The sequence below is a fragment of the Kribbella sp. CA-294648 genome (assembly GCF_050943845.1).
Classification (GTDB): domain Bacteria; phylum Actinomycetota; class Actinomycetes; order Propionibacteriales; family Kribbellaceae; genus Kribbella.
The window spans coordinates 6,397,339-6,453,217 of the sequence record NZ_CP191981.1 but is presented as its reverse complement, the minus strand read 5'-3'; the positions used below and the strand labels follow the sequence as shown (position 1 = coordinate 6,453,217).

The 55,879-nt window shown below is 68.7% G+C and carries 54 protein-coding genes and 1 tRNA gene (2 of these 55 running past the window's edge); 29 read left to right on the top strand and 26 right to left on the bottom strand.

Annotated elements, in window-relative coordinates:
* Both scpB and ACQPYM_RS30440 read left to right on the top strand, forming a co-directional pair.
* A protein-coding gene (gene scpB, locus ACQPYM_RS30445; protein WP_433007399.1) for an SMC-Scp complex subunit ScpB crosses the window boundary here: on the top strand, positions 1-1,008 show its 3' portion. Its footprint begins 402 nt before the window's first position; 1,008 of the gene's 1,410 nt are visible here — the last part of the coding sequence; its start codon lies off the left edge, out of view; the stop codon is at positions 1,006-1,008.
* On the top strand, positions 986-1,738 hold the full coding sequence (locus ACQPYM_RS30440) for a pseudouridine synthase (protein WP_433007397.1): 753 nt from the start codon (positions 986-988) through the stop codon (positions 1,736-1,738). Before scpB ends, ACQPYM_RS30440 begins: the two co-directional genes overlap by 23 nt.
* A 6-nt stretch (positions 1,739-1,744) precedes the next feature.
* Here ACQPYM_RS30440 and ACQPYM_RS30435 read toward each other — a convergent pair whose 3' ends face one another.
* Positions 1,745-2,680 carry a hypothetical protein gene (locus tag ACQPYM_RS30435; RefSeq protein WP_433007395.1) on the bottom strand — a complete coding sequence of 312 codons (936 nt, stop codon included), beginning with the start codon at positions 2,678-2,680 and terminating at the stop codon, positions 1,745-1,747.
* Positions 2,681-2,817: 137 nt separating this feature from the next.
* Between ACQPYM_RS30435 and pafA the strand changes: the two genes are divergently transcribed.
* Positions 2,818-4,179 carry a Pup--protein ligase gene (gene pafA / locus ACQPYM_RS30430; protein WP_020386528.1) on the top strand — a complete coding sequence of 454 codons (1,362 nt, stop codon included), beginning with the start codon at positions 2,818-2,820 and terminating at the stop codon, positions 4,177-4,179.
* A gap of 259 nt (positions 4,180-4,438) precedes the next feature.
* The gene (locus tag ACQPYM_RS30425; RefSeq protein WP_433007392.1) at positions 4,439-5,413 is read left to right on the top strand and encodes an FKBP-type peptidyl-prolyl cis-trans isomerase; all 975 of its coding nucleotides are present in this window, start codon (positions 4,439-4,441) and stop codon (positions 5,411-5,413) included.
* Positions 5,414-5,535: 122 nt separating this feature from the next.
* Here ACQPYM_RS30425 and ACQPYM_RS30420 read toward each other — a convergent pair whose 3' ends face one another.
* The 3 genes from ACQPYM_RS30420 to ACQPYM_RS30410 form a co-directional block, all read right to left on the bottom strand.
* Positions 5,536-6,024 (bottom strand): hypothetical protein, encoded by a 489-nt coding sequence (locus ACQPYM_RS30420; protein ID WP_433007390.1) that lies wholly within the window; start codon positions 6,022-6,024, stop codon positions 5,536-5,538.
* Positions 6,025-6,108: 84 nt separating this feature from the next.
* Entirely contained in the window at positions 6,109-7,137 is a 1,029-nt protein-coding gene (locus ACQPYM_RS30415) for a hypothetical protein (protein ID WP_433007388.1), read from the bottom strand.
* Positions 7,134-8,159 carry a DUF3866 family protein gene (locus ACQPYM_RS30410; RefSeq protein WP_433007386.1) on the bottom strand — a complete coding sequence of 342 codons (1,026 nt, stop codon included), beginning with the start codon at positions 8,157-8,159 and terminating at the stop codon, positions 7,134-7,136. The genes ACQPYM_RS30415 and ACQPYM_RS30410 overlap by 4 nt, the downstream gene beginning before the upstream one ends.
* A 180-nt stretch (positions 8,160-8,339) precedes the next feature.
* On the opposite strand from ACQPYM_RS30410, the gene ACQPYM_RS30405 reads away from it, so the two are divergent.
* Positions 8,340-9,302 (top strand): helix-turn-helix transcriptional regulator, encoded by a 963-nt coding sequence (locus ACQPYM_RS30405; RefSeq protein ID WP_433007384.1) that lies wholly within the window; start codon positions 8,340-8,342, stop codon positions 9,300-9,302.
* 72 nt (positions 9,303-9,374) lie between these two features.
* The gene (locus ACQPYM_RS30400; protein WP_433007382.1) at positions 9,375-10,355 is read left to right on the top strand and encodes a helix-turn-helix transcriptional regulator; all 981 of its coding nucleotides are present in this window, start codon (positions 9,375-9,377) and stop codon (positions 10,353-10,355) included.
* Here the strand turns inward: ACQPYM_RS30400 and ACQPYM_RS30395 are convergent.
* Positions 10,352-11,548 (bottom strand): winged helix DNA-binding domain-containing protein, encoded by a 1,197-nt coding sequence (locus tag ACQPYM_RS30395; RefSeq protein ID WP_433007380.1) that lies wholly within the window; start codon positions 11,546-11,548, stop codon positions 10,352-10,354. The genes ACQPYM_RS30400 and ACQPYM_RS30395 overlap by 4 nt on opposite strands.
* 117 nt (positions 11,549-11,665) lie before the next feature.
* Here ACQPYM_RS30395 and ACQPYM_RS30390 point away from each other — a divergent pair, with 117 nt between their 5' ends.
* From ACQPYM_RS30390 to ACQPYM_RS30365, 6 genes are all read left to right on the top strand, one after another.
* Positions 11,666-11,857: a hypothetical protein gene (locus tag ACQPYM_RS30390; RefSeq protein ID WP_433007378.1), complete on the top strand. Its 192-nt coding sequence runs from the start codon at positions 11,666-11,668 to the stop codon at positions 11,855-11,857.
* Positions 11,858-11,909: 52 nt separating this feature from the next.
* Positions 11,910-12,227 (top strand): twin-arginine translocase TatA/TatE family subunit, encoded by a 318-nt coding sequence (locus tag ACQPYM_RS30385; protein ID WP_433007376.1) that lies wholly within the window; start codon positions 11,910-11,912, stop codon positions 12,225-12,227.
* A gap of 76 nt (positions 12,228-12,303) precedes the next feature.
* A complete protein-coding gene (gene tatC / locus ACQPYM_RS30380; protein WP_433007374.1) occupies positions 12,304-13,065 on the top strand; it encodes a twin-arginine translocase subunit TatC in 762 nt (253 codons plus the stop codon).
* Positions 13,065-13,937, top strand: coding sequence for a diacylglycerol/lipid kinase family protein (locus ACQPYM_RS30375; RefSeq protein ID WP_433007372.1), 873 nt, complete (start codon positions 13,065-13,067; stop codon positions 13,935-13,937). Before tatC ends, ACQPYM_RS30375 begins: the two co-directional genes overlap by 1 nt.
* Before the next feature lie 69 nt (positions 13,938-14,006).
* Positions 14,007-16,853, top strand: coding sequence for a DEAD/DEAH box helicase (locus tag ACQPYM_RS30370; protein ID WP_433007370.1), 2,847 nt, complete (start codon positions 14,007-14,009; stop codon positions 16,851-16,853).
* Between the two features lie 100 nt (positions 16,854-16,953).
* Positions 16,954-18,213, top strand: a complete 1,260-nt coding sequence (locus tag ACQPYM_RS30365) for a serine hydrolase domain-containing protein (protein ID WP_433007368.1) — start codon at positions 16,954-16,956, stop codon at positions 18,211-18,213.
* An 11-nt stretch (positions 18,214-18,224) separates the two neighbouring features.
* Here the strand turns inward: ACQPYM_RS30365 and ACQPYM_RS30360 are convergent, their stop codons facing one another.
* The 3 genes from ACQPYM_RS30360 to ACQPYM_RS30350 are packed head-to-tail and all read right to left on the bottom strand — an operon-like array spanning position 18,225 to position 20,075.
* Positions 18,225-19,028: a MerR family transcriptional regulator gene (locus ACQPYM_RS30360; protein WP_433007366.1), complete on the bottom strand. Its 804-nt coding sequence runs from the start codon at positions 19,026-19,028 to the stop codon at positions 18,225-18,227.
* A complete protein-coding gene (locus ACQPYM_RS30355; RefSeq protein WP_433007364.1) occupies positions 19,021-19,557 on the bottom strand; it encodes a VOC family protein in 537 nt (178 codons plus the stop codon). Before ACQPYM_RS30355 ends, ACQPYM_RS30360 begins: the two co-directional genes overlap by 8 nt.
* A gap of 53 nt (positions 19,558-19,610) precedes the next feature.
* The gene (locus ACQPYM_RS30350) at positions 19,611-20,075 is read right to left on the bottom strand and encodes a MarR family winged helix-turn-helix transcriptional regulator (RefSeq protein ID WP_433007362.1); all 465 of its coding nucleotides are present in this window, start codon (positions 20,073-20,075) and stop codon (positions 19,611-19,613) included.
* Between the two features lie 63 nt (positions 20,076-20,138).
* On the opposite strand from ACQPYM_RS30350, the gene ACQPYM_RS30345 reads away from it, so the two are divergent.
* The gene (locus ACQPYM_RS30345) at positions 20,139-20,516 is read left to right on the top strand and encodes a cupin domain-containing protein (RefSeq protein WP_433007360.1); all 378 of its coding nucleotides are present in this window, start codon (positions 20,139-20,141) and stop codon (positions 20,514-20,516) included.
* 4 nt (positions 20,517-20,520) lie between these two features.
* Here the strand turns inward: ACQPYM_RS30345 and ACQPYM_RS30340 are convergent, their stop codons facing one another.
* Together ACQPYM_RS30340 and ACQPYM_RS30335 are read right to left on the bottom strand one after the other, a co-directional pair.
* Entirely contained in the window at positions 20,521-21,816 is a 1,296-nt protein-coding gene (locus tag ACQPYM_RS30340; protein ID WP_433007358.1) for a glycoside hydrolase domain-containing protein, read from the bottom strand.
* A gap of 53 nt (positions 21,817-21,869) precedes the next feature.
* Positions 21,870-23,972 (bottom strand): alpha-amylase family glycosyl hydrolase, encoded by a 2,103-nt coding sequence (locus tag ACQPYM_RS30335; protein WP_433007356.1) that lies wholly within the window; start codon positions 23,970-23,972, stop codon positions 21,870-21,872.
* Between the two features lie 69 nt (positions 23,973-24,041).
* Between ACQPYM_RS30335 and ACQPYM_RS30330 the strand changes: the two genes are divergently transcribed.
* On the top strand, positions 24,042-25,103 hold the full coding sequence (locus ACQPYM_RS30330) for a DUF5937 family protein (RefSeq protein ID WP_433007354.1): 1,062 nt from the start codon (positions 24,042-24,044) through the stop codon (positions 25,101-25,103).
* Positions 25,104-25,157: 54 nt separating this feature from the next.
* Positions 25,158-26,417, top strand: coding sequence for an MFS transporter (locus ACQPYM_RS30325; RefSeq protein WP_433007352.1), 1,260 nt, complete (start codon positions 25,158-25,160; stop codon positions 26,415-26,417).
* Here the strand turns inward: ACQPYM_RS30325 and ACQPYM_RS30320 are convergent.
* The 8 genes from ACQPYM_RS30320 to ACQPYM_RS30285 form a co-directional block, all read right to left on the bottom strand.
* Positions 26,334-27,395: an FAD-dependent oxidoreductase gene (locus tag ACQPYM_RS30320; RefSeq protein ID WP_433007350.1), complete on the bottom strand. Its 1,062-nt coding sequence runs from the start codon at positions 27,393-27,395 to the stop codon at positions 26,334-26,336. The genes ACQPYM_RS30325 and ACQPYM_RS30320 overlap by 84 nt on opposite strands.
* Before the next feature lie 43 nt (positions 27,396-27,438).
* On the bottom strand, positions 27,439-28,104 hold the full coding sequence (locus ACQPYM_RS30315; RefSeq protein ID WP_433007348.1) for a hypothetical protein: 666 nt from the start codon (positions 28,102-28,104) through the stop codon (positions 27,439-27,441).
* Positions 28,105-28,166: 62 nt separating this feature from the next.
* Positions 28,167-28,838 (bottom strand): hypothetical protein, encoded by a 672-nt coding sequence (locus ACQPYM_RS30310; protein WP_433007346.1) that lies wholly within the window; start codon positions 28,836-28,838, stop codon positions 28,167-28,169.
* Positions 28,839-28,912: 74 nt separating this feature from the next.
* Positions 28,913-30,439, bottom strand: coding sequence for a precorrin-2 C(20)-methyltransferase (locus ACQPYM_RS30305; RefSeq protein ID WP_433007344.1), 1,527 nt, complete (start codon positions 30,437-30,439; stop codon positions 28,913-28,915).
* On the bottom strand, positions 30,436-31,071 hold the full coding sequence (locus tag ACQPYM_RS30300; RefSeq protein WP_433007342.1) for a precorrin-8X methylmutase: 636 nt from the start codon (positions 31,069-31,071) through the stop codon (positions 30,436-30,438). The genes ACQPYM_RS30305 and ACQPYM_RS30300 overlap by 4 nt, the downstream gene beginning before the upstream one ends.
* Complete coding sequence (locus ACQPYM_RS30295; RefSeq protein WP_433007340.1) at positions 31,068-32,351, bottom strand: precorrin-3B synthase; 1,284 nt, start codon at positions 32,349-32,351, stop codon at positions 31,068-31,070. Before ACQPYM_RS30295 ends, ACQPYM_RS30300 begins: the two co-directional genes overlap by 4 nt.
* Positions 32,352-32,613: 262 nt before the next feature.
* The gene (locus ACQPYM_RS30290; protein ID WP_433007338.1) at positions 32,614-33,768 is read right to left on the bottom strand and encodes a N(5)-(carboxyethyl)ornithine synthase; all 1,155 of its coding nucleotides are present in this window, start codon (positions 33,766-33,768) and stop codon (positions 32,614-32,616) included.
* A 14-nt stretch (positions 33,769-33,782) separates the two neighbouring features.
* Positions 33,783-34,868 (bottom strand): MFS transporter, encoded by a 1,086-nt coding sequence (locus tag ACQPYM_RS30285; protein ID WP_433007336.1) that lies wholly within the window; start codon positions 34,866-34,868, stop codon positions 33,783-33,785.
* An 823-nt stretch (positions 34,869-35,691) separates the two neighbouring features.
* On the opposite strand from ACQPYM_RS30285, the gene ACQPYM_RS30280 reads away from it, so the two are divergent.
* Together ACQPYM_RS30280 and ACQPYM_RS30275 are read left to right on the top strand one after the other, a co-directional pair.
* Entirely contained in the window at positions 35,692-36,171 is a 480-nt protein-coding gene (locus tag ACQPYM_RS30280) for a MarR family winged helix-turn-helix transcriptional regulator (protein ID WP_433007334.1), read from the top strand.
* A gap of 78 nt (positions 36,172-36,249) precedes the next feature.
* Positions 36,250-37,701: a DHA2 family efflux MFS transporter permease subunit gene (locus ACQPYM_RS30275; protein WP_433007332.1), complete on the top strand. Its 1,452-nt coding sequence runs from the start codon at positions 36,250-36,252 to the stop codon at positions 37,699-37,701.
* A 58-nt stretch (positions 37,702-37,759) separates the two neighbouring features.
* Here the strand turns inward: ACQPYM_RS30275 and cobF are convergent, their stop codons facing one another.
* On the bottom strand, positions 37,760-38,527 hold the full coding sequence (gene cobF / locus ACQPYM_RS30270; protein WP_433007330.1) for a precorrin-6A synthase (deacetylating): 768 nt from the start codon (positions 38,525-38,527) through the stop codon (positions 37,760-37,762).
* A gap of 86 nt (positions 38,528-38,613) precedes the next feature.
* On the opposite strand from cobF, the gene ACQPYM_RS30265 reads away from it, so the two are divergent.
* A complete protein-coding gene (locus ACQPYM_RS30265) occupies positions 38,614-39,708 on the top strand; it encodes a DNA alkylation repair protein (RefSeq protein ID WP_433007328.1) in 1,095 nt (364 codons plus the stop codon).
* On the opposite strand, the gene ACQPYM_RS30260 is transcribed toward ACQPYM_RS30265, so the two are convergent.
* Positions 39,709-40,458, bottom strand: coding sequence for an SDR family NAD(P)-dependent oxidoreductase (locus ACQPYM_RS30260; protein ID WP_433007326.1), 750 nt, complete (start codon positions 40,456-40,458; stop codon positions 39,709-39,711). It abuts the gene before it with no gap.
* A gap of 91 nt (positions 40,459-40,549) precedes the next feature.
* Between ACQPYM_RS30260 and ACQPYM_RS30255 the strand changes: the two genes are divergently transcribed.
* The gene (locus tag ACQPYM_RS30255; protein ID WP_433007324.1) at positions 40,550-41,143 is read left to right on the top strand and encodes a TetR/AcrR family transcriptional regulator; all 594 of its coding nucleotides are present in this window, start codon (positions 40,550-40,552) and stop codon (positions 41,141-41,143) included.
* A gap of 19 nt (positions 41,144-41,162) precedes the next feature.
* Here ACQPYM_RS30255 and zwf read toward each other — a convergent pair whose 3' ends face one another.
* Together zwf and ACQPYM_RS30245 are read right to left on the bottom strand one after the other, a co-directional pair.
* On the bottom strand, positions 41,163-42,674 hold the full coding sequence (gene zwf, locus ACQPYM_RS30250) for a glucose-6-phosphate dehydrogenase (protein ID WP_433007323.1): 1,512 nt from the start codon (positions 42,672-42,674) through the stop codon (positions 41,163-41,165).
* A gap of 35 nt (positions 42,675-42,709) precedes the next feature.
* Complete coding sequence (locus ACQPYM_RS30245; protein WP_433007321.1) at positions 42,710-43,165, bottom strand: winged helix-turn-helix transcriptional regulator; 456 nt, start codon at positions 43,163-43,165, stop codon at positions 42,710-42,712.
* 56 nt (positions 43,166-43,221) lie between these two features.
* Here ACQPYM_RS30245 and ACQPYM_RS30240 point away from each other — a divergent pair, with 56 nt between their 5' ends.
* Positions 43,222-44,034, top strand: coding sequence for an SDR family oxidoreductase (locus tag ACQPYM_RS30240; protein WP_433007319.1), 813 nt, complete (start codon positions 43,222-43,224; stop codon positions 44,032-44,034).
* Here the strand turns inward: ACQPYM_RS30240 and ACQPYM_RS30235 are convergent, their stop codons facing one another.
* From ACQPYM_RS30235 to ACQPYM_RS30220, 4 genes are all read right to left on the bottom strand, one after another.
* Complete coding sequence (locus ACQPYM_RS30235) at positions 44,035-45,039, bottom strand: alpha/beta fold hydrolase (protein WP_433007317.1); 1,005 nt, start codon at positions 45,037-45,039, stop codon at positions 44,035-44,037.
* A gap of 151 nt (positions 45,040-45,190) precedes the next feature.
* Positions 45,191-47,908 (bottom strand): AAA family ATPase, encoded by a 2,718-nt coding sequence (locus tag ACQPYM_RS30230; protein WP_433007315.1) that lies wholly within the window; start codon positions 47,906-47,908, stop codon positions 45,191-45,193.
* Positions 47,909-47,948: 40 nt separating this feature from the next.
* Positions 47,949-48,239, bottom strand: a complete 291-nt coding sequence (locus ACQPYM_RS30225) for a hypothetical protein (RefSeq protein WP_433007313.1) — start codon at positions 48,237-48,239, stop codon at positions 47,949-47,951.
* Positions 48,211-48,282: transfer RNA gene (locus tag ACQPYM_RS30220), tRNA-Arg, on the bottom strand. The genes ACQPYM_RS30225 and ACQPYM_RS30220 overlap by 29 nt, the downstream gene beginning before the upstream one ends.
* A gap of 155 nt (positions 48,283-48,437) precedes the next feature.
* On the opposite strand from ACQPYM_RS30220, the gene ACQPYM_RS30215 reads away from it, so the two are divergent.
* The 9 genes from ACQPYM_RS30215 to thrC all read left to right on the top strand — a co-directional run.
* Complete coding sequence (locus ACQPYM_RS30215) at positions 48,438-48,623, top strand: PspC domain-containing protein (RefSeq protein ID WP_433007311.1); 186 nt, start codon at positions 48,438-48,440, stop codon at positions 48,621-48,623.
* 18 nt (positions 48,624-48,641) lie between these two features.
* Positions 48,642-49,157, top strand: a complete 516-nt coding sequence (locus tag ACQPYM_RS30210; RefSeq protein ID WP_433007309.1) for a hypothetical protein — start codon at positions 48,642-48,644, stop codon at positions 49,155-49,157.
* A 63-nt stretch (positions 49,158-49,220) separates the two neighbouring features.
* Entirely contained in the window at positions 49,221-49,763 is a 543-nt protein-coding gene (locus tag ACQPYM_RS30205; protein ID WP_433007307.1) for a hypothetical protein, read from the top strand.
* A 48-nt stretch (positions 49,764-49,811) separates the two neighbouring features.
* Positions 49,812-50,063 (top strand): FitA-like ribbon-helix-helix domain-containing protein, encoded by a 252-nt coding sequence (locus tag ACQPYM_RS30200; RefSeq protein WP_433007305.1) that lies wholly within the window; start codon positions 49,812-49,814, stop codon positions 50,061-50,063.
* Complete coding sequence (locus ACQPYM_RS30195; RefSeq protein ID WP_433007303.1) at positions 50,063-50,476, top strand: type II toxin-antitoxin system VapC family toxin; 414 nt, start codon at positions 50,063-50,065, stop codon at positions 50,474-50,476. Before ACQPYM_RS30200 ends, ACQPYM_RS30195 begins: the two co-directional genes overlap by 1 nt.
* Positions 50,477-50,538: 62 nt before the next feature.
* On the top strand, positions 50,539-52,200 hold the full coding sequence (gene argS, locus ACQPYM_RS30190) for an arginine--tRNA ligase (protein ID WP_433007301.1): 1,662 nt from the start codon (positions 50,539-50,541) through the stop codon (positions 52,198-52,200).
* Complete coding sequence (gene lysA / locus ACQPYM_RS30185) at positions 52,197-53,600, top strand: diaminopimelate decarboxylase (protein WP_433007299.1); 1,404 nt, start codon at positions 52,197-52,199, stop codon at positions 53,598-53,600. Before argS ends, lysA begins: the two co-directional genes overlap by 4 nt.
* Positions 53,597-54,928, top strand: a complete 1,332-nt coding sequence (locus tag ACQPYM_RS30180; RefSeq protein WP_433007297.1) for a homoserine dehydrogenase — start codon at positions 53,597-53,599, stop codon at positions 54,926-54,928. The genes lysA and ACQPYM_RS30180 overlap by 4 nt, the downstream gene beginning before the upstream one ends.
* Before the next feature lie 3 nt (positions 54,929-54,931).
* Positions 54,932-55,879, top strand: the 5' portion of a protein-coding gene (gene thrC, locus ACQPYM_RS30175) for a threonine synthase (protein ID WP_433007295.1). Its footprint extends 129 nt past the window's final position; only the first 948 of its 1,077 coding nucleotides appear in the window; its start codon is at positions 54,932-54,934; the stop codon falls past the right edge of the window.

Here is a 55,879-nt window from a genome sequence, read left to right as displayed (position 1 = left end):
GCGTTGCTCGAGGTGGATGACGTGGTGGTGGGAGATGACGCCATCGACGACGACACCATGCGGCGGGCTCTGGAAGCGATCTTGATGGTGACGGACGAGCCGCTGCCGGCGATCACGCTGGCTCGGACGGTGGGTCGTTCGGTTGCTGATGTTGCGGCGGCGTTGGCGGGGCTGTCGGAGGAGTACACCGAGCAGCGGCGCGGGTTCGACCTGCGGGAGGTCGGGGGCGGCTGGCGGTACTACACGCGTGAGGACGCCGCGCAGTACGTCGAACGCTTCGTCCTGGATGGTCAACAGGCTCGGCTGACGCAGGCGGCGCTGGAGACGTTGGCTGTTGTTGCGTACAAGCAGCCGGTGAGCCGGGCGCGCGTCTCCGCAATCCGCGGCGTGAACGTCGACGGTGTGATGCGGACGCTGATCACTCGTGGGCTGGTCGAAGAGGCCGGCGCCGACACGGAGTCGCAGGCGACGCTGTACCGCACCAGTTCGTACTTCCTCGAACGCATGGGCATGCAGTCGTTGGACGACCTGCCGGAGCTCGCGCCGTACCTCCCCGACATGGACGACATGGAGGAGGAACTGGCAGCCCAGGCAGTACCTCCGGCCGCAGAAGACTCCGAAGGCCCACTCGAAAACGACCTCGCCCCACCGCCCGCACCCGCTGAGGTCGAAGCGGACGACGACGAGGCTGCCGAGGGTGAGGTCGCTGCGGACGACGAGGTTGCGGGGGACGATGCGGCGGTGGACGACAGCGGTGATGCCGGGGAGTCGGCAACCGCGGGCGAAGGTGTGGGCGAGCTGGACGCCGCCGACGGCGTGGAAGGTGATGCTGCCGGCGAGACCTCGGAAGTTGACGCCACTGGTGATGAGGTTGCCGAGGGTGACCTGGTTGCCGGTGGCGACGCTGCCGGCGAGGTAGAGGACGCTGGTGTGGTGTCCGGAGACGATGATGGGCTTGGCGGCAGCAGCCGTGATGATGAGTGGGATGAGAGTGGGACTCGTGGTTGAGGAGGAGGGTGGGATTCGGCTGCAGAAGGCGTTGGCTCAGGCGGGGGTGGCCAGCCGGCGGGCAGCTGAGGAGTTGATCGGGCAGGGGCGCGTCGAGGTGGACGGGCAGGTGGTGACCGAGTTCGGGACGCGCGTCGATCCGGCCGTCTCGGTCATCCGGGTGGACGGTGAGCGGATTCCGCCGATCACCGCACACGTCTACATCGTGCTGAACAAGCCGCGCGGCGTGGTGACCACGATGTCCGACCCGCAGGGCCGGCCGTGTATCGCCGACTACGTGCACGACCGTCCCGAGCGGTTGTTCCACATCGGCCGGCTCGACACCGACACCGAGGGACTGCTGCTGCTCACCAACCACGGGGAGTTCGCCCACCGCCTCGCGCACCCGTCGTACGAGGTCTCCAAGACCTACGTCGCCGAGGTCGAGGGCAACGTGAAGCCGGCGGTACTGCGCCGCCTGCTCGACGGCGTGAACCTCGAGGACGGCCCGGCCCAGGCCGACACCGTGCGGGAGATCTCCAGCATCAAGGGCCGGACCCTCGTGCAGATCACTCTGCACGAGGGCCGCAACCGGATCGTCCGCCGGATGTTCGACGCCATCGGTCACCCGGTCAAACGTCTCACCCGTACTGCGATCGGCCCCGTCCGCCGCGGCAACCTGCACACCGGCGAACTCCGCGAACTCGACAGCAAGGAACTGGGCCAGCTCCTCGACCTCGTCGATCTCTGACGAGGGCTACTCGCCGAAGAGGTGCCCCGCTTCCGGGGTGTCGGCGAAGAACCGGAAGTAGTTGGGGTCGGAGAAGGTGGCCGACACCTTGCCGAGGCTCCGGATCAAGGTGGCCGTGCCGTTCGCATGACCGACGGCGTACAGGTAGCCGGCCTTGGTTTCCTTGTCGATGCCCAGCAGCAGGGTGCTCTGGGTGCCGCACTTCACGGCGACGAGCGAGTCGAAGTTCTGCCAGGTCGACGCCCGGACCTTCTTCACCACCGGCGCTGCGGACCCGCTCGTGTACACCCGGATCGTGTAGAGCGCGCCACCGTAGGTGTTGGCCAGGAAGGTGTCGTACGTCGCGGTCTGGCTGATCAGCGCCATCGTCTTCACCGACGTGAAGCCCTTGTACGACGTGTAGTTCCGCCAGCCGCCCGTCGGGCTGACCGTCCAGCGGACGAGCGCGAAGCCGACGAGGCTGTAGGCGTTCTGCCGGACGGCCGTGCTGCCGTAGTAGAGGCTGCGGTCGAAGTACCGGTAGTTCGGGGCCCAGCCGCCGCCGATCAGGGTCTGCCCGACGGAGCCGGGCACTGTCCCGCCGCTGCCGTCCAGCGTGTAGTAGGTCGAGTACATGCGATCACCGAGCACGACAAACCCGGCCCGCTGCTCACCAGCCGGTACTACGGGCTCGAAGCCGAGTGAGCTCGGCAGCCGTGCGGCACCGTCGGGGTAGAGGTTCGTGGGGCGCACCACCGGCGTACTGGCCGACGGTGGCGCAGTGGCCCTGATCACCTGCACCTTGTGGTCGCCACCCGCTGTCACGGACCCCAGCCCGAGACCACAGACGGTCGCGGCACTCGTAGTACCAGTCGCCTGCGCCGGTGCCGACACCAGCGTCGCAGCCAGCAGCGCACCACCCAGTACGACGGACGCGGACCGCGTTCTCCAACTTCTCGGCATATCGTTTTCTCCTTGTGTGCGAGGACCATCACCAAGCTCGATGCGGAGCGTGGGTAAAAGGTTGCCGGGCAACGAAGCGATGACGGCGCGCCTGAGACTCGGCCCGATTGTCGGAGCGGGGTCGTAGGGTGGGGACTGTGAACCGGCGAATCTTCGGCCTGGAGAACGAGTACGGAGTCACCTGCACTTTTCGCGGTCAGCGCCGACTGACCCCCGATGAGGTGGCCCGGTACCTGTTTCGGCGCGTCGTGTCCTGGGGGCGGAGCAGCAACGTCTTCCTCCGCAACGGGGCCCGGCTCTACCTCGACGTGGGCTCCCACCCGGAGTACGCGACCGGCGAGTGCGATTCGGTCACCGACCTGATCGCCCATGACAAGGCGGGCGAGCGGATCCTCGAAGGTCTGCTCGTCGACGCGCAGAAGCGGCTGCACGACGAGGGCATCTTCGGCGACGTCTACCTGTTCAAGAACAACACCGACTCGGCCGGCAACAGCTACGGCTGCCACGAGAACTACCTGGTCAGCCGGCACGGCGACTTCGCCAAGCTGGCCGACGTGCTGATCCCGTTCCTCGTCACCCGGCAGCTGATCTGCGGCGCCGGCAAGGTGCTGCAGACGCCGCGCGGCGCGGTGTACTCCGTGTCGCAGCGCGCCGAGCACATCTGGGAGGGCGTCTCCAGCGCGACCACCCGGTCCCGGCCGATCATCAACACCCGCGACGAGCCGCACGCGGACGCCGAGCGGTTCCGCCGGCTGCACGTGATCGTCGGCGACTCGAACATGTCCGAGACCACGATGCTGCTGAAGGTGGCCAGCACCGACCTGGTACTGCGGATGATCGAGGCCGGCATCGTGATGCGCGACCTCACCCTGGACAACCCGATCCGGGCGATCCGCGAGATCAGCCACGACATGACCGGTCGCCGCGAGGTGCGGCTGGCCAACGGCCGCGAGGCGAGCGCGCTCGACATCCAGGGTGAGTACCTGACCAAGGCCCGCGACTTCGTCGACCGCCGCGAGCTCGGTACTCCGGCGGTGGAGCGCGCCCTCAACCTGTGGGAGCGCTGCCTGAAGGCGATCGAGTCCGGCGACCTGTCCGGGATCGAGCGCGAGATCGACTGGGTGATCAAGTACCGGCTGATCGAGCGCTACCGCCAGCAGAACAACCTCGGGCTGGCCAGCCCGCGAGTCGCTCAGCTCGACCTCGCGTACCACGACATTCACCGGCCGCGTGGGCTCTACTACCTGCTCGAGCGCAAGGGCGCGGTCACCCGCGTGGTCGACGACCTGCGGGTGTTCGAGGCGAAGTCGGTGCCGCCGCAGACGACCCGGGCCCGGCTGCGGGGCGAGTTCATCAAGCGGGCGCAGGAGCGCAGGCGCGACTTCACCGTCGACTGGGTGCACCTCAAGCTCAACGACCAGGCCCAGCGGACGGTGCTGTGCAAGGACCCGTTCAAGTCCCACGACGAGCGGGTCGAGAAACTCATCGCCAGCATGTGAGGCGGCGGGCGGCCACCGGTACTGCGTACCGGTGGTTGCTGTGAGTGCGCGGGGAGCGGGCTGTGAGCGGGCTGTGAGTGGGCGGGGAGTCCGCCACACGGGGTGACGCGACGCTGCGTGACGTGATCGAACGGTGACTCAGGCGACTGGGGTTCGGTTTGGGCTCTCAGGCTAGGGTGGGCGAGTTCATCTGGCCGTATAGCCAGGCGGGCCCGCCGTACCGGCTGAGGCCTGCCGTGAGATTTCGAGGTGCTCGTTCGTGCGCAAGCTGTTGAGTCTGGTCGCGGTGCTGGCGCTGGGGTCGTCCCTGGTTGCCTGCGGCTCCGAGGAACCCAAAGCCGAGGGCGGCGACTTCGGCAAAGCCGGGATCAAGGTGACCGAGGAGTTCGGCAAGAAGCCGACCGTCACCCACAAGGACGGGGAGCCGGACAAGGCCCTGGTGACCGAGGTGCTCAAGGAGGGCGACGGTCCCGAGGTCCAGAAGGGCGACTACCTGACCGCCAACTACCTGGGTCAGATCTGGCGTGACGGCAAGGTGTTCGACAACTCCTACGACCGCGGCGCGCCCTCGTCGTTCCCGATCGGCGTCGGCAGCGTCATCACCGGCTGGGACGAGGCACTGGTCGGCAAGAAGATCGGCAGCCGCGTGGTCATGTCGATCCCGTCCGACAAGGGTTACAAGGAGAAGGGCAACCCCGACGCCGGGATCAAGGGCGACGACACCCTGATCTTCGTTGTCGACCTGGTCGGTGCGACCTCGAGCAAGACCAAGCTGGACGCCGAGCCGGTCGCGGCGCCCGCGACGCCGTTCAAGATCACCGGTGAGCTGGACGCCGAGCCGAAGGTGACGGTGCCCGCCGGTGCCAAGCCGCCGGCCAAGCCGGGCAAGCCGGTCGTCATCGCCACCGGTAAGGGCAAGCCGATCGCCAAGGGCGACCAGCTGGTCGGCCGGTACGTCGTCTTCGACTACGCCGGCAAGAAGAAGGCCAGCACCTGGGACCCGCAGCCGGCCTCGCAGGCCGGTCCGGCCCAGCCGCCGTCGCCGACCGACAAGCTCCAGGTCGGCCCGGGCCCGAACGGTCAGACCGGAGCGCTGGACGGCCTGGCGGGGATGCCGGTCGGCAGCCGCGTGCTGGTCGAGCTGCCGGCCAGCAAGGACGAGAAGGGCAAGGCGGTCAACGCCTTCGCCGTCATCGACGTGCTGAACGCTTTCCCTGCGCCGAAGCAGCAGTAAGAGCAAAGGCGGTGGGGGTGGCTTCCCGGCGCCGAAGCAGCAGTAGCTGGTTGTAGTGGTAGGGGTGGGGCGGCGGTGCTTCGGCACCACCACCTCGCCCCCATCCGCTTGTCCGGCCGCCGTCAGCGCTGGCGCTTGGCGCGGAACCAGCGGTTGGCGTCCGGCTGGTACATGAGCACGATGGCGGCGATCACCGCCATCACGTGGATGCCGCGGATCGCGGCGAAGCCGAGGAAGCCCGCGCTCAGGTCGATCGAGCCGAAGTCCCCGTCGGTGAGCAGCCAGTCGATCGGTCCCATCAGCAGGGTCGCCAGCCCGACCACGCCGAGCAGTCCGGCGAGCAGGTGCCGTGACCAGTTCCGGCCGAGCCGGAAGTACTTGTCGATCACCACGAACAGCCCGCCGTACACGATGGCGCGGAAGCCGACCTGCGCGGCGATCGCCGCCAGCGGCATCGAGCCGTCGCGGATCGCGTCGATGACGCCGAGGACCGACTCGGCCACCCCGGCGCCGACCGCGAGGAACCACGCGGCGGTCGCGGCCCGGATCGCAACCGGCGGCTCGCTGGAGACGACGTCGTGGATGGTGAGGGTGCGCTCCGTGGTTGCCATGCCTCCACTGTCGCCGTCCGGCCCGGCCGAATCAGGAGTCCTGAGACCCCGAACCGGGTGGTGGTACGTCCACCAGCCCAGCGGTCAGTCGCGCTCCTGCCCGGCCGTACGACGGGCCGCCGGGACGGCAGCCTGCGCGGCTCCCTGCACGGCCCCGTGCGCGGCCCCTTGATTGATCTCGGCCTGTGCGGCCGGCGTCTCGGTCCTGAGCACCGTCTGGTTGCGTTCGACGTGGGCGTAGAAGTCCTGCTGGGAGGCGACGTAGGCCATCACATCGATGTCCTGCGGGAGCTTCACCGGTGCATCGAAGACGCGGGTGTGGGACGCGACCAGGAGAGCCCGGATGCTCGCGTCGCCGCCGCGCTGGTACTCCGGGCCCTGGTAGATGAAGTACTCCGCCTCGACGAAGGCCCGGCGGGCTGCTGGGTCCTCCAGCAGGTCGGTTCGGCCACTGGCGCGTTGCGTCTCGAGCTCGGCGAGGCGGGTGAAGGCGGCCTGCTGCAGCGCCTTGCGGTCGGGTTCCTCACCCGTCAGCGTGCAGTAGTAGTCCTGGATACCCTCCGGAGCGTTGCGCATCGCCGCCGCCGACCGGCCGCGATGGATCTGGTTGCCGTTGACGGTGCCGTCGGGCAGCCGAACCTTGTTCTGCAGCATCTCCGCCTCCGGCGCCTCGGAGGCGAACCGCGCCGCGGCGATGTCGGCGAGCCGGGCCGCGAGGCGGCTGGCCGGTGTCTCGGCGCCACCGACCAGCTTCCCCTGGCTGTCCAGCTTCACCTGGCCATCTCGATGGGTGCCCTTACCGAAGGCGTCGGTGGCGTAGCCACGGCCGATGGGGGACCGGTAGCTCTCGGGGGTCGCGCCGGGCCGTTGGCCGTCGGATCGCTGCGACAGGTCGTACCGCCACTGCGCCAGCTCGCGGTAGGTCTGCTCGAAGGCATGCACCCGTTGGGCCTCGGAGTTGGCCGCGTCCAGCAGCCCGCTCAGCCGGTCCAGCGCCTGGTTGGCGCCGCCGGCATGGATCTCCGCGAATCTGGCCTGCTGGTCCCAGACCGCCGGATTGCTCGACACCTGGATGAAATGCGGGGTTGGGAAGCTTGCCGCGGTAATCCTCACCGATTGCTCCTTCCGTCAGGGGGCACGTCCACCAGCCCGGCCGCGTGTCGGCCCGCAGCGGCGGCTGCTTCGAAGTACGCGCGGTCTGCGTCGAGGTCTCGCCCCATGGTGGACAGCTTGACCGGCGCGGCCCGCAGTGCGTCGTACAGGCCGTCCACACCGACCCGTACTACGCGGTGCCGCCCCTTGAGTGGTTCTGCCGCGTCTCGGACGGCGTCACCGAACTCACCCGCCAGGTCCGGTACTACGACGTCCGCCGGCTGCAGCGCGACTCGCCCGTACGCCGTGAGGCTGTGGTGCGAAATGCCCCGGTGCCGTGGTCGCGGGTCGGCCTCCGAGATCCGCAGGGACGCGACAGCCCGTCCACCCAGCGTGCCGACCGCGTTGACCGCCTCACCCGACTGGACCCCGGAGAAGCCCCAGCGGGTCCCAGTACCCAGGTTGCCGGGCCCCTGCGTCAGTACGACGACCTCGGCCGCCAGGACGTGTACGGCGGTCAGCAAGCCGGTGTGGACCGTCACGGCCTCGCGGTCACCGCCGTACGCCTGCCCGACGGTCACTGTCCCTCCGAGCCAGCCAGCATCGCGCAGTGCCGCGACAGTGCGAGAGAACGCCAGCGGCAGCGCCCCACCGTCAGTCATCACGTAGATCACCCGAGTGCCAGGCCGGGCCTCATACACACCAGCCAGTACTGCGGGCAGCGCGGAGTGCAGGTCAGCCACCACGACCGGCGTACCGAAGAGGTCGTCAGCGTCCCGCAGTACTGCGTGGTCTGGCGACTCCTGCTCATCCGCACCGAGCACCATGGACTGCAATGGCGTGTAGCGAGCCTTGACCAGGTGCCCGGTCTCCGGCGGGTCCTCCGGCAGCCGGTCGGGGATGGCGACGACCAGTGCGTAGCCACCGGTGCCCAGACCCCGGTCCAGAGCGCCCACATTGAGCAGCACGCGGTCACCGACCACGGGGGAGCCCACAAGGTCCGGATAGGCCAGGGATCGCACAGCACGGTCCCCGACAGCCACCACGAGCTCCTGAGCGCCGGACCAACTCCGTCCGAGCTCACTGACGACTCCTTCACGCCACCGCATCACACGGCGACCCTAGGGCATCACGGGTCAGCCGCCGCCTCCGGCGAAAATGGTTAGAACACCTGTTCGGCGCGGAGCTACGACGCCGGACCGATCACCCCGTAAGGTGGTCGGGTGTCGGCGCGGAAGAGTGAGCGACTGCTCAATTTGGTGATCTGCCTGCTGGTCGCGCGCACGTACGTGACCAAGGAGCGGATCCGCGAGGTGGTCGAGGGATACGCCGGTCAGACCGACGACGCCTTCGAGAAGATGTTCGAGCGCGACAAGGACGAGTTGCGCGACCTGGGCATCCCGATCGAGATGGGCAGCATCGACAAGTTCTTCTCCGACGACGTCGGCTACCGGATCCGACGCGACGTGTTCGAGTTGCCCGAGGTGCACCTGGAGCCGGACGAGGCCGCGGTCCTGGGGGTCGCCGCGCGGGTCTGGCAGCACGCCAGCCTGGCCGAGGCGACCACGTCGGCCGTGCTCAAGCTGAAGGCCGCCGGGATCCAGACCGACCAGTCCGCGCTGAGCGCGATCGAGCCGCACGTCGGCGCCTCCGAGCCGGCCTTCGACCCGCTGTGGTCGGCCGTGGTGAGCCGCTCGGTGGTCCGCTTCGAGCACCGCCGGACCGGGTACTCCGAGGCGACCATGCGCACCCTCGAGCCGTGGGGCATCGTCTCCTGGCACGGCCGCTGGTACGTCGTCGGCCGTGACCGCGATCGTGAGGCGACCCGGATGTTCCGGCTGTCCCGGATCGGCGGGAACGTCCGCACGGTCGGTCAGCCGAACGCGTTCACGGTCCCCGAAGGCACCGACATCCGCTCCCTGGTCAGCGAGCTCGCACCGCCGCGACCGACCTCCGAGGCGAAGGTCCGGGCCCGGTCGGGGTCGTGTGTCAGCCTGCGCCGCCGGGCCAACGCGATCGAACCGTACGAGGAGGGCTGGGACCTGCTGCACGTCCCGTACGCCGATTCCGGGGTGCTCGCCGAGGAGATCGCGTCGTACGGGCCGGATGCCGTGGTCGAAGGGCCGGGCGACGTGCTGGACGGCGTACTGCGCCGGCTGCGGACGATCGCGGGGGTCGCATCGTGAGGGAGCGCAGCGAGCGAACCAACAAGCACAGCAGCTTCTACTCATCCGTGACCGAGCGAAGCGAGGTCACGGATGAGTAATGCTCGTGACCAGGTGCAGCGGTTGCTGGCGCTCGTGCCCTATTTGCGTGAGAACGACGGCGCGCGGGTCGATGACGTCGCGGCCGAGTTCGGGGTGCGGCCGAAGCAGATCATCGCGGACCTGAAGGTGCTGTGGTTCTGCGGTCTGCCGGGTGCGCAGATGGGCGATCTGATCGAGATCGACATCGATGCCGCTGAGGGCGAGGGGGTCATCCACCTCAACAACGCGGACTACCTGGCTCGCCCGTTGCGGCTCGCGGCCGACGAGGCGCTTGCCCTGCTGACGGCGTTGCGGACGCTGCGCGAGGTGACGGCAGGCCAGGACCGGGACGCCGTCGACCGGGCGATCGCGAAGCTGGAGGCTGCTGCGGGGGAGGGCGCTGCCGCTGTCGAGGGTGCTGCCGCTCACGTGCACGTCGAGCCCGCCGCGCCGGAGATCGCCGAAACGGTCAACCGTGCGCTGGCTGGGCGACGACGGCTGCACCTGACGTACGACGTACCGTCGCGTGACGAGACCACCGAGCGGGATGTGGACCCGATGCGGTTGGTGGTATCCGAGGGGCGCAGCTATTTGGAGGCTTGGTGCCGGCTGGCGGAGGACGTCCGGCTGTTCCGCCTGGATCGGATCGCCGCGGCGAAGCTGCTCGAGCTACCCAGTGAGCCGCCGCCTGAGGCGACTCCGCGGGACCTGTCCAACGGGATGTTCCAGCCGTCGGAGCGAGACCTGCTGGCCACGGTCAAGCTGGAGCCGCCGGCACGCTGGGTCGCCGAGTACTACCCGATGGAGTCGGTCGAGGAAGGCCCCGGCAACTCCTTGGTGGTGAAGCTCCGGGTGGCCGACACCGCCTGGCTCCAACGCCTCATCCTCCGCCTCGGCGGCACCGCCACAGTCCTGGACCCCCAAGACCTAGGCCAACAAATCGCCGCCACCGCAAGAGACGCCCTCTCCGCCTACGACGACCAACTCTCCTAACGTTTGGAGAGTTCGGTTTCCAGGGGGGAGGGGCGTCTGCCGCGGGGGGCTACTCGGACTCCTGCCAGCCATTTGGTCCAGCGGTCTGCTTCGGTTTCGATGGCGTTGGCTGTCTCGGTGCCGACGTCTTCGAGGAGTTCGTAGCGGACCTCCCCGTTCTCCGCCTGTCCCCAGCCGCCGACGATTCGCCCGTCGGCCCAGATCGACGGTCCGATGTTGCCGGTGGTGTCGAACATCCGGGTCTTGTGCTCGCCCAGATACCACCCACGCTCCTTCCAGCCCATCGGCGTCGGATCCAGCGCGGGCAGGAACGCCACCCACGGCTCCGGCTCGGTCTCCGGCGCCTCGTCACCCGGCAGCACGTAGCCGACCGAGCCGTCGAGGTCCACCGCGACCGCCTCAACTGCCGTCAGTGCCTTCTTCGTCTGCCCGAGCGTCCACCCGGTCCACCACTGCAAGTCAGCAGAGGTCCCCGGCCCGAAGGTGGTCAGCCAGGCGCGCGCAAGCGTCGCCCGCGCCTCGTCGCCCTGCAACTTGTCACCCAGACCGCCAGGCAGCCAGCTCTCCACCGGAGACCACTGGTGCTGGCCGCTCAACCAGGTGCCGAGCGGCCGGCCGCGAACGATCCGGCCGTCTGCCGAGAGCTGGAACAACACCCGGCTGGTGACATACGGCTGCGCGGCGTACGACTTGTCCGGCGTCATCGCCAGCCGGCTCCGCAGGCGCGGCTCGTCGGCCGACAACTCCTGCGCGGTCGCCGACCCCCGCAGCGCGAGCGCGGCCGCGGTCGACTCCTCGACCGCCTGCAGCCAGGTCGCCGAGGCCTCCAGATCCGCCCCGATGCCCGCCTCGGTCAGATGCTTGACCAGCACCTTGCGCTGCTTCTGGGCGATGTCGTCGGTGCACGCCGCCTGGATCACCGGCGCGAACGAGGTCGGTACGACGAACACCGTTCGCCGCATGCCCAGCATCCGGATCAGCGTGCGGTCGTCGTACAGGGCCCGTTCGGTGGCCTCGACCTCGCTGCCCGGCACCCGCGCGGCGATGGACAGGTGCACGGTCGCCGGGTCCGTCGAGTGCAGCACCACCAGCGAGGCGGCCGCCTCGACCGGATCCGCCGCCTGGCACGACGGCGCCAACCGATGCCGCCGCCCGAGCCTGGCCCGCCGTTCCCCGACCGAAATCCGTTCCATACCCAGCCCCCTGAACTCTCGTTGTCCCCTGTTCTTACCATCACGTTCCGACAGCGTTGTCCACCGTGACGGACGCTGACGGGGAGCCGTGACCGTGAACCGGATAGGCTCTTGGGCATGTACTGGTTCCTGCTCTTCCTCGGCGTGGTGGCGGTGTGGCTCGTGGTCCTCGCCCTGCTCGCCCGGAGGCTGTGGGGCCAGACCAAGGCGCTGACTCGTGAGTTGGCCGCCGCCCAGTCCAAGCTCGAGAACGCGCAGTCGCAGGCCGGGTCCGGACAGACCGGCCGGAAGGCGCGAGCTCGGGCGTAGTATCGGCGCTCACGGTTCGAGCCACAGCAGAAGTCGGTAAAGGGAGTTCGTCATGGTTCCGTTGATCAACATGCCCTCGGGCGCGGAGTGGCTCATCGTCCTCGCGATCGTGGTGCTGCTCTTCGGGTCGGCCAAGCTGCCGGCCCTGGTCAGGCAGCTCGGCAAGTCGAAGAAGATCTGGGAGGAAGAGGTCGGCAGCGGCCGCAAGAAGGACGAGCTGACCGAGGGCACCCAGGCTCCGACCCAGCAGGTCAACCCGCAGGTGCAGGCACCCAGCCAGCAGGCGGCCCAGCAGCCCGCGCAGCAGCCGAACCAGGTGAACGGCCAGGCGCCGGGCGACGGCATGCCGCCGACGCACACCGCCAACTGAGTCACGCGCACCACCTGTGACGATGGTGAGGTTCGGGCGGAAGAAAGAACAGCGCCCGAAGGACGAAGAGGGTCGGATGACCCTGCGCGAGCACATCGCCGAACTGCGCAACCGGCTCGTCATCGCCGTGCTCGCGATCGTGGTGATGTCGATCGTCGGCTACATCTTCTACGACTTCGCCCTCAGCCTGCTCAAGCGCCCGTTCGACCAGGGTGTCGGCGACCTGCTGGCGAGCAAGAACGGCGGCAAGCGGCCCGAGCTCACCTTCAACTCGGTCACCTCGCCGTTCACCTTCCAGATCAAGATCTCGCTGGTGTTCGGCGTGGTGCTGGCCGCGCCGATCTGGCTGTACCAGCTGTGGGCGTTCATCGCGCCCGGCCTGCACCGGACCGAGAAGCGCTGGGCGATGCTGTTCGCCGCGATCGCCACCCCGCTGTTCTGCGCCGGTCTGGCGGTTGCCTACTGGACCCTCCCCAAGGGCATCGAGATCCTGATCGGGTTCACCCCCAGCTTCGCCCAGAACCTGATCACCCTGCCGGAGTATCTGGACTTCGTGCTGCGCACGATGCTGGTGTTCGGGATCGCGTTCCTGCTGCCGCTGGTGGTCGTGCTGCTGAACATCCTGGGCGTCGTCCCGGCCTCGGCCCTGGCGAAGTTCCGGCCGTACATCATCTTGGCCATCTTCATCTTCGGCGCGGTGGCGACGCCGTCCGGTGACCCGTTCTCGCTGATGTTCCTGGCGATCCCGATGTGCGCGCTGTTCTTCGCCTCCGAGATCATCGCCAAGCTGAACGACCGCCGGAAGGCCCGGAAGAACCAAGAACTGATGGAGGCCTGATGGCCCGCAAGATCGCGCTGGTGGTGAACCCCACCAGCGGTCGCGGTCTGGGTGCCCGGGTCGCTCCGGTGGTTCGTGCGGAGCTGGAAGCCGGCGGGCTGACCGTCGAGGAGTACACGACCACCTGCGCCGAGGACGTCGGCCGGATCTCCGCCGAGGTGATCGCCTCCGGCGCGGACGCGGTCGCGCTCGTCGGCGGTGACGGCACCTTCCACCTCGGTGCCCAGGTGCTGGCCAAGTCCGGCCTGCCGCTGGGGGTCATCCCGGCCGGCACCGGCAACGACTTCGCCCGCGGCATCGGCGTACCGCTGAAGAATCCGAAGGCCGCGGCCGCCCTGATCGTCGGCGGCCGGACCAGGTCGGTCGATCTGGGCACCGCCAAGGACGAGTACATCACCACCGTCGTCGCCGGTGGCTTCGACTCGTTGGTGAACAAGCGCGCCAACGCGATGACGTGGCCGAAGGGCAACTCGCGCTACACCCTCGCCACCCTGGCCGAGCTGCGCACCTTCACGCCGATCTCGTACGTCGTCACCGTCGACGGCGAGGTGATCGAGACCGACGCGATGCTGGTCGCGGTGGGCACCGGACCGACGTACGGCGGGGGACTGCAGATCTGCGCCGGCGCCGAGATCGACGACGGCCTGCTCGACGTGACGATCATCAAACCGGTGTCCCGCCTGACCCTGCTGCAGATGTTCCCCAAGCTGGCCAAGGGAAGTCACGTCGGCCACCCGAAGCTGCACACCCTCCGCGGCCGATCGGTCCGCCTCGAGGCAGCCGGCGTCACGGCCTACGCCGACGGCGAGATCCTCGGCCCCCTCCCAGTCGACATCGGCATCGCCCCCGGCGCCCTGACCGTCTTCTGCTGACCCTTCCGCCCGGGCCCGTCCGGGCGGGTGGGCGTGGGTTGGGGGGTGGCGTCGCATAGCCTGGGGTTCATGAGTACTCCGTCCGAGAAATATGCCGTTTTCCGCTCGGACCAGGAGCATCCTGCGGTGAAGGAGTTCCGGGAGCTCTACGACTTCCAGTTGGACGAGTTCCAGCTCCGGGCCTGTGCGGCGCTGGAGGACGGGCATCAGGTGCTGGTGGCGGCGCCGACCGGGTCCGGGAAGACGCTGGTCGGTGAGTTCGCCGTGCATCTCGCCCTGCAGCGGGGGCAGAAGTGTTTCTACACCACCCCGATCAAGGCGCTCAGCAACCAGAAGTACAGCGACCTGGTGCACCGCTACGGCAGTGAGAACGTCGGACTGCTGACCGGTGACAACTCGATCAACTCCGAGGCCCCGATCGTCGTGATGACGACCGAGGTACTCCGGAACATGCTGTACGCCGCCTCGCACACGCTGCTCGGCCTCTCGTACGTGGTGATGGACGAGGTGCACTACCTGGCCGACCGGGCCCGCGGCGCGGTCTGGGAGGAAGTGATCATCCACCTGCCGGACTCGGTCGCCGTGGTGTCGCTGTCGGCGACGGTCAGCAACGCCGAGGAGTTCGGCGACTGGCTGGAGACGGTCCGCGGCAACACCGTGGTGGTGCTGGAGGAGAAGCGGCCGGTACCGCTGTTCCAGCACGTCATGGTCGGCAAGCGCCTGCACGATCTGTTCGCGGGGGAGGCGCCGACCGCGCGCGCCGGGGGCGTCGCGCAGTACGGGCCGCAGAGTCCGGCCAAGAAGTCCGGCAACCCCGCGAAGGCCAACGGGGCGCCCGACCTCAAGGACATGGTCAACCCGCAATTGGTCAAGATCGCGCGCGACGACAGCCGGATCTTCCGGGACGACTCGCGCAAGCCACGCCGCCGGCGGGACCTGCCCAAGAGCCGCCCGAGCCGGTCGAACTTCACGCCCTTCCGGTCCGACGTGGTCGAGGAGCTGGACGCCGGTGCGCTGCTGCCGGCGATCTACTTCATCTTCTCCCGCAAGGGCTGCGAGGACGCGATGCTGCAGTGCCTGCGGTCGGGCCTGCGGCTGACCAAGCCGAGTGAGCGGGACGAGATCAAGCGGGTGCTGGCCGAGCGCACCTCGGAGCTGCCGGACGAGGACCTCGGCGTACTCGGGTACCACGACTTCGCCGAGGCGCTCAGCCGCGGGATCGCGGCCCACCACGCGGGCATGCTGGCGTCCTTCAAGGAGGTCGTCGAGGAACTGTTCGCGCGCGGCCTGATCAAGGTCGTCTTCGCCACCGAGACGCTTGCCCTCGGCATCAACATGCCGGCCCGCACGGTGGTGCTGGAGAAGCTGAGCAAGTGGAACGGCGAGGCGCACGTCGACATCACGCCGGGGGAGTACACCCAGCTGACCGGCCGGGCCGGTCGCCGCGGCATCGACGTCGAGGGGCATGCGGTCGTGCTCTGGCAGCCCGGGTTCGACCCGCGCGCCGTGGCCGGCCTCGCCTCCACCCGCACCTACCCGCTCCGGTCGTCGTTCTCCCCGTCGTACAACATGGCCGTCAACCTGGTTCGCCAGGTGGGGCGCAGCAGGGCGCGGGACATGCTGGAGCTGTCGTTCGCGCAGTTCCAGTCCGACCAGGCTGTGGTCGGGCTGGCCCGCCAGGTGCAGCGCAACACCGAGGCGCTGGAGGGGTACAAGGAGTCCATCGACTGCCACCTCGGCGACTTCCTCGAGTACGCCGCGCTGCGCCGCCGGATCGGCGACCGGGAGTCGTCGGGCTCCAAGCGGCGCAAGCTGGACCGCCGGGTCGAGGCGCAGGAGTCGCTGGAGAAGCTGCGGATCGGCGACATCATCCGGATCCCGGCCGGCCGCAGCGCCGGCTGGGCACTGGTCCTCGACGCCGGTGTCCGGTCTGAGCGCGAAGGCCCACGGCCGACCGTGCTGACGCTGGACCGGCAGGTGCGCAAGCTGTCGATGATCGACTTCCCGACGCCGGTGGAGGCGATCAGCACCCTGCGAGTGCCGAAGAAGTTCAACCCGCGCAACCCGCAGCAACGCCGCGAGCTTGCCCACGTACTGCGTGGTCGCACCGACATGATCGGGGAGGATGGCCCGCCGTCGTCCCGCAGCCGCAGTGGCGATGTCGTCACGCACGCCGACGACCCGGAGTTGCAGCAGATGCGGGCCGAGTTGCGCGCGCACCCGTGCCACGGCTGCTCGGATCGCGAGGACCACGCCCGCTGGGCCGAGCGGTACTTCCGGCTGGACCGGGAGAACCGCGACGTCCAGCGCAAGATCGAGCAGCGGACGAACACGATCGCCCGCCAGTTCGACCGGGTCTGCCAGGTGCTCGACGCGCTGCACTACCTGGACGGCGACAAGACCACCGAGGCCGGCGACCGGCTGTCGCGGATCTACACCGAGCTCGACCTGGTCGCGGCGGAGTGCCTGCGGGTCGGGGTGTTCGACGACCTCGACGTACCGGAGCTGGCGGCCTGTCTGGCCGCGCTGGTCTACGAGTCGCGGTCGAAGGACGAGCCGACCTCACCCCGGTTGCCGCGCGGTGAGGTGCGCGACGCGCTGGAGCGGATGGGGACGATCTGGCGGGACCTGTCGGCGCTCGAGCGGGACATGCGGGTCGACTTCCTCCGTCCGATGGATCTGGGCTTCTGCTGGGCCGCGTTCCGGTGGTCGTCGGGTGCATCGCTCGCCGAGGTCCTGTACGAGTCCGACCTGGCCGCCGGTGACTTCGTCCGTTGGGTGAAGCAACTGATCGACCTCACCGAGCAGGTCGCCGACGCGGCCGGCCCGACGCCGTTGCGCGCGACCGCCCGCCAGGTCACCGACCAGATCCGCCGCGGCGTGATCGCCTACGCCTCGGTGGTCGACGAGCCGTAACCGAACAGCCCGGCCGCACCGCCGGACAGCCCCGCCTGCACCGTTGAGGCTGTAGAACAAGCACTGTCACTCCGCCTACCCCTGTAAGGATTTCTCACCCGTGGATCTGTCACGCCGTGATCTGGGCAAGCTCGCCGTCGCCACCGGAGCTGCCGCCGCCGGCGGTATCGCGATCGCCCGCTCCGCCGACGCCGCCGCAACCTGGAAAGCGACCGGGACGGCGGTGCCGGCGCTGGCCGGCTTCGACGCCCAGATGAAAACGTTCATGCAGGCCCGCGGCATCACCGCCGGCCAGCTCGCGGTCACCTACAAGGGCCGGCTGGTGCTGGCCCGCGGTTACAGCACGGAGAGCACGCTGGCCGTGCAGCCGACCTCGCTGTTCCGGGTCGCGAGCCTGTCGAAGTCGTTCACCGCCGCCGCCATCCTCAAGCTGGTGCAGGACGGCAAGCTGACCATGACGACGCCGGTGACCTCGATCCTCGGCATCACCCCGGCCACCGGCCTGACCCGCGATCCGCGCTGGTCGTCGATCACGATGTGGCGGCTGCTGCAGCACCTCGGCGGCTGGGACCGCGACGTCTCCGGCGACCCGAACTTCAAGGACGCCACCATCTCCCGCACGCTCGGCGTACCGCTGGAGCTGCGGCACGCCGACGTGATCAAGTACATGGCCGGGCAGAAGCTCGACTTCGCCCCCGGCAGCAAGGCCGCGTACTCCAACTTCGGGTATCTGCTGGCCGGCCGGGTGATCGAGAAGGTCAGCGGTCTGAGCTACGCCGCCTATGTGCAGCAGAAGCTGCTGACCCCGTTGCGGATCAAGCGGATGGCGCTGGGCTATTCCATCGCCAAGCGCACCGGCGAGATGCCGTACTACTCGCAGTACACCGGCCGGACCGTGCTGGACGGCTCGGGCGCGACCGTCGCCGCGCCGTACGGGACGTACAGCATGCGCATCCAGGACGCCAACGGCGGCTGGATCGCGAGTGCGCCGGATCTGGTCCGCTGGGCCAAGATGTTCGACGCACCGTCGACCGTGCTGAACGCGACGTCGCTCGGCCGCGTGTGGGCGAAGCCCGAGATCGGCATCACCAACGGCTGGTACTACGGCCTCGGCTGGCAGGTGCGCCCGACGACTCAGGGTGGTACCGGTCGCAACACCTGGCACACCGGCAGCCTGCCGGGCAGCTTCTCGCTGCTCGTCCGGACCTACAATGGGATGAGCTGGGCCGCGCTCTTCAACCGTCGCGACGACGCGAGCGGCAAGTCGTACGGCGATATCGACGCGGCGCTGTGGACCGCGGCCAGCGGGGTAAGGACCTGGCCGACGAACGACCTCTTCCCGCAGTACTTCCCCGCGTAGCCGTTCGGGGGTCACTGCCAGGTCGCGGTTTCAGGATCGATGCCGTGGGCAACGGCGTGAGTGTCGATGAGCTCGCGGAACCAGGTGGCGAGGCCGGCCCGGATGCTGTCGTAGTGGGCAGCGAACGCTGGGTCGGCCTCGAACCTGCGGCCGAGACAGACCTGCATCTGCCGGGTGATGGGGAAGTACGACGAGAAGATCTCCCGGTGCCGCTCGACGAGCTGCTCAGCTTCCGGGCTGCCCGGGGTGACGCCGGCTTCCATCGCCTCGCCGAGGTCGCGTTCGAGACCGGTGACAGCGTCGGCGATGGCCTGCCATTCCTCGGGGCTGCGCGAGGCTGAGCGTTCGGCGTACTGGCGCCATTGCGTCGTGTCTCCGTAGCGCTGACGGGCTTCGGCGGGCCAGTCAGGATTCCATTGCGGGCCGAGGATCGCGGCCTGCTGCTCTGCAGTGAGCAGCAAGCCGCGTTCGTGGGCGTCGATCATCCGATCCAGTCCCGCGCTGAGTTGCTGGAGGCGGTCGATCCGTTCGGCCACCTGGGTGCGTTGCGCCCGCAGCGCGCCGGGCACGTCCTCGGCCGAGTCGTCCAGGACGGCCCGGATCCGGTCCAGGCCGAGACCGATCTCGCGATAGACCACGATGCGGTGCAGGCGTTCCAGGTCGGCGGCGGTGTAGAGCCGGTACCCGGCGGCCGTACGCAGGGACGGTCGGGCGAGACCGATCTCGTCCCAGTGATGCAGCGCGCGGACCGTCACGCCCACCCGCGTCGAGACCTGACCGACTGTCAGGCCATCGGTGTCGGCGACATCAAGCATGCGTCCTATTGTCGCCGCCACCGGCACCCGGCGCGGGGATCCCCATCGCCGCGAAGTTCCGGGCCTCCTCGCTGTCCGGGTCGAAGACCTTCGCCGCGGTCATGATGACCCGGGTGTTCTCCGGGGTGATCACCTCCACATCGACGGTGTTCCAGGGCGTGTCACGGGGACCGTCGACCGCGTCCGGTCGCAGCGCGCGACAGGTCTCGACCAGCGACTCGACCTGGCTGAGCACGCACGCGAAGCTGAGGCTCGTCTCGGGAGCCTGCGCCGGAGCGCTGTCCGCCGCGACGAGCAGGACATCCTGGAAGGCCCAACGGCGCAGGTGGGTCAGGCGGCCGGGGACGCTGAAGAGGTCGATGAACCCGAGCCCCCGAACCCAGAAGTCCACCGACGCCGCCAGATCGGTGGTGGGGATCGTGGCGAAGGCAGGCATACCGTAGATACCGCGGTACGGCTCCGGCGGGACCGCATCCGGGCCAGGAACAGGTACGGGGCTCAGCTCGAAAGCGTCGTAGTAGTCACTCATGGCCCCGACTCTCCAGCCTCACGCTACGTGAGGGTCAACTGGATTGCTGGGGTTCAGAACAGCAGCGCCCGGAACTGCGGATCGGTGGTGCTGTCCTCGCCGGCCATCGAGGTCAGCACGGCCCGTACTGCGTCGATCGCCGCGTCCCCGTGGGTCTTGCGAAGCCGGCGTTCGTAGGACTGGTGGAAGCGCCGGGCCGCGGCGAGCGCTGCCCGGCCGCGCTCCGAGAGGTGGATCAGCCGGGCCCGCCCGTCGGTGGGATCGGGGTGGCGCTCGACGTAGCCGCGGCGCTCCATGTCGTCGACGATCTGCGCCGCGCCCTGCTTGCTGATGTCCAGCCGCTGCGCGAGCGTGCTGATCGTCGCCGGCGCCCGGCCGAGCGTTCGCAGTACGAAGCCGTCGCTGCGGCCCTGGTCGTCGAAGCCCTGGGCCGCGGTCACCGCGCGCAGCTCGCGGACGAACTCCTGTTCCGCGAGCAGCAGCAGGATGCCGAAATCGGGCTTGTCATTCGTCGTCATGTCCTTCATGATAGACAAGCCGAGTTGAACAAGTCAGCTTGTCTAAATACGCGAGGGGACCAGATGCCTTCCACTGTGACTCGAGCGGCCGAGGCGCCGCAGTTCGACCTTCAGGGCGCGCACTTCACCGTGCTGGCCTCGCCGAGCCTGGGCTCCGAAGGGCTGTGCACCTGGCGGCTGCGGCTGGCCGCGGGCCCCCGCGACGACGCGCCGCACACGCTGGACCGCGACGAGGTCTTCATGGTCCTGTCCGGCACCGTGCAGATCACCCCGGGCGGCGAGAAGCTCAGCGCCGGCGATGCGGCCATAGCGCCGGCGGGAGAGCCGATCCAGGTTCGCAACCTCGGTGACGACGACGCTGAGATCCACGTCGCCATCACTGCAGGCTTCACCGGCACCATGGCCGACGGCACCAAGGTGCAGCCGCCCTGGTCCAAGTAGTCGGCTAGCAGCGGCGGATGGGGGCGCTGTAGGTGGTGTTGCTCGGGGTGGCGACGTAGTAGTCGGTGACCCAGCTGCCATCGGTCAGCCGGTCCCAGACCGCCGTAGTACCGACTGTCGAGCCGGCTCGCTGGCACGTGACCCACGCCAGCGAGCCGATCGGCAGGAGTCCTGGGTATCTGCTGTACGCCGTACCAGGGCCGCTTCGCCGGGCCAGGTTGTCGACCGTGGTCTGGTACGGGTAGCTGCAGCCAGGGATCGGCGGGCTGTAGCCGGTCTTGTTGGGCGTGCGGACGTAGTAGTCGATGACGTAAGTGCCGTTGATCAGCTTGTTCCAGACGCTGCTGGTGCCGATCTTCGGGCCGTAGGTCTGGCACACGATGCGGACACTGCTGTTCTGCGGGATCGTCGCCCGGACCGGATAGGCGGTCGACGGACCGCTGTAGGCGTAGATGGTGGTCCGGACCGTGTACGTGTACCAAACGGAAGCGACCGGCGCGTCGAATCGGTCGTTGTCGATGTTCAGGGTGACGCCGCCGTACGTCTCCGTGTGGTCACCCCGGTACTGCTTGGCCCGCTGGCCGACAGCCCAGTAGCGGTCGGAGATCAGCGGCCAGCCAGTCAGTGCGGAGTTCAGGTCCCAGCGGGCGATCCACACGGCGTCCGGGCGCGCGTAGAGGGTCGAGTTGTAGACCTCTGCCAAGTGGCGAGCGCCGGAGTCCTGGTGGGCGTACACCGCGGAGAGGTAGCCCCGGCGGTGGAGTTCCTTCGTCCAGGACGACAGGTACCGCAGTACTGTCGCCCGGCAGGTCGCATCGGCTGCGTTGTAGTGCTCCATGTCGCCGTAGATCGCACTGCCCGGCAGTAGCCCGATCGCCGCGGCCTTGGCGGCGGCATCAGCCGCCTGACTCGTCCCCTGCGTTGCAGCGGAGGGCACAGTCATCTTCACCGCGTTGGTGCGGGTCGTGCAGGGCGCCTGGTAGCCCATGTAGATAGGGATCAGCCGCCAGCCCATCCGCGTCACGGTGCTCACCCAGCTGGCTGTCAGCTGCGGCTGGGCGCAACCACGGTTCACCCCGCCGAAGTAGATCCCGATCGCCTTGTACGGCGAGGCCTTCCACGCCGTCATCTGCGCGACTGTCGGCGCAGTACAGGTGTCGAACGCCAGGCCGGTGAATCTGGTCGCGGTAGCACTCGCCGGATAGCCCACCGGCGTGGCCGGCTCAGCTGCTGCCGGTATCACCATCCCCAGCGTCAGCCCGCCACACAGCAACCCCACAAGCAACCGCAAACGCCCCATGGCGACCCCTTAGACATCTGCAGTAGACGCCTCCGACGAGCGTCCCGCAATGCCTAGCGGAGCAGCGATGCAGCACCGATACGGTTCTGGCGATCCTTGACTACGACGCGGAGTTCGAGCTTGCCGGTGGGTAGCTTCGAGAAGACCCGGTACGGCGGGGCGTCGTCGGTGCCGAGGACAGTCCACTTCTGCTGACCCTGGACGCGCAGTGCGAACGTCGCCTGCGCGTAGGAGACGCCAGGGACCGTGGAGACGAGCTCCGTGCGGCCGTCTTGGGTGGTGTTGCCGCCCAGCGCGAGAGTCGGCTTGGGAGCAGCCGGGTCGGCCGGCAGTGCGCTACGGCTGCGGTAGACCGCCGCACTCAACGGCGGCACAGTGAGCTTGACCGTGCCCTCTGCACTCGTCACCTGTGTGACCCCTGCCGTCTGCAGCGCAGGACGGATCCGCTCGTACTGCGTACCCGATGCCCCCACCGGCACGTCGACAGTCTTCGCCGAGGTGGAGGAGTTGGCGACCACGAGGAACTCACGACCCGTCGTACGGTCGATCCGGCTGTAGGCGAGCAGGTCGCCGGAGGCGAGGCGCAGTACCTGGTTGCCGCGCTTCCACACCGGATCCGAGGCGGTGAAGCCGGCCAGTGAGCGCAGCTGGCGGTAGAGCGGATGCGTGGGGTCGAAGTTGTCGTCCGCGGGAGTCTTGTCGGTGCCGACCTGGTCCTGCGTCTTGTGGTCGGCGACCTGCGTCGGGAACATGTCCTGCCGCGTCTCGGCATCGCCGCCGGTCCCGGCGAAGCCCTGCTCGTCGCCGTAGTAGATGACCGGGTTGCCGCGCCAGAGGAAGAGCAGCTCGTTGCCGAGCTTGACCCTGGCCAGCAGCTCCTGCTCGCTGATGTCCGGATGGTCCTGCTTCAGCATCATCGCCAGCCGACCCATGTCGTGGTTGCCGACGAAGGTGGTCAGCGAGTACGCGTTCGAGTCGGCGTCGGTGTAGAGGTCGTCGGACTCGAGCACCTCGCCGAGCAGCGACGAGCCCTTGCCGGAGACGAAGTCGCGGGCCGCGCCCTGGAACGGGAAGTCCAGCACCGACTGCATCTTCGCCGCGGTGCTGTAGTGCGACGTCAGCTCGGGATCACCGCTGTAGACCTCGCCGAAGATGAAGAAGTCCTTCTTGCCACGCTGTTCGGCGTGGGCCCGGACCGCGGGCGCGAACGCCTGCCAGAACTCGTCGTTCACATGCTTGGCGGTGTCCACCCGGTAGCCGTCGATGTCCATCTGGTCGATCCAGGACGAGTAGATCTGCTGCATGCCGGCGACGACGCGCGGGTGTTCGGTCATCAAATCGTCCAGGCCGAAGAAGTCGCCGTACAGCAACTGCTCGCCTTCGTAGACGGTCGCGTCGCCGCGGTTGTGGTAGAGCGTCGGGTCGTTCAGCCATGCGGGCCTTTTCAGCTTGGTCACCGCAGGAGCCAGGACCGGCTTGTACGGAAAGGATTTGTCGACAGAGAGCTTCGGGAAGTCCGGCCGCCCGGCCATCGCGCGGATGTCGAAAGGCTTGCCGGCGGCATCCTTGTAAGGGGCCTCCTGCAACGACTTGTACGGATGCTCACCCGCGAAGGTGATCACGTCCGCGGTGTACTGCGCGGTGATATCGAAGAACACCTTGATGCCGTGGGCATGCGCCTTGTCGACCAGTGCGCGCATCTCCTGGGCTGTCCCGAAGTGCGGGTCGAAGCTGGTGAAGTCGGTGATCGCGTACCCGTGGTACGCCGCGAACGCGCCGGCCGGGCCGAGATCGACGACCCAGCGGTTGCGGAACGGCGGGTTCACCCAGAGCGCCTTGACGCCCAGCCCGGCCAGGTAGTCCACCTTCGACGACAGCCCGGCCAGGTCGCCGCCGTGGAAGAACTGCTTGTCCGTCGGGTCGAACCCGTTCTCCAGCCGCGTCCCGGTGGTCAGCCCGCCGCGGTCGTTGCGCGGATCGCCGTTGGCGTACCGGTCGATCATCGTCATGTAGAACGGCACACCGGTAAGGTCCGTGCGCAGCGAGTCCCGCGCCAACGCGGCATCACCGGGATCGGCGGCGGTCGCCTGGGTGGCGGCAAGGCCGAGGACGAGAGTACTTGCAGTCAGCAACGAGACGGCTACGGAGCGCTTCACTCGGGCAGGTTATCTCTTGGCGGGACCACGGCAAGAGATAACCTGCACCGGACACCTCTGGAGGAGCGGATGCCGACCGTCCTGGCGGGGCTGGGCCGGCTCGACCCCGAGCGGATCCGGCACGTCGCCTCACCGCTGATCGAGCTCGGCTGCGCCCTGCACGTCCTCGCCGAACCGCGCCACCACGGCCGCACCGAGTGGGCCGCCCAGGTCAAGACAGCCATGCCCGCCGTACTGCGAACCGACCTCGCCACCTGGGCCTGGACGGTCCGGGCGGTCCGGGCGCGGTTCTTCGCCACCAGCCCCGCGACGGGCCTGCCGTCATTCACCGACGAGCTCGCAGTACTGCGCTCCCGCCCGCCGGAAGACCTGGCCGCCGAGCTGGTCCGGCCGTTGCGTGGCCAGCCGCTGGGCAGCCGGAGTACGGACCTGGTTGCAGTACGGCGCTGGGCGTTGAGCCGGGGGAGGCCGGTGGCCGAGCTGGTCGAGGCGCTGCTGACCTCGCCGGCCGAGCCGGTCGCGCAGTTCCTCGACTTCCTCGAAGCCTGCTGGCAGGGCTGGTTCGGTGAGATCTGGGAGGCGTCGCGGGATCAACTGGCCGCGCGGGGCCGGCAGGATCGTGATCTGGCCGTGCGGGACGGGTTGAGCGTGATGCTGCCCGGGCTGGACGGCTCGATCGAGGTCAGGGACGCCGACAGCATCGTCGTGCAGAAGGTGCAGAACAAGCGCATCGATCTGGCGGAGCGGTCGCTGCTGCTGGTCCCGAGCAACTTCATCGCTCCGCACCTCTTCCTGGGTGAGGTCCCGGGCGAGCCGCTGACGGTCATCTATCCCGTCGGCGGCCGCGGCTCCGCAGTACCGACGGCTCAGGTGATTCGCCAGCGGCTGGAGGCGCTCGCGGTCGCCGACCGGCTGCAGGTCTGCCGGGCGGTCGCCAGCGAGCCGCGGACCGCCGGGGAGATCGCGGCTCTGTGGAAGCTGAACGCCACGCAAGTCACCCGGCATCTCAGAGCTTTGACCAGGGTCGGGCTAGTGACGGCCGAGCGGCAGGGACGGTTCGTTGCTTATCGGCTCGACGAGCAGGCGGTCCGCAACCTCGGCACAGATCTGCTCGACCTCGTGATGCGCTGACGACTTCCGTCAATCCAAGCGCCGCCCGCGGGTCCCGGCGGTTGACTGACGGCCATGACTTCTTCCCTTCCGCCGGAAGTCCGCCGGCTGGTCGCGGCGACCCTGGTCAACACCTTCGGCAACGGCGTCTACGCGGCGGTGGGCGCGCTCTACCTGACCCGGGTGGCGGAGCTGTCCGTCGGTCAGGTCGGCATCGGCCTGACGATCGCGGGCCTCGTCGGTCTGGTCGTCAGTACGCCGCTCGGTGTGGTCGCCGACCGCCTCGGCCCGAACCGCGCGTACGTCGCGTTCCTGCTGCTCCAGGCCGTCACCATGACCGCCCTGACCCAGGTCCGTTCCTTTCCCCTGTACGTCGCTGTCGCGGCGGTGACCGCGATCGCGGACTCCGGCCAGCGGGGCGCGAAGGGCGCGCTGATCGCCGGTCTCGCGCCGCCGGACCAACGCGTCCGGACCCGGGCGATGTTGCGGGTGACGACGAACATCGGGATGGGCGCCGGGATGGGCCTGGCCGGGATCGTGCTCGCCGTCTACCGGCCGGTGGTCTATGTGATCGCGCTGCTCGCCAACGCGGCGACGTACCTGGTCACGGCCGGGCTGGTGGGCTGGGGGATGCCGCGCATCGCGCGGGTGCCGTCCGCGAGTGGGCCGTCCGGGTTCACCGCGCTGAAGGACCGTCCGTTCGTGGTGTTCGTCGCGCTCGACGGGCTGCTCAGCATGCACAACTCGATGGCCCAGATCGCCATCCCGCTGTGGGTGGCGACCGCGACGGACGCGCCCACCTGGCTGATCTCGATGCTGCTGGTGACCAACTCGGTGGCGGTGATCCTGCTCCAGATCAGAGTCGCCCGCGGCACCGAAGCCCTGGTCGGTGCGGCGCGGGCCGGTCGTCGAGCCGGCCTCTTGCTCGCGCTGGCCTGTGGAGTGCTGGCGTTGACCGACGTGACGTCAGGCGCGGTGACGATCGCCTTGCTGCTGGTCGCGGCGCTGGTTCATGTGCTGGGGGAGATGTTGCAGTCCGCGGGCGGCTGGGGGATCAGCTTCGAGCTGGCGCCGGCCGGTGCGCAGGGGCAGTACCAAGGGGCTTACGCGATGGGGCACCAGGTCGGCGACCTGATCGCGCCGTTCGTGCTGACGGTGGTCGCGGTCAGCTGGGGCTGGCCGGGATGGTTGCTCACGGCCACTATTTTCCTGCTGGCCGGAGCGTTCATCCCGGTGGTGGTCCGCAGGAGCTCAGGCGGCGAGCGGCTGGAGGAGGTCGCGGAGCCGGCGAGCGGCGGCGAAACCGGCGCGGTTGCCGCCAATCGTGCTGGCTGACGGTCCGTAACCGACCAGATGAACCCGCGGCTCGAGAACCGTGTGGGTGCCGTCCATCCGAATGCCACCGGACCGTTCGCGGAGCTGGAGGGGAGCGAGATGACCGAGGTCGGCCCGGAAACCGGTGGCCCACAGGATGGCGTCGACCTGCTGCTTGCGCCCGTCCGCCCACTCGACACCGTCGGGGGTGATCCGCTCGAACATCGGCAGCCGGTTGTAGACGCCCTTCCGGTACGCCGCCTGCTCCTGCTCGCGCAACTGCAAGCCGGTGACTGCTACTACGCTCTTGGGTGGTAGCCCGGCCCGGACGCGCTCCTCGACCTTGGCGATGATCTGCCGCCCGATCTCCGGCCCGAACTCCTCACCCGGCTTGCGCCACTCCGGCGGCCTGCGCGTCACCCACGTGGTGTCGGCGTACTCCGAGATCTCGGCGAGCAGCTGTACTGCGGACGCGCCGCCGCCGACCACGAGCACGTGCCGGCCCGCGAACTCCTGAGCGCCGTTGTAGTCGGCGGTGTGCAACTTCCGGCCCTTGAAGGTCTCGATGCCCGGATACCAAGGAATGAACGGACGGTTCCAGGTGCCGGTCGCGTTGACGATCGCCTCGGCCTGGTAGGTGTCACGGTCGGTGGTCAGCTCGAAGAGCTCGCCGTCGCGACGGACGCTCTCCACGATCACCGGCCGGACCACCGGGAGATCGAAACGAGTCTCGTAGTCCGCGAAGTACCGGGGGACGAAGGCGTTGGCTCGCTCGTCCGCGGCACTCTCTGGTACGGCGACTCCCGGCAGGTTCGCGATGCCGTGCACGTCGTGCATGGTGAGCGAGTCCCACCGGTGCTGCCACGCGCCACCGGGTGCCGGGTTGCGATCGAGCACCACAACACCGTCGTACCGGTCGAATCCCATCCGGACCAGGTGATACGCGGCCGAGAGACCGGCCTGTCCGGCCCCGATCACCGCTACCCGAGTCGTCTTCACACCGGGTGCAACGCCTGCACCCGGTGCGTCTCTTCCCTAGCTACTAGCTCCAGCTGTTGTCGATGCGCTTGTGGTAGCGCTGACCCGCCTTGCCGCCGATCACTGCCGCCAGCAGGCTGACTACAACCACCGCGGCCGCCAGGACCAGGCTGCCCGTCGTCAGCGTCTCGTCCGCGATCGGCACGGACGGCAGGTCCACCCGGTCGAGGACGTCGTACTGCGAACCGGCGAGCGCGCCGATGCCGGCCACCACGAGTGTAACGACCAGGCCGATGGCCCAGACGCCGAACCCCTGGCGAGCACCGTCGAACCGGGCCAGCCGGCCGGCGACGTACCCGCCGTTGTAGTAGGCGATCGCCATCATCAGCACCAGCACGATGCCGGAGACGACGCCGATGGTGCCGGCGTTGTCCTCGGCCGTCGAGCGGTCGAGGGTGATCGCGTAGTCGACCGCCGCGGCGATCGCCCCGATCACTCCGGTCAGCAGGACCGTCAGACCGACGGCGATCAGCCAGCCGAAGAAGGCCGATCCGGCTTTGAAGCCCCGGTACACCGGGTCGACCTCGGCCGCCGTGGAGGTCTTGATGTCGGCCCGGTGGGTCGGCTGGGTCCGCTCGACCACCGGCTCTTCTTGGGTGTAGTCGTGCTCTTCTCTGTACCGCGCGGGCGTTGTCTGGGTGTCAGGCTCGTCCCGATACTGCTGAACCATCGCTGTCTCCTCGTTTTGACAGCCCCGTGTTTCCCCGTCCTAAGTACCCGCGGGTATGCCTGTCAGTCGAGCAGACTGTCGATCTTCTCGTGGTACCGCTGGCCGGTCCTGCCGCCGAGCAGCGAAGCGAGCAGCGGCAGCATCAGCAGCGCGGCGGCTGTGATGAGTCCTCCGGTCAGCAGGGAGTCGTTGGTCAGCGGTACGTCGGGGCGGTCGACCCGGCCGGTCAGGTCGTAGTGGCTGTTCAGGAAGGCCCCCAGGGACGACGCCAGCACGAGCAGCAGGAAGGTGATCATCCAGACGCCGAAGCCCTGCCGCATGCCGTCGAACCGCGCGAGCCGGCCGGCGACGTACCCGCCGGTGTAGAAGGCGAGGGTGAGCATCAGGACGAAGGCGGCCGCGGCGGCGATGGCCGCGGTACCGGCCTGTCGCTCCGCGTCGGCTGTGGTGTAGTCCAGAACGTAGGTGGTGCCGGCAGTGGCCCCGGTGATGAGAGCGGCGAGCAGGACGACCATCGAGCCCATGATCAGCCAGCCGAAGAAGGCAGCACCGAACTTGAAGCCGCGGTAGGACAGCCGTTCGGGTTCGATCGGCAGCAGGGGAGTGTCGGGGACCACCGTGACGTTGCTCATCGCCCGGTGGGCCGCTGCTCGCGCCTCCTGGTAACGCAGAGTCGAATCGACCTCAGGCTCGGTCAACGTGCCGGTACCGCCATTGCGCTGTTCCACTGCCATTTCCCCTCACGAGTGGGTCCTGCGGGCGGTCCCTACCCGCCCAGTGCGTGGGTCATGCGGGCTCCGGCGAGGAATTAACGATCTCCTGCGGGTAGCGCGCTCTCCTGTGGGTAGCGGCGCGGGGTGAAGACCAGTGGGCCGGCCGGGCGGGGCACTGTCTGGGTCTGCGAGGAGCCGATCAGCAGCAGACACCGCATGTCGACCTGCTCCGGGTCTAGCTCCGCCAGGGTCGTGACGGTGATCGACTCGGCCGGACCGCCTACATCGCGACCAATGACCACCGGGGTGGCCGGCGAGCGGTGTTCGAGCAGGAGGTCGCGGGTGGCGCCTACTTGCCAGGTGCGGGACTTGGAGGCCGGGTTGTAGATGGCGATGGCCAGGTCGGCGGCCGCTGCCGCAGTCAGGCGGGCAGCGATCACGTCCCACGGCTTGAGGCGGTCCGACAGCGACAGCACGCAGTAGTCGTGGCCGAGCGGCGCCCCCACGCGGCTGGCGACAGCCTGCGCCGCGGTCATGCCTGGCAACACGGTCACGGCGATGTCGGCGTACTCCGGCTCGGAGGCGACCTCGGTGACCGCGCTGGCCATGGCGAAGACACCGGGGTCGCCGGAGGACACCACGACAACCCGGGAACCCTTGCGGGCCAGGTCGAGCGCGAAGGCGGCCCGCTCCGACTCCACCTTGTTGTCCGAGCCGTGCTTGCGTTGCCGCGCGCGGTCGGGCAGCCGGTCGACGTACGGACCGTAGCCGATCAGGTCGTCGGCCTCGGCGATTGCGGACCTGACCTCCGGGGTCATCCACTGCGGGCCGGCCGGGCCGAGGCCTACGACGGTCACCGAGCCCTCGGTGCTCTCGGTTGTGTGGTGCGCTCTGGGTGCCGGGTTGTTGATCGGGCTGGGGAGCAGGGCGAGGGAGAAGTAGGGCACCGAGTCGGGGTCGACGTCTTTGAGCGGTGCGGTGCGCTGCGCGTCAGTGGTCGCGCGTTCGACGTACCAGGCCTCGTCTGCCCGACCGGCCAGCTCGAAGGCCTCGCGGACGCCCTCGAAGGTCCTGCCCAGCTTCATGACCGCGGCAGCGTCGGTGTTCCGGAGCCGCTCGGCCAGTACGTCGGGTGGCAGCGTGCCAGGGAGCACCGTGAGGATCTCGTCGCGCTCACACAACGGCCGGCCGAGTACTGCGGCTGCTGCGCTCACCGAGGTCACGCCGGGCACGACCTCACAGTTGTAGCGGTCGGTGAGCCGCTTGTGCATGTGCATATATGAGCCGTAGAACAGCGGGTCGCCCTCCGCCAGTACTACGACGTTGCGGCCGGCGTCGAGATGCGCGGCCAGCCGGGCGGCGCACTCGGTGTAGAAGTCGTCCATGGCGCCCTGGTAGCCGCCGGGGTGGTCGGTGGTCTCCGTGGTGAGCGGGTACATCAGCAGCTCTTCGAGCTGGCCTTCACGCAGGTACGGCGCGGCCACCGAGCGGGCGATGCTCCGGCCGTGCCGGGCTGCGTGGTAGGCGACGACATCCGCCTCGCCGATCAGCCGGGCCGCCTTCACGGTCACGAGTTCGGGGTCGCCCGGGCCGAGCCCGACCCCCCAGAGCCGTCCGGTCATTCTTCCTCGCTCGCGATCGCGTTGATGGCGGCAGCGGTGATCGCACTGCCACCCCGGCGGCCCCGGACGACCAGGTACTCCAGACCCAGGTCGTTGGCGGCCAAAGCTTCCTTGGACTCGGCGGCGCCGATGAACCCGACCGGGATGCCGAGGACCGCGGCCGGGCGCGGCGCGCCGTCGCGGACCAGCTCGAGCAACCGGAAGAGCGCGGTCGGAGCGTTGCCGATAGCAACAACCGACCCTTCGAGGCGGTCCGTCCACAGGTCGATCGCCGCGGCGCTTCGCGTCGTTGCGAGCTGCTTGGCCAGCTCCGGCACCGACGGATCGCTCAGCGTGCACAGCACCTCGTTGTCAGCCGGCAACCTTTTGCGGGTGACACCGGCGGCAACCATCGCCGCGTCGCACAGGATCGGCGCTCCGCCTTGCAGGGCAGCCCTAGCGGCCTTCACGACACCGTCGGACCAGGCGAGATCTTGGGTGAGGTCGGTCATCCCGCAGGCATGAATCATCCGCACAGCAACCTGCGCAACGTCAGCCGGCAACCCCTCCAGCGCGGCCTCGGCACGGATCGTGGCAAACGACCGCCGATAGATCTCCGCCCCATCGGTCACGTACTCGTAGTTCTCGCTCACTGCACCCTCACTCCGTCGCCGACCTCATTGACTGTCATCGCGACCCCGTCGACCGAGTAGCCGCCGCCCGCGAGCGCAAGCACATCCACAAACTCCCCACCAGGCTTCCCACACCGCCGCTCACACCCAGACCAGTGCACAGCCCTCTGCCCAGCACTCCACCCCGGCACCACGCGCCGAGCATCCCCCCGAACATCCCCCAACGCCTTCCCACACCCCGGCCGCCCGGCACAAGAAGTAACCCCATTCCAGGCCGACTCAGCCTCCACCACCAACCCACACCCAGCCAGCTGCTGTAGGTCCTCCTCACCAACCCCAACCACCACAACCCCCCGCCCCCGGGTAACCCGGAGTGAGCTCTCAAAACCAGCGCTCTCCGCCCGCCCAGCGACCGCAACAATCACCGCGGCCTGCCCGCCGTCCAACACGCCCAGCGGCACCCCCACCACAAACGCCCCTACACCCACACCGTCCTGCACCCACCCAGCCCGAGGCACAGCCGCGCGCGGCACCCTCCCCCCGCCTTCCAATGCCAGCCCGCCGTCACGTACCTCCACCGCCTGCGCAGCACCCGCCATCCCCGCCTGCTCAGCAACCTGCTCGTGTAACCCCAGCCGTGCCAGCACGCGTTGCGGGCCGTCCAGTAGTTCGGCCAGCCGCCACGCCTCGGACTGCTGCTGTGCGCGTTCCGCCAGGAATGCCTCGGCGGCAGCGACCATCAGCTCCGGTGCCTGCTCCGGCGGCAGCAGCACGCCGGTGGGTGCGCCTGCGAGCAGCAGCTCAGCAAGCTGGTTGTCGACCATCCGCATAGCGACATCCGCCTTCGCCGACGCCAGATCCCCGCGCCCATCGTCCAGAGCGAACAGGAAGCGCCCCGGCAGCTCAGCCAGCGCCGGGCGGGCGCAGAGCAGCCGGTCCAGGTCGCGCGCGAGCGGCAGTACGTCGTACCGGCTGTGTGCATCGAGTCCGGAGAGCGGTGAGGCCAGGATGTTGCGCACCCGCTCGTGGCTGATCGACGGCAGCAACCCCGCCGCGTACAGCCGCTCCGACAGCTCCACCGGCGCCCCTGCCCGCAGCGCCCGGATCTGCACGTTCGCCCGCGACGTCAGCTCCAGGTGCCCGTCCCCGAGCTCCACCGCCGCCGCAGCGAGCACTCTCAGCTGCTGCGCGCTCAGCACCCCACCAGGCAGCCGCACGCGCGCCAGCCCACCGTCAGCCGCCTCGTGGACAGCAAGAACCCCCGGACAACGGTCCGGCTCGGTCCTTCCAAGAGACGCCACGGCCGTGATGCTACTGCCCACCCCACCGCTGTGTTTCCCCTCACAACCCGCCACCTACCGACCGCCCCGCCCCACCCCGCCCCGCTCGCTCGCGCGACCCGAGCGCCCCGCCCCTCTCGGGGGACTCTGTGCACCGCGTGAGCGTGTCGAGCCCGCCGAGGCGCTCAGGTGGTGCACAAAGTGCGCCCCTCGACGGCCAAATCGCCCTCGACGGCCAGATCGGTGCGTGCAGGCGGGGGGCGGGGGCGCAGTACGGGTAGGGCTAGAGGTGCGGGTGGGGGTGGTCGGGGGAGCGCTGCTGGAAGGAGAGGATGCCCGGGTTGCGGATGCGGCCGGCCTCGATCTCGATGGCCCGGTCGATCGTGGTGTCGGCGTGCCAGGCTTCCGGCCCGTCGAGCACCGTCCGCAGATACGGCAGCAGCGCCTCGCTGATCTCCCAGCTCGCGGAGTTCCACAGGTACGACGGGGTGTGGTCGACGCCGTAGTACGTGATGTTGTTCCCGACCGTGAAAGTCGGCTCGTTGAAGCCGGTCGGGCGGGCCCAGCTGAAGCCCATGCCGAGGTCGCAGGAGACGTCGATGATCAGGCTGCCGGGAGCGAACAGCTCCAGGTCCTCCTCGATCAGGAACATCAACGGCGCGTCCGGGTCCTGCAGCACACAGTTCACGACGATGTCGTGCTGCGCCAGGAACCCCGCCAGCGGCACCCGCTCGTCGTCGATCAGCGCATGACTGCGCCGCGGGTCGGAGGTGTCGTCGGGGTCTTCGTGGTCGAACTGGATCATCCGCGCCGAGTGGATCGGCGAGCTGACCGCCGTCACACCCCGCCCGGTCAGTACGTCGACGTCGTGGATGCCGTGCGCGGCGAGCGCGGTCACCGCACCTCGCGCCGTCGCACCGAAGCCGATCACCGCGGCGTTGAGCCGACGACCGTAGTCACCGGTCGAGCCGATCAGCTCCAGCGCGTGCAGCACCGAGCAGTAGCCGGCCAGCTCGTTGTTCTTGTGGAAGACGTGCAGGTTGAAGCGCCCGTCGGAGGTCCAGTGGTTCATCGCCTCGAACGCGATCAGGGTCAGCTCGCGGTCGATCGCGAGCTGGGTCATCTTGTCGTCCTGGACGCAGTGCGGCCAGCCCCACAGCACTTGGCCGGTGCGGAACTCGGCGAGGTCCTCCGGCTGGGGCTTCGGCAGGAGCAGGACGTCGGCCCTGGCGATCAGCTGTTCCCGGTCGAGGACGCCCGCAACGGACTGGGACAGCTGTGCGTCGGAGACACCGAACTGTTCGCCGTACCCGGACTCGAGGAAGATGCGTTGCCGCAGATCCTCGTCGATGCGGTCGAAATGATGCGGATGGATCGGCAGCCGACGCTCGTTCTCCTTGCGAGAACGGCCGATGACACCGAGTGCTAACTGGTCCACGAGGGCCCCTTTGGTTACTGCCTGTTTAGCACAGCGCACCCGACGACCGACACCATCGCAAGCGCTGTGAGACCTCCACAGACCATCGCGACGGACACCGAACTGGCGTCGACGACCAGTCCTCCCAGCAGCGCACCGGTGGAGAGCGTTGCCTGGAATGAAGAGGTGAAGAGCACTGTGGCCGCCTCACGGGCTTGGGGACCCGCTACCGCGAACCAGGTCATCGAGCAGACCGGTACTGCGCCGTACGCGACTCCCCAGACGACTAGGAGCGCAGCCGCTGCAGGGGTGGTTGTCCCGATGACGGGCAGGAGGAACGTCGCGGCGGCGATGAGGGCTGCGCTGGTGATGAAGGTGGCCCGCAGGTGGCTGGCGACCGTAGTACCGGCCATGAAGTTGCCGGCTACGCCTGCTACGCCGTACAGGAGCAGTAGCTCACTGATGTGGGTTGTCCCGGTGACGTCGCGCAGGAATGGGGTGATGTAGGTGTAGGTGCCGAAGTGTGCGGCCACGATGAGGCAGGTTGCGGCTAGCGCGAGGCGGGTCTGCTTGAGGCGGAGGGTATCGCGCAGTACTGCTAGTCCTGTCACCTGGAGAGGCGGCAGCGGCGGTACGACGACTGCGAGGGCCACGAGGACGCCGACGGTCAGCACACCTAGTACTACGAACGGGACCCGCCAACCCAGATGCTCCCCGAGGAAGGTCCCGGCCGGTACGCCGAGCACCGACCCCAGTGGCACGGCAGCGAAGATGACCGCCGTGGCCCGAACCACCCACCGCTCAGGCACCAGCCGAGCCGCCAGCCCCGCCCCGATCGACCAGAACCCACCGATCGTCAGCCCCACCATCGCGCGCGCAACCAACTCAACCCAGTACGCCGAAGCTGCCGCGGCGAGGAAGTCGGCCGCGGCGAGCAGAGCCATCAACGCACAAAGCATGAGCCGCCGATCCAACCGAGCGGTCGCCACGGTGACGACGGGCGCCGCGACGGCCGCAACCAGCCCCGGCATAGTCATCAACCACCCACCCCGCCCAGCCGAGACCCCAAAGTCCCCCGCCATCGCCCCGAGCAACCCGATCGGCAGAATCTCCACGGTCACAATCAAAAAGATCCCAACCGTCACACACCCCACCCCGGCCCAAGCCCGAAACCCCGTCCGTACCTCCAAAAGCTCCATTGCCTCAGTCGACCCCGCCACCCCCACCCCAACCACGCGACTTCGCGACACCGTGATCCCCACCCACCAAGCCGTCGCATTCCCGCGCGGACTACTACCTCCCCACGCACCCGTCCGCTCGCTCCGACGCCGCCCACTCCACGGCTGCTCCGGCCCGCCCCCGGCCGACGCAGGCTCCTCCGTCGCCCGCGCGAAGGCGTAGGCGCGGCGTGTCCACGGGTCGATCACCCGGGTGGGAGCCGCGACCTGCGCGCGGTGCCCGGCGGAGTCGAATGCCGGTCCCGTCCCAGCGGCGGCGATGGCTACGGCGGGCCAGTGTCCGCGAAGCCAGAGTTCGCCCGACGGAGGCGGCCGGGGCGCGGTACAGCACCCCGGGCGGCATCGGCAGCGGTTGCTGAGCAGGCGCACTGCCCACGACTCCTGGGGGACTCGGCACCGGTGCCGAGAGCCGTCAGCGACTGACAACTCATGCCGCTCAGCGGCCGACTGCCGGGTTCGGTGTGCCGACGGACAGGACATAGTCGCGCCCGGGGCAGCTCCTGACGCTCAGCGGCGGCTCCAAATGCCGGGAAAACAGCCGCACATCCTGTCGTTCGGAACAGCTCGACGTGGCGGTCAGCCGCTTCCGCGCTCCCGGGCGGCTCAGCTCGGCCCGCATCAGCTCGAACGGGAACGGATACCGCCTGACGGATAGTCAGCTGGCGGGATCATCTGGTATTGGATTATCTCGCGGTATTCTGATCGTATGGCTGAGACACCGTTGCGGACTGTGCCCGATCTGACTGGCTTGTTGTTGCATGCAGGGCATGTGCTCGAGACCCAACTCACGGCAGCGCTGGCCGAGGTCGGCATGACGCCGCGGATGCAGTGTGTGCTGCTGCATGCCCTCGAAGGGGAGCGGACGCAGATCCAACTTGCCGAGCTTGCGTATCTCGACAAGACCACGATGGTCGGGACTGTGGACGCTTTGGAAAAGGCCGGGTACGCCGAGCGCAAGCCGTCCGCGACCGATCGCCGCGCCCGCATCGTCGCCGTCACCCCCGCCGGTGCCAAGGCGGCCGCCGAAGGGCAGCGCATCGTCGACAAGGTGCACGGTGACGCGCTCGCTGCCCTGGCCGCGTCTCAACGCAAGCCCTTCGCGGACTCCCTGGCCGAGTTGGTAGGCGGGCAGTTGGCGACGCCGGTCGAGGATCAGCCGGTCCGCCGCCCCCGTCGGCGAAAGTAGTCCATTAAGAGATCGTCTGCTACCAAACTATCTGTTAAGGTCGTTCTTGTCCTGCCCCGCTGACAAGGAGAACGACCGATGACCTCGACGACCGACCCGACCAGGTCCGCCCTCGCCGGCGAAGCCGCCCAGCCGAACCGGGCCAAGGCGCTCGCGGTGCTCTGCGTGATGCAGTTGATGATCATCCTCGACGCCACGGTGGTGACGGTTGCCTTGCCGACCATCCAGAGTGACCTCGGGTTCACCCAGGCCGGCCTCGCCTGGGTGATGAACTCCTACCTGATCGCCTTCGCCGGCCTGCTCCTCCTCTCCGGCCGCATCGGTGACCTCGTCGGCAGCAAGCAGGTCTTCCTCGCCGGTCTTGGCGTCTTCACCGCGGCCTCCCTGCTCTGCGGCCTCGCCACAACCTCCGAAGTACTGATCGCAGGTCGTTTCCTGCAAGGCGTCGGCGGCGCGCTGGCCTCTGCTGTCATCCTCGGCATGATCGTCGGCCTCTACCCGGCGCCGGCCGACCAGGCGCGGGCGATGGGCGTCTACGGCTTCACCTCCGCCGGTGGCGCCTCGATCGGGCTCATCCTCGGCGGTGTGATCACGCAGACCGTCGGCTGGCACTGGGCCTTCCTGATCAACGTGCCGATCGGTGTGGTCTCCCTGGTACTCGCCCAGCGGCTGCTGAAGGCGCAGTCCGGTCTCGGCCTCGGCAAAGGAGCAGACGTCCTCGGAGCGGTCCTGGTAACCGCAGGCCTCTCGCTCGCCGTCTACACGATCGTCCAGACCGCAGAGCCAACTGCCGACGTACTGCGGACGCTCGTGCTGGCCGCCGTCTCAGTAGCTCTCCTTGCAGGCTTCGTACTACGCCAAGCCCGCGCCACCCAGCCCTTGGTTGCCCTGCGCATCTTCCGCAGTCGCCAGCTGACAGCGGCCAACCTGGTTGTCGTACTGCTGTTCGCAGCCGGTTTCGGCTTCCAGTTCATGACAGCCCTCTACTTGCAGCGAGTACTGGGCTTCGACTCGCTCCGTACCGGCCTGGCCTTCCTGCCGGCCCCGATCCTCGGTGCGGTCATGTCGCTGTTCATCGGACCGCGTCTGGTCGCCCGCTTCGGCGCCCGCGCCCTCATGCTGGCCGGACTGGTCGCCCTCGCCGCAGCCCTACTCGTGATGACCCAGGCTCCAGTCGACGGCTCGTACTTCGTCAACGTCGTCGCCGCGCTGGTCCTGGTAGGCGCCGGAACCGGCGCAGCGATCCCAGCCGTCATCATGCTCGCCATGTCCGGCGCAGAGCCGACCGACGCAGGCCTAGCCTCCGGCCTGAACAACACAGCCCAACAAGCAGGCGCAGCCATCGGTACCGCGGTCCTGGCCACGCTGGCTGCATCCACCACCGCAGGCCAACTGTCCGAGGGAGCCAACCCAGTCAGCGCCCTACGAGACGGCTACAGCACAGCCTTCGCCGCCGCATCAGCCTTCGCCCTAGCAGCCCTCCTCCTCGGCACAACCCTCCTCAAACGCCAAGCGCCCAGCAAGAACTGAGCCAACCGAGCCTTGAGCCACCGAGCACTTGAGCCCACCGAGCGCTGACGGGTTCAGTTCAGCTTTGAGTGCGGTTGCGGCGGAGGAGGTAGGTGTCCATGATCCAGCCTTTGCGGCGGCGGGCTTCTGCGCGGACCTCGACGATTTCGTCGGCTACCTCGGCCAGGGGGCCGGCGATCAGGAGCTCGTCGGGGGTGCCGAGGTAGGCGCCCCAGTAGATCTCGGCGTTCTGGTCGGTGTGGTGGGTGAACGCGGTCTGCGCGTCGAGCATCACCACGACATCGTCGACCTCGTCCGGCCAGCTCTTCGCCAGTCGGCGGCCGGTGGTGACCTGGATCGGGCGGCCTACCTGGTTGAGGCTGACCCGGTGCCGGGCTGCCAGGGTCGAGACGCTGCTGATGCCGGGGATCACCTCGATCTCGAAGGACAGGTCGCCGCGGGCGAGGATGTCGTCGAGGATCGCCAGCGTGCTGTCGTACAGCGACGGGTCGCCCCAGACCAGGAACGCGCCGACCTGGCTGTCCTTCAGTTCGGTCGCGATCAGGTCCGCGCAGACGTCCGCGCGTCGCCGGCGCCAGTCGTCGACCGACTCGACATAGGCGTCGCTGCCGCGGTCCCGCTCGGGATCCTTCCCGAACACCACCCGGTACTCGCGCTCGCCGGCGTGCCGCCGCAGGATCTCCTCGCGCAGGTCGACCAGCTCCTGCTTGACCTCGCCCTTGTCGAGCACGAAGAACACGTCGACCTGGTTCAGCGCCTTCACCGCCTGAACCGTCACGTGATCCGGATCGCCGGCTCCAACCCCGATCACCTTCATCTCCATCATGGCGCCGAGAGTAGTTGGCGCCCCGGAGCGAGCGGTCCGGGCAGTGACTGCTAATTTCAAAGTAACGTCGTCGAGAGGTCGCCCGCGTGCCCACTGCGGAAGAAATGCTCAGTACTGCGTCCGTGGTCGCCCTCGGCGCCTGCCTAGAGGCCCTAGGTTCCGAGCTGGAGCTAACAGCTACCAAGGCGGCGCCTTCGCAAGTAGTCGGCCTGACGTTCAGCGAGCGCGGACGGGTGGTCCGCGACGCCCTGCTGGCCGACCTGCCGACCCAGTACGCGCAAATGGAAAAGATCGTCCGCGCCGCGCTCGACGATCCCGCGTTCACCGGCTGGATGACCTGGCCGGTCACCGAGGCCGTCGCCGTACGGGCTGTGGAGGCCGGCGAGTTCGAGGCCGGGCTGGCACTGCTCGCGGACCTCACACCAAGGCTGACCGGCGAGTTCGCGCTGCGGACGTTTCTCGCGGCTGATCTGGATCGCACCCTGGCGGTAGTCGTCAAGTGGACCGAACACCCCGACGAGCACGTCCGCCGCCTGGCGAGCGAAGGCACGCGCACCAGGTTGCCCTGGGCAAAGCGCGTACCGGGCCTGATCGAGTACCCCGAGCTGACCCGGCCGATCCTGGAAGCGCTCCGCAGCGACGAATCGGAGTACGTGCGTCGCTCGGTCGCCAATCACCTGAACGACCTCAGTCGCGTGGATCCGGCGCTAGCCGTGTCGATCGCGGGCGATTGGCTGGCGTCACCGGCACCGACGACCGAGCGACTGGTACGACACGCGCTACGCACCCTGATCAAAGCCGCCGACCCAAAAGCCCTTGCTTTGCTGGGATTCCAGCCGCCCACCGGATTGGTTGTCGACGGCCCGCAACTCGCAGTACAGGCTGTTGCCGTGGGGGAGTCGCTTGCTTTCGAGTTCCACGCGCACAACCGGAGTACTGCGGAGCTGCGGCTGGCGATCGACTACGTCGTCCACCACGTCAAGGCGAACGGATCACTCGCACCAAAGGTCTTCAAACTGACCACCCGCACTCTCGCACCAGGCGAGAAGGCGACAATCGCCAAGCGACACTCGTTCAAACCGATCTCAACCCGTCGCTACTACCCAGGCGAGCACGCGCTGGAGCTCCAGATCAACGGCCACCCCTACGGCCGCTCTACCTTCACCCTCTCCCTGGGCTGATCAGCCGGCGATGACGGCTACGCCCATCCGGCCGCCGTCGACGTCGAGGACTGTGCCGTGGATGAAGGCGGCCTCGTCGCCGGCCAGGAAGACGGCTGCTGAGGCGATCGCGTCCGGCTCGCCGATGCGGCCGTACGGCGTACCGGTCATCATCGAGGTGGCCGGGTGGTCCGGGTCGGTGTGGACGACGCCGGGGGAGATGGCGTTAACCCGTACGCCGGAGGGGCCGAACTCGGCCGACCAGGCGCGGGTCAGGGTTTCGAGTGCGCCCTTGCTCGCGGCGTACACGGCGCCGATCGGGATGCCGAGTCGCGCCACCCACGAGCCGAGGTTGATGATCGCGCCGCCACCGGCCGCGGCCATCGCCGGGGCGATCGCGGCAGTCAGGAAGTACGGCGACTTCACGTTCACCGCGTAGACCTGATCGAAGGTGGCCTCGTCGGTCTCGGTCGTGCGGCCGCCGTCGATCGCGCCCGCGTTGTTGACCAGGATGTCGATCCGCCCGCCGAGCAACCGGGTCGCCGCGTCGGCCAGCGCCTGAGCGGCCGCCTTGCTGCCGTCCAGGTCGACCGCGACGAAGTCCGCCTGCCCACCGGTCGTCCGGATCTGCGCGACCACCTCGTCGCCGCGCTGCTTGTTGCGCCCGGCAACGACGACGTGAGCGCCCTGGGCAGCCAGTGCGACGGCGATCGCGCGGCCGATGTTGCTGGTGGCGCCGGTGACCAAAGCTGTCTTGCCTGCCAACCGCATGAGTTCTCCTCGAGTGCTAAGAATGGACCGTTCGGTCCAGAGTAGCATTCAAAATGGACTGTCCGGTCCAATGGCGGCTAGGCTGAGCGGTATGGAGCGTGTGCTGACCGCGAAAGGTGCGGCGACCCGGCAGCGGATCGTCGACGGTGCCGCACGGCTGATCCGCGAGCGCGGGGCAGCGGCGGTCGGTCTCGACGACATCCGGGCGAGCACCGCGACGAGCAAGAGCCAGCTCTTCCACTACTTCCCCAACGGCCGGGCCGACCTGATGCTGGTGGTCGCGAAGTACGAGGCGCAGCAGGTGATCAGCGACCAGATGCCGCAGCTCGGCGACCTCACGAGCTGGCGGAAGTGGCAGGCATGGCGGCGCCGGGTGATCCAGATCTACGACGCCCAGCGGCAGGCCTGCCCGCTGTCGGCGTTGACCGCGCAACTGGCGGATCCGACCACCCGGGAGATCATCGACGGGCTCACCAGCGAATGGCTCGGGTACCTGGCGGACGGCGTCCGGGCGCTGAAGGAATCGGGTGAGATCGACGCGCGCGTCGACGTACCGAGGACGGCCAACGCGATCCTCGCGGCCGTCTCCGGCGGCGTGACGCTGCTTCAGTCGACCGGCGACCTCAGCTACCTGGAAGACGCCCTGACCGAGGCTCTCGAAGGCATGCGCCGGCCGCGACGGTAGCGGCCGGTCCCTCCGATGGCTAGCCCTGCGAAGGTGGCTTGCCGTGGCGCCATTCGCGTTCGAAAGGGAGGCGCCAGGCGTGCGGGGCGATGAGTTGGTGGATGGCGTTGGGTCCCCAGGTGCCGGGGGCGTAGGGCTTGACCGGTGGCGGGTCGTCCAGCAGGAGGGCTGAGTTCTCCCAGAGCGACTCGATGCCCTCGGCGGTGGTGAAGAGGGTGTGGTCGCCGCGCATCGCGTCCAGGATCAGCCGCTCGTAGGCTTCCAGTACGTCGCCCGCCGTCTCCGTCTCCTGGGTGGAGAACTGCATCGACAGCTTCTCCAGCCGCATGCCCGGGCCGGGACGCTTGCCGTAGAAGGACAGTGACACCCGCGACGAGTCGGCCAGGTCGAAGGTCAGGTGGTCCGGACCCTGCGACCCGACGCCGGAGCCGGCCGGGAACATCGTCTTCGGTGCTTCCTTGAAGGCGATCGAGATGATCCGCATCCCCTCGGCCATCTTCTTGCCGGTGCGCAGGTAGAACGGCACACCGGCCCAGCGCCAGTTGTCGATGCCGACCTTCATCGCGATGAACGTCTCGGTGTCGGAGTCCGGCGCGACCCCCTCCTCGGCGCGGTAGCCGCCGTACTGGCCGCGGACCACGTCGCTCGGCTGGATCGGCAGCATCGAGCGGAAGACCTTGTTCTTCTCCTCCGAGATGGCCCGCGGTTCCAGGGCCGTCGGCGGCTCCATCGCGACGAACGCGAGCACTTGCAGGACGTGCGTGACGACCATGTCCTTGAACGCGCCGGTCGGCTCGTAGAAGGTGGCGCGCTGGTCGAGGCCGAGCGACTCGGGGATGTCGATCTGGACGTGGTCGATGAAGTTGCGGTTCCAGATCGGCTCGAACAGCCCGTTGGCGAACCGGAAGGCGAGGATGTTCTGCGCCGCCTCCTTGCCGAGGAAGTGGTCGATCCGGAAGATCTGCGCCTCGTCGAAGGTCTCGTGCACGAAGTCGTTCAGCTCGATCGCGGACTGCAGGTCGTCACCGAACGGCTTCTCCATCACCACCCGGGCGCGATCGACCAGGTCGGCGTCGCGCAGCATCTGGATCACCGAGCGCGCGGCCTTCGGCGGCACCGACAGGTAGTGCAGCCGGCAGGCGTCCGCGCCGAGCGCGGTCTCGGCCAGCTTCACCGCGGCCGCGAGCGCATCCGGCCCGGCCGAGGTCGGCACGTACTCGAGCCGGGCGGAGAACTGCTCCCACTCCTCGTCGGTGATCTGGTGCGTCCCGTAGGTGTCGACGGCCAGCCGCGCACGGGCGCGGAACTCGTCCGAGGTGAGGTCCTCCATCGCAGTACCGATGATCCGGACGTCGGGCGCGAACCGCGAGTGCTGCAGATACGCCAGTCCCGGCAGCAGCTTGCGCTTGGCCAGGTCACCCGTTGCCCCGAACAACACGATCACGTGCGGCGCGAGCGGCTCGGGATCCCGTCGGGACGGGCGCGAACCGGGCGCCGGGTAGGCGATCGTCTGGGTACGGGGGTCGGGCATTCTGAAGTCCTCCTACTGACGACGCCACAGCGGATTCAGTCTAGGCCTGTACTACGAGCCGGCGCGGGGTTGGCCCGGCCCCACTCGAGCATGGCGTGCAGGACGGTTCGCAGGCTCAGGCCTTGCTCGGTGAGTTCGTAGACGACGCGCGGCGGGATCTCGGCGTGGATCGTGCGGGTGAGGATGCCGTGGTGCTCGAGAGCGCGGAGCCGATCGGTCAGCGTCTTGGCGCTCGGGTTGCCGAGGGCCGCGCGGAGTTCGGTGAAGCGCAGTGGGCCGCTGAGCAGTTCGCGCACGATCAGCGTCGTCCACTTGCCCTCCAGGACGGCGATGGTCCGGTTGACGCCGCAGTCCTCGCCAGAATCGCAGCGGGCGGCGAGGAGTTCGGCGTCCAGGGCAGCAGCGTCGGTTCCCACAGCGTCGGTTTCCACGGCGTCGGTTTCCACGGCGTCGGTTTCCACGGCGTCGGTTTCCAGGGCGTCGGTTTCCATAGGGAAACTATGCCACTTTCTGGGTACTAGTTCATTTCGGGAACTAGCTTCGCATCATGAACTCTTTGACTGTCGCCGTCCACGGCGCCACCGGATCCCAGGGATCCGCCGCCCTCCGCACCTTGCTCGCCGCCGGCCACAACGTCCGAGCCGTCGCACGCCGCCCGCACGGTCTTCCGTCAGGCGTCGAGGCTGCTCCGGCCGACCTGCTCGATATCGACGCGTTGGTTGCCGCCTACACCGGTGTCGACGCGGTCGCTCTGCAACTGCCCATGGTCTTCGACGACGGCGCCATGGCTCAGGTCCGCGCAGTACTGGCTGCCCTGGAGAAGGCTGCCGTACCGCGGGTGGTGTTCAACACCAGCGCCGCCGTTCCGGACGTGATGATCGGCGTGCCGTTCATCGATGCCCGCGTGCAACTGATCGCGGAACTGCCCAACGTGGTGGAGACTGCGGCAGCGGTCGGCCCGGCGGCCATGTACGCCGAGAACCTCGTTGCTCCCTGGTCAGCGCCACTGGTCGCGGCCGGCGAGGTCCTGTACCCCTTGCCGGCCGAGACGCCTATCCCGTGGGTGGCATCCGACGACGTCGCCGCAGTGATGGTCGAGGCGCTCACCACTCCCACGCCGCCGCGCCTGCAGCTGGTAGGCGGCCCGGATGACCTCACCGGAGACCAGGTCGGCGCTGCACTGGGTGCCAAGTGGCGGTCGGTCACTCCGGACGAGTACGAGCTGATGATGCGCCCGCACGTAGGCGCTGCAGTTGCCGCAGGCGTCGCGGGGTCGTACCGCAACCTGGCACCCGTACCCGCTTCCTTCCGCCGCGGTACGACGTCCTTGCGGGACTGGGCCGCCAAGCAGTCCTGGTGATCAGTGGAGTCTGGCTGCCTCGAAGACAGCCCTGACGAAGGCGTGCGGCTTCTCCTGCGGCAGGTTGTGCCCAGCACCCGGTACTACGTGGTGCACCCGCGGCCCGGTGAAGCGTGCGGCCGATGGTGTGCCGTCGGTCCAGGGGAAGTTGCCGTCGTCCTTCCCGTCGAGTGTGACGGTGGGGACGGCGATCGGAGGCTGCTTGCGGAGCAAGGCTTCCAGGTCGTCGTACCGGGGATCGCCAGGCTCCGTGAGCCGCCGGTGGCGGTACACGTGCAGTACTACGGCGACGTAGTCCGGGTTGGTCATCAGTGCGGCTGCCCGGTCGAGATCGGCCTCTGTGTAGTGCCAGGTGGGAGAGTTCTTGGTCCAGACCACCCGGGCGATCTCCTTGCGGTTCTGGGTCAGCCCGCGCTTGCCGCGCTCAGTGGTGAAGTAGTCGAAGTACCACTGGGCCGCCTCGATCGCCGGCGCCACCGGGTTCGAGGCGAGCTTGGGGTCGAGGTTCTGGACCAGGTAGCTGTTGACCGAGACCAGTGCGGCGCAGCGCTCTGGCCAGAGGGCGGCGGCGACGCACAGGCCGCGGCCGCCCCAGTCGTAGCCGGCGAAGATGGCCCGCGGGATCTGCAGGGCGTCCATGAAGGCAATCCAGTCCGACCCGAGTGCTGCTTGTTGCCCGGAGCGGAAGGTGTCGGCTGAGAGGAAGACGGTCTGACCGTGTCCTCGCAGGTAGGGCGTCAGGACGCGGTAGCCGCGGCGTACCAGCTCGGGGACGACCTGGTCGAAGGCGTAGGGGCTGTAAGGCCAACCGTGGCCGAGCAGTACTACGGGGCCGGTGGCCGGTCCGGCTTCGTAGTACGCGATCTCCAGGAGGTCAGTGCGGACCTTCTTGAGCTGACCTAGGCCGCGGGGCGCAGGGGCGGTTGCTGACGCCGGTACGCCGGTCATTGACGCTGCGGCGGCTCCTGCGCCGACTGCCTTGCCGAAGGTCCTTCGGGTGATCATCGGTACTCCTGCTGCAGCAGCTCGAGGGTGGTCGCGTCGGACCAGTCGAAGAACAGCGGGTGGAGGAAGTAGCTCAGTAGCTCGCTCATGGCTCGAAGTTAGGGACAGCAGTGCCCGCTTCGCGCCCGTCAGGTGACGGTGGTGGTGTACGTCAAGCCTGCGCGTTCTGCAGTACTGCGGGCAGGTCCGCGCGGGACGTGATGCCCAGCTTCGGGAAGATTCGGTGCAGGTGGGTGCTGACGGTGCGGTGGGACAGGTAGAGCCGCTGGCCGATCTCGCGATTGGTCAGGCCGTCAGCGGCCAGTTGGGCGATGCTCAGTTCGTGGGCGGTGAGCTGTTCGCGGGCGTCCGGCGTACGGCGTGGGCTGATCTCCCCGGCGGCGCGCAGCTCGTTGCGGGCGCGCTCGCTCCACGGGACCAGGCCTAGCGCGTCGAACGTCTCGCGGGCCGCCCGCAGGTGCACCCGCGACTCCGCTGCTCGCCGGTGCCGCCGCAACCACTCTCCGAACGCGAGCTGCAGCCGCCCACGCTCCAACGGCCACCCGGTCAGATCAGCGGCCAGCGCGGCGCCGAACAGCTTCTCAGCCTTGTCGTCACTCGCCAGTACTGCGCGGACGTAGCGCAGCCCGGTGTGCAAAGCGGGTGACGACGTCTGCTGCGCGTCCTTCTCCAGCTCGCGCACGATCTTGCGGACCGCGTCCTCCTGCCCACAGCGGATGGCCGCCTCGGCCAGCTCCGCGATCACGTAGCAGCGCAGCGCGAGCTGGTACGCCGGTTCGGCGGGGTCGAAGATCCGGTGCAGGTCGGCGAAGGCGTCGGCATGCCTGCCTTCGCCCAGGGCGGCCAGCCCGCGGGCGAGCTGCACAGTGGCCAGCACTGGCCGGGCTGCAGCCGCGAGGCCGACGTGCTCCGCTTCTGCGGCGAGCGCGGCGGCTTCGGCGTACTGGCCGCGGAGTGCAGCTATCTCTGCCTGGGTGGAGAGGGCGAAGCCGTACATGAAGGTCTGGTTGGTCTCCTTGGCGAGCCTGGCCGCTTCCTCGGCCGCAGGCAGGGCGACGCCGAGGTTGCCGAGACGTGTAGCGCTCCAGGCGTGGACAGTCAGCGCACGCCCGAGCAACCCGAGCCTTCCCTGCTTCCGCAGCCCCGCCGCGGCCGACGAGGAGAAGCGCGCCGACAGTTCGAAGCCACCGATCTGCAGCGCCGCACTGCCCAGGAACCGCTCGATCTGCGGATCGCCGCCGGTCTGCCCGGCCAGCTCCATCAGCCCGGCCGCCACCGTTTTGCCGCGTTCGATCGGCGCGACGTACGCGAGGATCGCGATCAGCCTCGGGTCGCGTTCGTCGAGCGGCAGGCTGTCCGCGACGTCGAGCAGGTGCTGACGCCCTTCCGGGCCGGGCTCGGACCAGAAACAGCGCATGCCCGCGCCCCACAGCACCCGCATCGCCAGCTCGAGATCGCCGTCTTCGTGGACCGAACGAGCCAGCTTGGCCAGCTCGATCGGACCGGCCGTGTCCTCGACCAGCCCGTCGTCGAAACTGCTCCGGATCCAGGTCGCCCGCGCCTGGTCCTGCGCGGTCAGTTCGCCGGACGCAGCCTCGGCCAGCAGCCGCCGTACCAGGTCGGGCCGGCCGGCCTCGACACTGAGATCAGCTGCCCGAAGGAGCCGGTCGGCCCGCAGTTGCGGGGTTTCGCTCAGCCGGGCGGCCTCCTGCAGCGCCGCAATGGCCGCGCCAACCCCAGCCCGGTACTGCGCCCGCTCCGCAGCCGTGACAAGCGCACTGGCGATCGTCTCGTCCGGCGTGGAAGTGGCTGCCGCGAGATGCCAGACCTGTCGCTCAGGCTCCTTCGCCAACGCATCGGCCAGCGCCCGATGAGCCGCCTGCCGCTCCGGCGCCGTGGTGGTCTGCACGATCGCGGACCGGATCAACGGATGCCGGAAGGTCAGCCCACCTTCAAGGTCGATCAGCCGCGCCTCGGCAGCCGGTGCGAGCGCATCCGCCCCCACCGGTACTCCGAGCGCTGCCGCGGCGGCCGCGAGCGTCTCGGCTACCGTCCCGCGATCGTTGAGCGCGGCAACCAGTAGGCACATCCGGGTCGGTCCGGGCAGCGCAGTGAACTTGTCGCCGAAGGCATGCTCGAGTCGCACGTTCAACGGCAAGGTTGCCTTCAGCAATGAATCCGGCTGGACCGTGTGCGGCAGCTCGGTCAGCGCGAGCGGGTTGCCGGCAGCCTCGGCCAGTAGCCTTTCGCGGACCGGTTGCTCCAGCCCGGGGGAGACGCGGTCGAGCAGGCTCGCCGACAGCTCGTCGGTCAACGGCTCCACCTGCAGAGACGGCAACCCGGCCTTGTCGAACTGGCACCGTACGCCGTCGCGAACAGCGGAAAGGAAAACGATCGGCTCGGACTCCAGCCGCCGAGCGACGAAGGCCAGCACGTCCGCACTGGCCTGGTCGAGCCAGTGCGCGTCCTCGACGAGCAGCAGAAGCGGCGTACCGGCCTCGGAGAGAAGATTGAGCGCGGCCAGACCGACCAGGTACACATCCGGCAGACCACCCTCGGCAAGCCCGAGCGCGGCCTTCAATGCATCACGCTGCGGACGAGGAAGCGCCTCGATCCCGCTGCGCACCGGGTAGAGGAGCTGCTGCAGCGCGGCGTACGGGAAATGCTGCTCGGACTCAGCCCCGGTGACAGACAACACCCGAACCCCACCAGCCTGCGCCACCCCAGCCGCTTCACCAAGCAGAGCAGACTTCCCAATCCCTGCCTGCCCACGAAGCAGCAGGGCTCCACCATGCTCCGTAATGCCGCTGACGAGGGCGGCCAGGCGTTCCTGCTCTGCTACCCGGCCGAGAAGTGTGGTCTTCCGCACCCTTGGGAGTTTGTCATGTATCGCAAGGTCGTCGCCGTTTTCAGGGCTTGGTCGGGCCGAGGATCAGGGCGGCGCCGCGGAGGAGTTCGGCCCGGAGTTCGTCGTCGGGTGCGTCGTGGAACTGGCTGATCGGGTCGGTGGCGGCGGCGAACGCCTGGGCCGCGCGGAGCCGCTGGCGCCATTCGGCATCCGGGCCGGCGAAGCCCCTCCGGGCGGGGGCATGGGGGCCTCGCCCCCATAAAACACCGCGAGCGATCCAGGCTCGCGCTTTCCGCGAGCATGAATCGCCCAGATCGATCGCGCGCCCCCGGCAGGATTCGAACCTGCGCACCCGCCTCCGGAGGGCGGTGCTCTATCCCCTGAGCTACGGGGGCTCAGGAACGAGCAGAACAGTAGCAGGAAATCCGGCCAGGGCTCGCACCGGGGGAGACCCTGATCGGTCCCTGGGTCTTCCGCGCGGCGGGATCTGGTCGGGGTACCGGGTCGTCATAGTGGTCGTAAGTCCCAGTACCGAAAGGAAAACGAACTCATGGCTAGCACTTTGGTCCGTCCGTCCGGTGGTCGCTGGATCGGTGGTGTCTGCGCCGGCCTGGCCCGTCGCTTCGGGATGTCGCCGAACACCGTCCGGCTGATCTTCGTGATCAGCTGTCTGCTGCCCGGTCCGCAGTTCATCGCCTACATCGTGCTCTGGGTCGTGATGCCGTCCGAGCGGTGACGTGAAACCCTGCTCGGCATGAGAGTGGGTGTGCTGCTGGTCGCCGTCGCGGTGAGCCTGGTGCCGGTACTGAGCGGTTGCCAGGTCGGTCCCGCGCCGGCCGGACCGGCGGAGCTGCGGACCGGCCCGCCGCCGTGGGACGCGCCGCGCGACGCGGTCTCGTACATCGACAAGGCGGGCTTCGAGCGGTTGCCGCTGGACTTCCAGGGTCCGGCTCCGTTCACGGTGACGCTCACGGTCGCGGTGGACGGCAAGCCGGTGCAGGTCCCGGCCGGGATCGGCGTCGACCGGATCCGGGCCGAGCAGGCGGCGATCCACACGCACGGCACGGACGGCCTGATCTACGTCGAGGCGAAGACGAAGGAAGAACGCCCGACCCTGAACCAGTTCTTCACCCTCTGGGGAGTCCGGTACGACGCCCGCTGCCTGGCCGACGCCTGCGCCTCCCTGACGGTTCGAGTCAATGGCGAACCAGCCTCGTGGGACACCAAACTCCCCCGCGAAAGCACCATCGAGGTCAAAGCCACCCACTGACCGAGTGGCAGGAACCGGGCACGCGGCCGCCGAGAGCCCCTCGGGCGCGGTTGACTGGCGTTCATGAAGAGCAAACTCGCCCTCCTCGCAGTTGCGGCCTTCGCCCTCACCGGCTGCGGCGGTACGCCGGACGACGGCACTGCCGGCTCCTCACCAACCGCGAACGCCACCCCGCAGAGCCCCACCGGCAGACCCACCCCAGGCCCCGAGGCGACGCCGACCCCAGGCGTTACGCCTTCAGCCCCGATCACCGCACCCGGCTCCGGTACGCCGAAGCCGATGCCGAAGCCGACCCCCAAGCCACCCAAGCCGGTCCCCACCGCCGCTGACGGGACCAACTACAAGGCTTGCGCGGACGCCCGATGTGAAGTCGCAGTACGTACCGGCACCCGCTTGCCGGTCAAGAAGAGCGCCCTGGGCTTCACCAACATCTTGGTGATCAGCCGAGTGAGCGACGGCACGGTCGACTACGGCGCCGCGGGCGGCTGCTGCAGCATCAGCACCAAGGCCCAGCGCCCAGGCGGCTCCTATCGCATGAACAACCTCAAGGTCGTCACTGTCGCAGTAGTCGGAAAGACCGCGATCCTGCGCCTCAGCCCCGCCTGAAGTCAACGGCGTCAGTGCTAGCATTGACGTCATAGGAGGTGGTTCCGGATGGCAGTGATTACTGTACGTAACCTGGACGACAAGGTAAAACACCGGCTACGGGTCCGGGCAGCAAGGCATGGCCGTTCGATGGAGGCGGAGGTGCGCGCGATCCTCGTCGATGCCGTCGACGGTGACGGTGAGGTGGACGAGCGCGAGAACCTCGGGATGGCATTGCATCGACGGTTCGCCGAGATCGGCGGGGTCGATCTGGAACTGCCCGCACGGACGGGCACGATCAGGTCGGTGGACTTCGACTGATGATCGTGTTCGACACGAATGTCGCCTCCGAGTTGATGAAGGTGACACCGGACGAGGCTGTCTGGAACTGGATCGTGCAGCAGTCGAGGGACGAGTTGTGCATCACGGCTATCACCGTCACGGAGATCCGCTACGGAATCGAGCGGATACCCGCCGGGCGGCGAAAGGTGCGGATGAGCGAGGCCGCAGATCTGGTCTTCGACCAGTTCGGCGGCAATATCCTGCCGTTCGACACCGCCGCCGCGGAGATCTGCCCGCAGGTGATTCTGGAGCGAGAGCGCAAGGGCCTGCCGATCGAGCCGTTCGACGCTCAGATCGCGGCCATCTGCCGGGCGGGGCAGATGGCGCTGGCGACCCGGAATATCAAGGATTTCCTGGAGACCGGTGTCGAGTTGGTGAACCCCTGGGAGTGAGGGTGTACCGGGCTGTGGATACTGAGTCAAGGGTTTGGGGGGTTGGCCATTAGGCTGGGCCGGTGACTCCGGAACAGCTCGCTGAAAAGATTCTGTTGGCCCTGACCGCCCTCGTCGATGACGGGACGTTGACGGTCGAGGGTGGCCTGCCCGGCGAGCTCAAGGTGGAGCGACCCAAGAACCCCGAGCACGGCGACTACGCGACCAACGTCGCGATGCAGCTCGGCAAGCGGTCCAGCCTCGGCAACCCGCGCAAGCTCGCGGAGTTGCTGGCGGCCAAGTTGCAGGACGACGACGCCGTCACGGCGGTCGAGATCGCCGGCCCCGGGTTCATCAACCTCCGGGTCGCCGCCGATGCCCAGGGCAAGGTGGCCGCGGCGATCCTGGAAGCGGGTCCGGCGTACGGATCGAGTGACACGCTCAAGGGTCAGCCGATCAACCTGGAGTTCATCTCCGCCAACCCGACCGGTCCGCTGCATCTCGGCCACACCCGCTGGGCCGCCGTCGGCGACGCGCTGGCCCGGGTGCTGACCGCCGCGGGCGCCAAGGTGACGCGCGAGTTCTACGTGAACGACCGGGGCGCCCAGATGGACAAGTTCGGCGCCTCGCTCCAGGCCGCCGCGCACGGCGTACCGGTGCCGGAGGACGGCTACCACGGTGAGTACATCAACGAGCTCGCCGCCCGGATCGTCGCCGAAGTACCGGGGATCAAGGAGCTGCCGGAGGACCAGCAGTTGGTCGCGTTCCGGGAGGCCGGTTACGAGCGGCAACTGAAGGAGCAGCAGGGTCAGCTCGAGCAGTTCCGGACCAAGTTCGAGGTCTGGATGTCGGAGCGCAGCCTGCACGAGCAAGACGGTGTCGGTCACGCGATCGAGAAGCTCCGCGAGCAGGGCCACCTGTACGACGCGGACGACGCGCTCTGGATGCGCACGACCGACTTCACCGACGACAAGGACCGGGTACTGATCCGGACCAACGGCGAGCCGACGTACTTCGCCTCCGACGCCGCGTACTACGTGAACAAGCGCGAGCGCGGTTTCGAGGTCTGCATCTACCTGCTCGGCGCCGACCACCACGGCTACGTGAACCGGCTGAAGGCGATCGCGGCCTGCGCCGGCGACGACCCCGAGCACAACATCGAGATCCTGATCGGCCAGCTCGTGAAGATCCTCAAGAACGGCGAGGAGATGAAGCTGTCCAAGCGGGCCGGCACCATCGTCACGCTGGCCGAGCTGGTCGAGGAGAGCGGCGTCGACCCGCTGCGGTACACGCTGTGCCGCTACCCGGTCGACTCCCCGCTGACGCTGGACATCGAGGAGATGACCCGCCAGGTCAGCGAGAACCCGGTGTACTACGTGCAGTACGCGCACGCCCGGCTCGCCTCGATCCTGCGCAACGCCGACGAGCTCGGGATCAAGCTGGACGAGTTCGACCCGGGCCTGCTCAGTCACGAGAAGGAGGGCGACCTGCTCCGGGCGCTGGCCGAGTTCCCCGGCGTCGTCGCCACCGCGGCCGAGCTGCGCGAGCCGCACCGGGTCGCGCGCTACCTGGAGGACACTGCGTCGTCCTTCCACAAGTTCTACGACAGCTGCCGGGTGCTCCCGCGCGGCGACGAGGAGGTGGAGCCGGTGCACAAGGCTCGCCTGACCCTGGTCGGTGCGACCAGGACGGTTCTCGCCAACGGGCTCGACCTGCTCGGCGTCTCCGCCCCGGAGCGGATGTGAGGGCGCACGAGGCGGGCACGCTGCACGCCGACATCGGCCACCGGGCACCGCCGTGGCTGCGCGCGCCGCGTGACCCCAACGACCTGGTCCCGGCGCTGTGGTCGAACACGGCCAAGAAGAACGCCGAAGGCGCCCTCGAGGTCGGCGGCGTCGACCTGCGCGACCTGGTCGCCGAGCACGGCAGCCCGGCGTACGTGCTGGACGAGGACGACTTCCGGGCCCGCGCCCGCGCGTTCAAGCTCGGGTTCAAGGACTTCGACGTGTACTACGCGGGCAAGGCCTTCCTCTGTACTACGGTCGTCCGCTGGGTGATGGAAGAGGGGCTCAACCTCGACATCTGCAGCGGTGGCGAGCTGGCCGTCGCGTTGCGGGCCGGCGCCGACCCGAAGCGGCTCGGGTTCCACGGCAACAACAAGTCCGAGCAGGAGCTGGCCCGCGCACTCGATGCCGGGATCGGCCGGATCATCGTCGACTCCCAGCACGAGATCTCCCGGCTGATCGAGCTGGCCCGCGAGCGGGACGTGGTCGCGCCGGTGATGATCCGGGTCACCGCGGGCGTCGAGGCGCACACCCACGAGTACATCGCGACCGCGCACGAGGACCAGAAGTTCGGCTTCTCGATCACCTCGGGAGCGGCGTACGAGGCCGTTGCCCGGGTCAACGAAGCGGCCGAGCTGGAACTGCTCGGGCTGCACTCGCACATCGGCTCGCAGATCTTCGACTCGTCCGGGTTCGAGGTGGCCGCCAAGCGCGTGATCGCCTTGCACGCAAGGGTTTCCGACGAGCTCGGCGTGGACATGCCGGAGCTCGACCTGGGTGGCGGTTTCGGGATCGCCTACACCACCCAGGACGACCCGCCCGACCCCGCGCAGCTGGCCACCGAGATGGGCAAGATCGTCGAGCACGAGTGCCGTGCGTTCGGCGTCGAGGTGCCCAAGGTCTCGATCGAGCCCGGCCGCGCGATCGTCGGCCCGGCCGTCTGCACGGTCTACACCGTCGGCACGGTCAAGGAGGTCGCGCTCGACGCCGGCGCGCAGCGGACGTACGTCTCCGTCGACGGCGGGATGAGCGACAACATCCGCACCGCGCTGTACGACGCGGACTACTCCTGCACGCTGGCCAACCGGTACTCCGATGCCGAGCCGACGCTGTCCCGCGTGGTCGGCAAGCACTGCGAGTCGGGCGACATCCTGGTGCGCGACGAGTTCATCCCGGCCGACGTCACGCCGGGCGACCTGGTCGCCGTACCGGGGACCGGCGCGTACTGCCGCTCGATGGCGAGCAACTACAACCACGTACCGCGGCCACCGGTGATCGCGGTCAAGGACGGGCAGACCCGGGTCGTGGTCCGTCGCGAGACCGAGGACGACATGCTGGCACTGGACATGGGGGCCGAATGACCGAGAACTCAGAACCCCACAAGCTGAGCGTGGGATCGGGGCAGCGGCCGTTGAAGGTGGCGCTGCTGGGGTGCGGCGTCGTCGGGACCGAGGTGGTCCGCATCCTCACCGAGCGGGCCGACGACCTCGCCGCCCGGGTCGGCGCCCCGCTGGAGATCGCGGGCATCGCAGTACGCCGGGCCGGCCGCGCGCGCGACATCGCGGTCGACCCCGCGCTCGTCACCACCGATGCGCAGGCGCTCGTCTCGCGCGGTGACCTCGACCTGGTGATCGAGGTGATCGGCGGTATCGAGCCCGCCCGCAGCCTGATCCTGACCGCACTCGAGCACGGCGCCTCCGTCATCACGGCAAACAAGGCACTGCTCGCCGAGGACGGCCCGACGCTGTTCGCCGCCGCCGAGAAGTACGAGCGCGACCTGTACTTCGAGGCCGCCGTCGCCGGTGCGATCCCGATCCTGCGGCCGCTGCGCGAGTCGCTGGCCGGGGACGACGTCACCAAGGTGATGGGCATCGTCAACGGCACCACCAACTACATCCTCGACAAGATGGACTCCACCGGAGCGGGCTTCGACGAGGCGCTCGAGGAAGCCCAGGCCCTCGGGTACGCCGAAGCCGACCCGACCGCCGACATCGAGGGTTTCGACGCGGCCGCCAAGGCTGCCCTGCTGGCGAGTTTGGCCTTCCATACAAGGGTTTCCATCGCGGACGTGCATCGCGAGGGCATCACCGAGGTGTCCGCTACCGACATCGCCTCGGCCCGCGAGATGGGCTGTGTGGTGAAGTTCCTGGCGATCTGCGAGCTGGACGAGGCGAGTGACTCGGTCGGGGCCCGGGTCTATCCCGCGATGATCCCGCTGAGCCATCCGCTGGCCTCGGTCCGGGACGCCTACAACGCGGTTTTCGTGGAATCCAAAGCGGCCGGCCAGCTGATGTTCTATGGTCGTGGTGCCGGCGGTGCCCCGACGGCCAGTGCTGTCCTCGGGGATCTGGTTTCCGCCGCGCGCAACCGGCTCAAGGGTGTGCCGGGGGTCGGCGAGTCGTCGTACACCCAGCGGGCCGCGCGGCCGATGGGTGCCACCCGCACTCGCTATCACGTGTCGCTGGACGTGGCCGACAAGGCCGGTGTGCTGTCGGCGGTGGCCCAGGCGTTCGCTGAGCACGACGTGTCGATCCAGACCGTCCGCCAGGAAGGCCGGGGCGGTGACGCGCAGCTCGTGGTCGTCACCCACACCGCCACCGACGCCGCACTGTCCGCGACCGTGGAAGCCCTGCGCGACATGGACATCGTGCGAGAAGTCAGCAGTGTGATGCGGGTAGAAGGCGAGTAGGACATGGCTCAGCAGCGGCCCCACCAATGGCGAGGCGTGATCGAGGAATACCGCGACCGGTTGCCGGTCTCGGCGGACACTCCGGTGGTCACGCTCGGCGAAGGCGGCACGCCGCTGGTGGCCGCGCAGTGGCTGAGCGAGCAGACCAACTGCGAGGTCTGGCTCAAGGTCGAGGGCAACAACCCGACCGGCTCGTTCAAGGATCGCGGGATGACGGTGGCGATCTCGCTGGCCGCGCAGGCCGGTGACAAGGCGGTTGTCTGCGCCTCGACGGGCAACACCTCGGCCTCCGCAGCGGCGTACGCCGTCCGCGCGGGGTTGCTGCCGCTGGTACTCATCCCGGCCGGTCGGATCGCGAAGGGCAAGCTGGCCCAGGCGATCGTGCACGGCGCGAAGCTGGTCTCGATCGACGGTGGCTTCGACGACTGCCTGCGGATCGTGCGCGAACTGGGCAAGCACTACCCGGTCGCGCTGGTGAACTCGGTCAACCCGGTCCGGCTGGAAGGCCAGAAGACCGCGGCGTTCGAGGTGTGCGACGCGCTCGGCGACGCCCCCGACCTGCACGTGCTGCCGGTCGGCAACGCGGGCAACATCGCGGCGTACTGGAAGGGCTACCTGGAGTACAAGAAGGACAAGATCTCCTCGAAGGCCCCGCAGATGTGGGGATTCCAGGCCGAGGGCGCGGCGCCGATCGTGACCGGCCGGATCGTCGAGCAGCCGGACACCGCCGCGACCGCGATCCGGGTCGGCAACCCGGCGTCCTGGACGCTGGCAGAGGCCGCGCGGGACGAGTCCGGTGGCCGGATCGAGGCGGTCAGTGACCAGCAGATCCTCACCGCCCAGCGCGAACTCGCCGCCCGCGAAGGCGTTTTCGTGGAGCCCGCCTCGGCCGCAGGTGTCGCCGGGTTGCTGGCCACCAAGGCCGCGGGACGGCTCGATGCGGGGTCGACC

Excerpts from the sequence above, each read along its gene's own strand:
- ACQPYM_RS30310 (WP_433007346.1), bottom strand. The coding sequence starts at position 28,838 with ATGGCAGTGGAACAGCGCAATGGCGGTACCGGCACGTTGACCGAGCCT.
- ACQPYM_RS30370 (WP_433007370.1), top strand. The coding sequence starts at position 14,007 with ATGAGTACTCCGTCCGAGAAATATGCCGTTTTCCGCTCGGACCAGGAG.
- ACQPYM_RS30330 (WP_433007354.1), top strand. The coding sequence starts at position 24,042 with ATGCCGACCGTCCTGGCGGGGCTGGGCCGGCTCGACCCCGAGCGGATC.
- ACQPYM_RS30180 (WP_433007297.1), top strand. The coding sequence starts at position 53,597 with ATGACCGAGAACTCAGAACCCCACAAGCTGAGCGTGGGATCGGGGCAG.
- ACQPYM_RS30390 (WP_433007378.1), top strand. The coding sequence starts at position 11,666 with ATGTACTGGTTCCTGCTCTTCCTCGGCGTGGTGGCGGTGTGGCTCGTG.
- ACQPYM_RS30260 (WP_433007326.1), bottom strand. The coding sequence starts at position 40,458 with ATGCGGTTGGCAGGCAAGACAGCTTTGGTCACCGGCGCCACCAGCAAC.
- ACQPYM_RS30355 (WP_433007364.1), bottom strand. The coding sequence starts at position 19,557 with ATGAGTGACTACTACGACGCTTTCGAGCTGAGCCCCGTACCTGTTCCT.
- ACQPYM_RS30255 (WP_433007324.1), top strand. The coding sequence starts at position 40,550 with ATGGAGCGTGTGCTGACCGCGAAAGGTGCGGCGACCCGGCAGCGGATC.
- ACQPYM_RS30420 (WP_433007390.1), bottom strand. The coding sequence starts at position 6,024 with ATGGCAACCACGGAGCGCACCCTCACCATCCACGACGTCGTCTCCAGC.
- ACQPYM_RS30435 (WP_433007395.1), bottom strand. The coding sequence starts at position 2,680 with ATGCCGAGAAGTTGGAGAACGCGGTCCGCGTCCGTCGTACTGGGTGGT.
- ACQPYM_RS30345 (WP_433007360.1), top strand. The coding sequence starts at position 20,139 with ATGCCTTCCACTGTGACTCGAGCGGCCGAGGCGCCGCAGTTCGACCTT.
- ACQPYM_RS30375 (WP_433007372.1), top strand. The coding sequence starts at position 13,065 with ATGGCCCGCAAGATCGCGCTGGTGGTGAACCCCACCAGCGGTCGCGGT.
- cobF (WP_433007330.1), bottom strand. The coding sequence starts at position 38,527 with ATGATGGAGATGAAGGTGATCGGGGTTGGAGCCGGCGATCCGGATCAC.
- ACQPYM_RS30350 (WP_433007362.1), bottom strand. The coding sequence starts at position 20,075 with ATGACGACGAATGACAAGCCCGATTTCGGCATCCTGCTGCTGCTCGCG.
- ACQPYM_RS30210 (WP_433007309.1), top strand. The coding sequence starts at position 48,642 with ATGAGAGTGGGTGTGCTGCTGGTCGCCGTCGCGGTGAGCCTGGTGCCG.
- ACQPYM_RS30400 (WP_433007382.1), top strand. The coding sequence starts at position 9,375 with ATGAGTAATGCTCGTGACCAGGTGCAGCGGTTGCTGGCGCTCGTGCCC.
- ACQPYM_RS30275 (WP_433007332.1), top strand. The coding sequence starts at position 36,250 with ATGACCTCGACGACCGACCCGACCAGGTCCGCCCTCGCCGGCGAAGCC.
- ACQPYM_RS30200 (WP_433007305.1), top strand. The coding sequence starts at position 49,812 with ATGGCAGTGATTACTGTACGTAACCTGGACGACAAGGTAAAACACCGG.
- ACQPYM_RS30315 (WP_433007348.1), bottom strand. The coding sequence starts at position 28,104 with ATGGTTCAGCAGTATCGGGACGAGCCTGACACCCAGACAACGCCCGCG.
- zwf (WP_433007323.1), bottom strand. The coding sequence starts at position 42,674 with ATGCCCGACCCCCGTACCCAGACGATCGCCTACCCGGCGCCCGGTTCG.
- ACQPYM_RS30360 (WP_433007366.1), bottom strand. The coding sequence starts at position 19,028 with ATGCTTGATGTCGCCGACACCGATGGCCTGACAGTCGGTCAGGTCTCG.
- ACQPYM_RS30205 (WP_433007307.1), top strand. The coding sequence starts at position 49,221 with ATGAAGAGCAAACTCGCCCTCCTCGCAGTTGCGGCCTTCGCCCTCACC.
- ACQPYM_RS30245 (WP_433007321.1), bottom strand. The coding sequence starts at position 43,165 with ATGGAAACCGACGCCCTGGAAACCGACGCCGTGGAAACCGACGCCGTG.
- tatC (WP_433007374.1), top strand. The coding sequence starts at position 12,304 with ATGACCCTGCGCGAGCACATCGCCGAACTGCGCAACCGGCTCGTCATC.
- ACQPYM_RS30440 (WP_433007397.1), top strand. The coding sequence starts at position 986 with ATGAGAGTGGGACTCGTGGTTGAGGAGGAGGGTGGGATTCGGCTGCAG.
- ACQPYM_RS30340 (WP_433007358.1), bottom strand. The coding sequence starts at position 21,816 with ATGGGGCGTTTGCGGTTGCTTGTGGGGTTGCTGTGTGGCGGGCTGACG.
- ACQPYM_RS30395 (WP_433007380.1), bottom strand. The coding sequence starts at position 11,548 with ATGGAACGGATTTCGGTCGGGGAACGGCGGGCCAGGCTCGGGCGGCGG.
- ACQPYM_RS30280 (WP_433007334.1), top strand. The coding sequence starts at position 35,692 with ATGGCTGAGACACCGTTGCGGACTGTGCCCGATCTGACTGGCTTGTTG.
- ACQPYM_RS30215 (WP_433007311.1), top strand. The coding sequence starts at position 48,438 with ATGGCTAGCACTTTGGTCCGTCCGTCCGGTGGTCGCTGGATCGGTGGT.
- ACQPYM_RS30385 (WP_433007376.1), top strand. The coding sequence starts at position 11,910 with ATGGTTCCGTTGATCAACATGCCCTCGGGCGCGGAGTGGCTCATCGTC.
- ACQPYM_RS30240 (WP_433007319.1), top strand. The coding sequence starts at position 43,222 with ATGAACTCTTTGACTGTCGCCGTCCACGGCGCCACCGGATCCCAGGGA.
- ACQPYM_RS30195 (WP_433007303.1), top strand. The coding sequence starts at position 50,063 with ATGATCGTGTTCGACACGAATGTCGCCTCCGAGTTGATGAAGGTGACA.
- ACQPYM_RS30305 (WP_433007344.1), bottom strand. The coding sequence starts at position 30,439 with ATGACCGGACGGCTCTGGGGGGTCGGGCTCGGCCCGGGCGACCCCGAA.
- ACQPYM_RS30325 (WP_433007352.1), top strand. The coding sequence starts at position 25,158 with ATGACTTCTTCCCTTCCGCCGGAAGTCCGCCGGCTGGTCGCGGCGACC.
- ACQPYM_RS30235 (WP_433007317.1), bottom strand. The coding sequence starts at position 45,039 with ATGATCACCCGAAGGACCTTCGGCAAGGCAGTCGGCGCAGGAGCCGCC.